Origin of the sequence: Bradyrhizobium sp. SZCCT0148, assembly GCF_018129985.1 — a bacterium.
Classification (GTDB): Bacteria; Pseudomonadota; Alphaproteobacteria; order Rhizobiales; family Xanthobacteraceae; genus Bradyrhizobium; species Bradyrhizobium japonicum_H.
Genome location: NZ_JAFCKT010000014.1, coordinates 1 through 56,357, shown reverse-complemented (window position 1 = coordinate 56,357; position 56,357 = coordinate 1). Strand labels below are relative to the sequence as shown.

Here is a 56,357-nt window from a genome sequence, read left to right as displayed (position 1 = left end):
GCGGCGGCCGCCCCCTGCTCGTGGTCTGCAACGTGTGGATCTGTCATTGCCGCGTCTCCGTGCGAAGACCCGGTGTCGCCTTCGCGGCGACGCCGGGGCCGACGCTGTGGTCTTACTTCGTGTCCTGGATACGCTTCACGAGGCCCTGCAGCTTCTCGTCACCCGCGAACTTCTGGTACACCGGCTTCATCGCGTCGACGAATTCCTGCTTGTTGGCGATCGTGACGACCTGAACGCCGGCGGCCTCGACCGTCTTGCGGGACGCCTGCTCACGCTCGTCCCAGAGCTTGCGCATGACCGGCACCGATTCCTTGGCCGCCTTGCGGACCATGGCCTGATCCTCCTTGCTCAGCGTGTCCCAAACCTTCTTGGACATCACCAGAACTTCGGGCGCCAGGGAGTGCTCTGTGATGTTGTAGAACTTGGCGGCCTCGAAATGGCGCGACGATTCGTAGGAAGGCCAATTGTTTTCGGCGGCATCCACGAGGCCGGTCTTGAGCGCCGTATAGACTTCACCATAAGGCATCGGCGTCGGGTTGGCCCCTAAGCTCTGGATCATGCCGACCCACAGATCGGACTGCTGGACGCGGATCTTCAGGCCCTTCAAGTCTGCCAGCGACTTGACCGGCGCCTTGACGGTGTAAATGGACCGGGCGCCGCTATCGTAATAGGCAAGCCCGACCAGTCCAGCCGGCTCCATGGCTGCCAGGATCTCATCGCCGATCGGCCCGTCGAGGACGGTGCGCATGTGCTGGGTGTCGCGGAAGACGAAGGGCAGGCATAATGCGATTGTTTCCGGCACGAAATTGTTGAGCGGCGACGCATTGATCCGCATCATGTCGAGCGCGCCGATCTTGAGTTGCTCGATGGTGTCCTTTTCGGAGCCCAGGGCTCCGTTCGGAAACACCTTGACGCCGAGCTTGCCGCCGCTCGCTGCCGCGAGCTGCTTGCCCATGAACTTGACGGCCTCGACGGTCGGATAATCGGCGGGATGGATGTCGGCGGAGCGGAAGTCGCGCGCGGTCGCCAGTGGCGCTGAGAGCACCAATGCAACGGCTGCGATGATACCGGTGAGTGTCTTCATCTGGGCTTCCTCCTGGTTGATTATGTCGTTGTCGGCTTGCTGCAGGCCGCCTTGGGTCGCTCCCCTTCAGGTGTGAAGTCAAGCGCCAATGTCGTCCCTAGGGCGCGCGGCATTCCATGTCCAAGCCAAATCCGGCATTGATCGATGCCGCAGTTGCATCGATCAATCTGGCGCAATTCGCGTCATTGCGGAAGCCGGCAGGACGGCTTGCGTCGCTGGGACGTGACTTGACGCGACCAAGAGAGGCCCCTCAAGATGCCCGAAACAGGGGATTATCTCGAAGGAATGCCCATGCCGCGGAAGCTGATCGATATCTCGGTCCCGCTCAAAAATGACGTGACGGCTGATCCGCCCGGCAATCACCCGACCATCCAGTACATCGATCACCAACAAGGGCTGCCGCGCATGCTGCAGTTTTTCGACGGCCTCAAGGCAAAGGATCTGCCCGACGGACAGGGCTGGGCGGTCGAACAGGTTTCGCTGTCGACCCATAACGGCACGCATCTCGATGCGCCCTGGCACTTCCATCCGACCATGAACCGCGGCGAGCGGTCATGGACGATCGACGAGGTGCCGCTGGAATGGTGCCTTCAGCCCGGCGTGAAGCTCGACTTCCGGCATCTGCCCGACGGCTACGTGGCAAGCGCCGACGACGTCGAGAAGGAGCTGAAGCGCATCGGGCACACGCTGTCGCCGCTGGAGATCGTGGTCGTCAACACCAGCGCCGGCGCCAGGTTCGGTCAGGCCGACTACGTCAATTCCGGCTGCGGCATGGGCTATGAGGCCACCATGTATCTGCTCGAATGCGGCGTTCGGCTGACCGGCACTGACGGCTGGAGCTGGGACGCGCCTTTCGTCTACACCGCGAAGAAATATGCCGAGACAAGAGACGCCGGCCTGATCTGGGAGGGCCACAAGGCGGGACGGCACATCGGCTATTGCCATCTGGAGAAGCTGCACAATCTCGACCAGCTGCCCTCGACCGGTTTCACCGTCTCATGTTTTCCGGTCAAGATCGAACGCGCCTCCGCGGGCTGGACCCGCGCCGTCGCCATCATCGACAGCTAGGCACGCCGTTACTCGCCGTTCAGGCCGCTCTCGGCGAGTTCGCGCAGCGCGTCGGTATCGAGCACGACGATGGCGCCGTGCTCGAGGCGAACCCAGTTGCGGCCGGCCCAGGCGCGTAATTGCTTGTTGATGCTCTCGCGCGTCATCCCCACCATCTCGCTGATCTCCTGCTGCGTGATGGCGAGCGTGCCGCTGCCGGAGTCGAATTTGCGCTCCTCGGTGAGCCCGAGCAGCGCGCTCGCCAGCCGGCCCGGCAGATTCTGGAGGATGACCTGCTCGACCTGCTGGCTGGTCCAGCGCAGACGGGCGCAGAGCAGCTCGATGAATTTCATCGCCAGTGCCGGCTGGCTCTTCACGAACGGCAGGAAGTCCCGGCGATCGATGATGTAGAGCTCGCAATTGGTGTTGGCGGTCGCATCGGCCGACCGGGGAGCCCCGTCGAGCACCGCGATCTCGCCGAAGATTTCGCCGGGACCGATCAGATTGAGGATCGCGTTACGACCATCGGGCGACGAGGAAGAAATCTTCACCGTCCCCGCGATCACGGCGAACAGGCTGTTGCCGGGATCGCCCTTGGCAGCGATCGTCGCGCCACGCTTCACGGTGGTGTGCTTGGCATAGCGGCAGAGCTGATCAAGCGCTTCCGGCTCCAGATCCGCGAAGATCGGGTGCTTGCGCAAGACCGATAGTTTGTTGCCCGCCGACTGTCGGGGATCGCCGGTCTTGTCCTGAGGCACGCCGCGGGGCTCCTAAGACTACGAGGCACTGGAGTTCCTGCGTAGTCAACGTTATCAGGCTTTTCAACCGGAAAGCACGCGCGCGATTTGTGGCAAATGCCGCGAAAACGCCGCGGTCACGCCAGATGCACGCATCCGAAGGATGCGTTGATTGGATTGATCGATGCAGAGTTGTGGTCCGCGCAAGTACAGTTGCGTTGAGGCGCTGGCATGGCACATCCGGCCGCACCATGCGTCGACAAGTCCAGACTGGAGGGGCGCGGAAACGTCTTAGCGCTTGGGATCCGAATCGAGCCGGCGTGAGCTGGTTTGCCGGTCGGCCCAAGCCAAGGTCAAAGCAAATACGACGAAGATCGCGACGACGATAACAGTCACCAGCAGCGCGTCAGCAGGCATCAACCCCTCCCGTTGGTTTTGGGCATTATTTTGCCGCAGCGGGCCGGCGTCTTTGATCGAGATCAAAAACGTCAGGGGGCGAACGAAAAATCAGGCTGCGGCCATCGCCTCGGCGCGGGCAGGATCCAGCAGGCTGATGCCGCCGTGAATGATCTCGATCACGCCGTGACGCTCCAGCTTGGTGAAAGTGCGGCTGACGGTTTCGATGGTCAGGCCGAGATAGTCGGCGATGTCCTGACGGCTCATCGGAAGCGGTACCGTGTCGGACAGCCCCTTGAGCGTGACCAGCCGCTCGCGCCAGCCGAGCAGGAAGGTCGCAACCTTCTCGTCGGCCGAGCGGCGGCCGAGCAGGACCATGTGGTCGCGGGCCTGGCTCAATTCACGGATGGCCAGTTCGTTGATCCTCTTGAGCAGTTGCGGCCGGTCTTCGATGAAACGGCCGAAGGGCGCCTTGGCGAACTGGCATACGGTCACGACACCGATTGCATCGGCCGAAAAATTGTGCCTGCCGGATAGATTCATCCCGAGGAAATCGCCGGGCAACGCAAAACCGACGATCTGCCGCCGGCCGTCGGGCAGCAGCTTGTACAGCCGCATGACGCCTTCGAGGACGTTGTAGAACGAGGTCGTGATCTCCTCCTCGGAAAACACGGTCTCGCCGGCGTTGAAATGAACGCGGCGTCCGAGATGCTCGAATTCCCTGAGCTCAACCGCATTCAGCGACGAACAAACCGCCGCTCCGCGTACGGCACACTCGCTGCAAAAATGCCCGTTCGGCTCAATCGTGACCACGGAAGGCTTCATCCACCGCTCCCAGCGTCGGTCAGCTCCGCCCCCCGGCCGAGTCCACCTCGCGGGTGCATTTTACTGCAATGCGCGAAGGCCAATTGACAGAGATCAAATTTGAGTGGCATCCCCGTCATATTCTGCTTCCAGAGTTCGACCGGATCAACTTTCCATGCTGCAAAGCGCCTTACGTCACGGCCTGATTGGGCTGCTTCTGATCACGCCTGCGCTGGCGGCTTCGACTGCCGAGCAGCGTGGCAAGGCCTTTGCGCGGGCCAATTGCGCACGTTGTCACGCGATCGACCGCGTCTCGCGTAGCACGCTCGAGGGCGCGCCGCCGCTGCGCAATCTGCACCGGCGTTACCCGATCGAGACCCTTGGCGAGGCGCTGGCGGAAGGGATCTACACCGGCCACCCCGACATGCCGGCCTTCGAGCTCAATCCGAACCAGATCCACGACCTTCTGTCCTACCTGAAAACGCTGGAATAGTGGGCGTCACACCGCCTGCACGGTCCACCCAATCAGCTCCCTGGCGATGCGGGCAAAAGCCGCATCGAAGGCCGCAACCGCGGCGGCCGGCTCGACCTTGTCGAGCTTTTCACTGCTCTCGACCAGGCGCGATGCCACCACCTTGCCGTTCTTGTCGACGATCCGCGCCGACAGTCCGATCTCGACCCGTGCCTCGCCCTCCGTGGCGATCCGGAAACTGCGGATGTCGATCAGGAGCTGGTAATCCGCCTGGCCCAGATCGCTCGTGCGCAGCGGAGCGTGGGCGATATCGTAGTTCTCGAAGCTGTCGATCAGGCGCGCCTGCACCAATTTCGGAATGCTGTCGGCCCAGAGGAAGTCGGCAAAGCCCGGCCGGTCCCCAACGGGCGCGAACAGCATGCGCTGGGTCTGCAGCATCGCGACCGCGCTCGGCTCGGGAATGGCCAGCGACGCCGAGAGTGTCTTGCCGGCCGCCTCGGAGCCCTGCGGCGCGTGTAGATCGTAGGTGACCTTCTGCGCGGGAGCGCCACCGCCGGTCATCTTCTCCAGGCCCGCCAGGATGCCGTCGAGCTTGCCGGTGTTGCGCGCGAGGCCGTCGGAGAACGTCTTGAAATTCGCGATGGTGTCCTTCAGCGGGCCGGAATTGTCCTGGAGCACCGTGTCGACCCGCCGCAACGCGTCGCGCGCCGCCTGGGTCATGCTCTGGCCGGCGCCGGCCTCCGCGATCAAGGTCAAGGGCTCGCCGGTCTTGGCGACGATCACGCCGCCCTCCAACGTCACCACCGGCACGCCGGTCAGGCCCTGGAATTCAAGACCGACCTTGGTGTCGGAACGCACCGGCGTGGCGGTCGCAACCGAAATCGTCGCATTGACAAAACGCGGGTTATCGGGCGCAAGCCCCAGCTGCGTCACCTCGCCGACCCGGATGCCGTTGAACAGCACGCCGGCGCCGACCAGCAGGCCCGGGACCGAACCCTGGAATTGCACATGATAGTTCGTGCGTGGCCCGATGCCGCCGGTGTTGTTCAGCCAATAGACGAAGCCGAACACCGCGAGGATCGCGGCCAGCACGAAACTGCCGATCAGCACGTAAGGAGCGCGGGTTTCCATGTCTCATCTCATCTCGTGTTGCAGCATCTGCGAGCGCTTGCCGTGGAAATAGGCGCGCACCCAGGGATGCTCGGATTGCAGCAATTCGCGCATCGGGCCGATCGCCACGATCTTGCCGTCGGCGAGCGCGGCGACGCGGTCGCAAACCGTGGTCAGGCTCGCAAGGTCGTGGGTCACCATGAATACGGTCAGACCCAGCGTCTTTTGCAGCGTCTTGATCAGCACGTCGAAATCGCCGGCGGCGATCGGATCGAGGCCGGAGGTCGGCTCGTCCAGGAACAGGATCGGCGGATCGAGCGCGAGCGCGCGCGCCAACGCCACGCGCTTGGTCATGCCGCCCGACAGCTCCGCCGGATATTTGTCCGCATCCTGGGGGCGCAAGCCGACCATCTCCAGCTTGGCGATCGCGATCTCGTCCATCAGTTCCTGCGACAGGACCAGATTTTCGCGCAAGGGAAACTGGACGTTCTGGCGAACCGTCAGCGAGGAGAACAGTGCCCCCTGCTGGAACAGGATGCCCCATATCGTGGCGGCGCCGCGGCCGTGGCCGCCGGTGGGCTGCCCCATGACTTCGATCGTCCCGCCTTGGCGCGGGATGAGGCCGATGATGGTGCGCATCAGCACCGACTTGCCGCCGCCGGACGCGCCCACCAGCCCGAGGATCTCGCCGCGGCGAACGTCGAGCGACAGATGGTCGAGCACGGTCTGGCGGCCGAAGCCGACCACGAGGTCATGGACGCGGATCGCGAACTGGTCCTGCGCTACGTCCATCGTCACATTCCGATCGAGGCGAAGAAGATCGCGAACAGGCCGTCGAGCACGATCACCAGGAAGATCGACTTCACCACCGACGTCGTGGTCTGCCGGCCGAGCGATTCCGCGCTGCCCTTGACGCGCAGTCCCTCGCTGCAGGCCACGATCCCGATCACCAGCGCCATGAACGGCGCCTTCAGGATGCCCACCTTGAAATGGGTGACGGAGATGGCCTCGTGCAGCCGCGCGATGTAGATCGCGGGGCCCATGTCGCCGTAGAACTGCGCGACGAGACCGCCGCCATAGAGCGCGGCAATGGATCCGATGAAGGTGAGGATCGGCAGCGCGATGACCAGCGCCGCAACGCGCGGCAGGATCAGCACGTCGACGGGATCGAGCCCCATGGTGGATAGCGCGTCGATTTCCTCGCGCATCTTCATCGAGCCGAGTTCGGCGGTGTAGGCACTTCCCGACCGGCCCGCGACCATGATGGCGACGATCAGCACGCCGAGCTCGCGCAGCACCAGGATGCCGACCATGTCGACGGTGTAGGACTCCGCACCGAACCTGCGGAAATGAAAGAAGCCCTGCTGCGCGATGATGGCGCCGATCAGGAACGTGATCAGCGCGATGATGGGGATCGCCTGCCAGCCAATCCGGTAGAGCTGATAGATCAGCGAGGTCAGCCGCAGCGATCGCGGCCGGCGCAGCACGCCGATCAGGGCCATGAACAATGCGCCGAGCATCTGCAGGAAGATCGTGATGTCTTCCCGCGCACCGGCAGTTGCCTTGCCGAGGTCGCCCAGCCTCGCCAGCACCGGATTGGGTGCGGCGACCGGCAGCGGCGCGTGGCGGTTGACCTGGCGCACCTCATCGAGCAGCCCGCTGAAATGATCGGCAACGCCGACGAATTCGGCCGATTTGCCCGATGCTGCGGCCCTGCGCGACAGTTTTTCCAGAACCCAGGCGCCGAGCGTATCCAGCGCGCTGACGCCCGACATGTCCAGGGTGACGACGCGCGAGCGATCGACGTCGGCACCGACCGACCGGGACAAAGTCTCGAGCGTGACCACGTTTGCGGCGGTCCAGCGACCTTCGGGGCGCAAGTTCAGCGCGTCGCCTGACGGCGTCGCGAGCAACAGCGGTTCGTGGTTCACGCTTCCACCTCGTCGGGACAATTGGTCCCCATTCAGACGGCACTTCTAGGCCAGCATATGGCGGCCGGTTTGACCTGTCTCAAAGCCACCGCTTGAGGCAAATCAAGCCCGACCGCACGGGCGGGCCTTAGGCTTGCCGCCAATCAATGGGGGTACGAGTCCATGTTCGACAGTGACAGGATGAGCGAAGAATTGCGGGCCTTGAAGGTCGATGTCACACGCTTGCTGAGCACTGCGGGCGAGGAGATGTTCAATAGCTCGAAGGACCGCGCCGAGGCGCTCGCCGATCAGATCAGGGCCGCGCTGACCGAACTCGGCGAGACCGTGGACGAAGAGCAGGCGCAGCTTCAGGGTCTCATTGCGGACCGTCCGATCACGTCGCTTGCCTCCGCCTTCGCGCTCGGCGTCGTTGTCGGCTTCATGCTGAGGAGACACTAGGTGAATACCGAAAACGTGGTCAAACATTTGCGCGCATTGTGGCGCACCGACAGGATTATCGCGGACATCAGGCTGCGCCATCTGCTTGTCGGCCTCGGTTTGCGCGCCTTTGCGGCGCTGATCGCGGCGTTCGGACTCCTGATGCTGGAGCTGTCTGCCTATTTCGGGCTGGTGCAGATCTGGAGTGCAATTGCCGCGGCCGCCATCCTCGGCGCCGTCAATTTCGCCATCGCAGCCGCCCTCTTCGCGATCGCCGGCCGCGCTCCGTCGGGCCGCGACATCGAGCTCGCCAACGAAATTCATGACACCTCCATCGAAGCTCTTCAGTTCGAGGCGCGCGCGTTCCAGGCGCAGGTGTCGGGCGCGTTGCATCATCCGCTCAGCACGATCGTGCCGGTGCTGGTGCCGTTGATCGCGATCATCATCAGGAATTTGCGGACGTCGGCAGGCAAATCCGCCGGTTCGCCGACTGAAGCCGAATCTTGAGGCAGGACGCGCTCAGAGCGTCAGCTTGACGTCGCAGATGTCGGGCTCGGTCGGATCCGGCTTGACCTCGAAGCCGAGCTGTCGGCACATTTCGAGCATCACGGTGTTCTCCTTGAGCACGTCGCCCGAGATGACTTTCAGCCCCTCCGACTTGGCGTAGTTGATGATGAGCTGCATGAGCGCCCAGCCGAGCCCCCTGCCCTTGAGATCGGACCGCAGCAGGATCGCGTATTCGCCGCTATCGTAGATCGAATCCGAGTGGAGCCGGACCACGCCGACCATTTCGCCGGTGGCCTCGTCGAAGGCGATGAAGGCCATCGCGCGGGCGTAGTCGAGCTGGGTCAGGCGCGCGATGAACTCGTGGGTAAACTCCTTCATCGGCGCGAAGAAGCGCAGGCGAAGGTCGTGCGGGGTGACGTGACGCAGGAATTCGTGGATGGTCGGCTCGTCCTCGGGGCGCATGGGCCGAACGAAGATGCGCCAGTCTTCCTTGAGCTTGAGGCGCCGCTCCCATTGTGACGGATAGGCACGAACTGCGAAATTGGCTGGGCCCGAGCCGACGAACTTCCGTTGCGGCGGACCGACCGCGACACGGGCGTCGACCGCGGTCACCCCGGTTTCGTCCGCCAGCAGCGGATTGATGTCGAATTCGCGGATCTCGGGAATGTCGGCCGCCATCTGCGCCAGCTTGACCAGCACCATGGCCACGGCGTCTTGCTTGACCGCCGGCACGTCGCGATAGGCCTTCAACAGCCGCGACACGCGGGTGCGGTCGATCAGGTCGCGAGCAAGCTGCAGATCCAGCGGCGGTAGCGCCAGCGCCTTGTCGTTGATGATCTCGACTGCCGTGCCGCCGCGGCCGAACACGACGACAGTGCCGAATGTAGGATCGTCAGCGAGGCCCAGGATCAGCTCGCGTGCTTTTGCCTTGACGACCATCGCCTGAACTATCACACCGCCAATACGTGCCTCGGGACGCAGCTTCTTCGCCCGCGCGAGAATGTTCGTGGCAGCCCCCCGCACGGCTTCAGGCGTGGTGAGGTTGAGAACGACGCCGCCGACGTCGGATTTGTGGGTGATGTCGCGCGACATGATCTTCAGCACGACAGTGCCACCCTGTGCAAAGATCTCCTTTGCATAGCCGACCGCCTGCTCGACGTCGGTTGCCGCATAGGTCGGCACCATGGCGATGTCGTAGGCTTCGAGCAGGTTTTTGATCTCGACAGGCTCTAGCCACTCACGACCGTCCGCGATCGCAGCAGTGACGATCTGCTTCGCCCCCCGGGCATCCGGCACGAACGTATCAGGCATCGCGGGAGGAACCTGGCTCAGCTCCTCCACCACTTCGCGGTGCCGTACCAAGTACATGAAGCCGCGGACGGCATCATCCTCGGTCGGATAGTTCGGCACACCGGCGCTGGAGAGTGTCTGGATGATGTGCTGATCGGCTCCCACCCAGGCGGCCAATACAGGCTTCGCCCAGCTGCGGTGCTCCTTTCGATATTTGCCGACGAGTTCCGTCACGGTCGTGGCGATCTCGGCTGCCGAGGCGATCGCCGTTTGCACGTTGAGGACCAGAACAGCGTCGTTGTCGCGATCCGCCAGCAGAACCTCGAGCGCTGCGGCGTAGCGCGCGGCGTCAGCGTCGCCGACAATGTCGACGGGATTTGCACCGGACCAGGTCGGCGGCAGAACCGCGTCGAGCGTCTTGCGCACGTCCGCAGAGAGGGTTGCCGGAATTCCGCCGAGTTCGACCAATCGATCGACGGCGAGCACGCCGATGCCGCCGCCGTTGGTCAGGATGGCGAGACGCTTTCCCGTCGGCGATTCGACGCGGCCGAGCGTCTCGGCACAATCGAACAGCTCACGCAAATCGGAGACCCGCAACACACCGGCGCGGCGGAACGCCGCGTCATAGACGGCGTCGGCGCCGGCGAGCGCGCCGGTATGCGTGGCGGCTGCCTTCGCACCCTGCGCCATTCGGCCGGATTTGACCACGACGACAGGCTTCACGCGCGCGGCGGCACGCGCCGCCGACATGAACTTGCGCGCGTCCTTGATGGATTCAATGTAGAGCAGGATCGCGCGGGTCTTGTGATCCATCGCGAAATAGTCGAGGAGATCGGCGATATCGACGTCGATCTGATCGCCGATCGAGACGATCCCGGAAAAGCCGACGCCGCGGTGTGCTGCCCAGTCGACCATGCCGGCAGCGATCGCGCCCGATTGCGAGATCAGCGCGAGGCTGCCTGCCCCCGGCATGTGCGCAGCAAAGCTGGCATTCAGGTTGACGCCGGGCATCATGATGCCGAGGCAGTTCGGCCCGATCAGCCGCATGCCGTATTTGCGGGCGGCTGTGATTGCAGCCTCTTGCAAAGATCCAGGTCCGTGGCCGAGCCCTGCCGAGACGATCAGTGCCCCCGCCGATCCACGACGCCCGGCCTGGTCGATGATGTCAGGAATCTCTTGCGCCGGCGCGGTGATGACCACGAGTTCGGGCACGAAGTCCAAGCCGTCCAGGCTTTTCACCGCAGCGACGCCGCCGATTTCGGCATGACGTGGGTTGACGAGGCCGAACTGCCCCTTGAACCCGGACTTGTGAATGTTCTCAAGAACGGCGCGTCCGACGGAGACCGGACGGGCGCTCGCGCCGACGAGTGCAACTGAACGCGGGGCCAGCAGATGGTTGAGACGATAGGTTGACATGAAGGCAAATGCGCCGGGTCAGCGGCGGTTCCGATGGTTGACGATCAGGCCGGGAAACTGGCGAGCCTAGTGCGAGATCATAACCCAGCACGGTGGCTGGCCAATGACGGTCTTTGTCACACCGCCCCACACGGTCTCGTTCAGGCGTGAATGATGGTAGGCGCCCATCACGATCGCATCCATTCCGTGGGAATTCGCCCAGCTTCCCAGGACCTTGCCGGTCGAGCTGCCGTTCCCGGCCACAATTTCGAAGGAGGCATAGACCCCGTGTTCTCTCAGATGGTCGACGAGTGCCGTGCCGGATTGCGCGGCCGCGTCGGCCTTGTCCTCCGCTACCGTTACCACGCGGATCGAGGTGGCGGCCTGAAGAATCGGCATAGCGTCGCCGACCGCACGCGCAGCGCGGGCAGAATAATCCCAGGCGATCATGACGTTCTCGAATTCCGGCCGCAACTGCTCCGCAAGCTGCTCCGGGCAGAGAAGCAGCGGCCGCCCGGAGTCGAACAGGAGGGTTTCGATGATGTGCTCCGTTCGGCTGTCGTGCGGCTTCACGGGAAACAGCGTGAGATCGCTGAAGCGGGCATGCTCGGCCAAGACCTCCGCGATCTGGTTCGCCGGCACCTTTCCCGTTCGGCTCTGGGCGCGGATGTTGGCACGGGACGCCGCATTGGTGAAGGCATTGAGGAGCTGCTGGGTATCGTTCACTTCACCAGAACTGCCGGCCTCCGCGGAATCGCGGTCATAGGGCAGCATCACCTTCGGCCGCTCGAAAACGTCTTGCTCGAGCGCGAGTCCCGTGATCCTGGCGCCGAGGTCGGCGGCGACGGCCACACATTTCTCGATTGCCATCAAGGCTGGTCCGCGCGGCCGGCCGACGAGCGGCAGAAAGACGTCCTTGATGGGCATCGAGATTCTCCTCGGCCGCCACAATAAGCCGGCTTTCGTCGAGCCCCTTGATCCTCGTCAAGCCTAGGGAACTTGCTCCGTTCGAGTTGGAAAAACAGGGCGTTGACCGACGTCAAGCACTGGCCGTCCAGCCATTCTAAGAATAACTCAGTCTGAGCATTCGCCCCGGAGAGACTGATGCGCGCGATGGTGTTGCCGGCCCCGCGAACGCGGCTCCAGATGGAGGAGCGGCCTGACCCGATCCCCGGCGAAGGTCAGCTCCGAGTGAAGGTCAGCGCCTGCGGCGTATGCCGGACCGACCTTCATCTCGTCGATGCAGAGCTGCCCGATATTCACTATCCGATCGTGCCCGGCCACGAGATCGTCGGTCGGGTCGATCTCGTGGGTCCCAATGTCACGACGCATGCGACCGGTGATCGCGTCGGTATTCCCTGGCTCGGTTTTACTTGCGGACATTGCCGCTTCTGCCGGAAGGGCATGGAAAACCTCTGTGACGCACCGCTGTTCACCGGCTACACGCGCGACGGCGGCTACGCGACCCACGCCATCGCCGACGCGCGTTACGCCTTTCCCCTCGGTGAGGTGGGCGACGACGTGGAGATCGCTCCTCTGCTGTGTGCGGGGCTGATCGGCTGGCGCTCGCTGGTGCTCGCCGGCCCTGCCGAACGTCTCGGCCTCTATGGTTTCGGCGCGGCCGGCCACATCATTGCGCAAGTCGCGGTTTGGCAGGGACGATCTGTTTACGCATTCACGCGACGCGGCGATGCTGCTGCGCAAGATCTTGCCCGTCGTCTCGGCGCCGTCTGGGCGGGAGCATCGGACGAGGTGCCCGACGAACCGCTGGATGCGGCCATCATCTACGCACCATCAGGCGAGCTTGTCCCCTCCGCGTTGCGCGCCGTTCGCAAAGGCGGCCGCGTCGTATGCGCCGGCATCCACATGACCGACATTCCAAGCTTTCCATACGATCTGCTCTGGCAGGAACGGCAGTTGCTGTCGGTCGCCAATCTGACCCGGCAGGATGGCCTCGATTTTCTCGAGATCGCTCCGCAAGCCGGCGTGCGCACTGAAACGACTGCATTTCCGCTTCATCGGGCCAACGAGGTCCTGAACATGCTGCGGGCCGGCCAAATTCTCGGCGCGGCCGTGCTGACGCCGTGATGGTGCTTTCGGATGTCCGTTCCCATGAAAGATGAAATGGCGACCCAGGAGCGGGTCTTCCGGACACTGGCCCGCCATCCCGGCGTGACGCGGATCGACACGCATGGAGCCTCGGTATTCCTCGACGGCAAACGCGCGTTGAAGATCAAGCGCGCCGTGCGGTTTCCCTTCCTGGATTATTCGACGCTCGAGAAACGCAAGGCAGCGTGCGAAGATGAGATCAGGATCAATCGGCCGCTGGCGCCTCAGATCTATCATCGCGTCGTGGTGATCACGGAAGAGCCGGATGGCTCGGTGCAGGTCGAAGGTCTCGGCCGCCCGATCGAGTATGCGGTGGACATGGCGCGCTTCGACGAAAACATGACGCTGGATCACCTTGCAAAAGCGGGCCCGCTGGGTGCGAAGATCGCGTCGGCTGCTGCCGACGCGATCGTGGCCTCCCACGGCGCGGCGACCGCCGCCGACGGGGACGCGTGGGTCGCTTCCATCCCCGCCTTGATCGACGGCAACAGTCGGGGTCTGCGGGCCGGCGGCCATTTCACTGCGGGAGATGTCGAAGAACTCGGCAAAGCCTCCCACGAGGCATTCTTGCGCCTCCGTCCGCTGCTGGCACAGCGCGGTCATCAGGGCTTCGTGCGCCGCTGCCATGGGGATCTGCATCTCGCAAATATCGTCCTGATCGACGACTGCCCCGTGCTGTTCGACGCCATCGAGTTCGATCCGCAGATGGCGACCGTCGACGTGCTCTACGATCTCGCCTTCACGCTGATGGACCTGTTGCACCACGATCAGCCAGGTGCGGCCAACATCGTCCTGAACCGCTATCTGACCGGGACGCCGGCCGACAATCTCGATGCGCTCTCCGTCCTGCCGCTTTTCATGTCCATCCGGGCAGCGATCCGCGCCCAGGTGGCCCTGGCGCGGTTGAAGCCGACGCATCCCGATGACCCCGACGTGCTTGGCGAGGCGAGAGGTTATTTTGACCTCGCGAGGAACCTGATCCATCCGGCCGCACCGCGCCTGATTGCGGTCGGCGGCCTGTCGGGCACCGGCAAGACGGTTCTGGCGCAAGCGCTCGCACCCGTCGTCGCACCGCCCCCGGGGGCCGTCGTGCTGCGCAGCGACCTCGTTCGCAAGCAGATGTTCGGGGTCGAGGACACGCACCGCCTGCCGCCGTCCGCCTACACGCCGGAGCACGCAGCCCGCGTCTACGATACACTGGCTCAGCGCGCCCGCCGGGTGCTGGCGCAGGGCCATTCGGCGATCATCGACGGCGTGTTCGCCCGCGAGGACGAGCGGGACGCGATCGCCGCATTGGCACGCGAGCGCAATGTGCCGCTGAACGGTCTATTTCTGGTTGCGGACCTCGCCACCCGGCAGATGCGGATCGGAGGCCGCCGGGGAGACGCGTCCGACGCCACGCAGGAGGTTGCTGCGCAGCAAGAGCACTATAATATCGGCCGCGTCGGCTGGGCGACCATCGATGCATCCGGGACGCAAGAGCAGACGTTCAAGAACTGCCGGGACGCGATCGCTGAAGGCATATAAGGCAACCGGATTGGCGCAAGCAAAGATGGCGCGACCCACCACGACACCGACGGCCGCTCGCGCCACGCCGGCGGCGCGGCGCAATGCCCTGCCCGGCCGCCTCAGCCCCGGAATGGCCTGCGATACCGCGTTCCGCATCATCGCGCGCCGCCACCTCGATGCCGTGCTGGCCCAGCATGACAGCACCTGCGGCGGCGATCCCGACGCGCTGCACACCATCCGGATTGCGTTGACACATCTGCGAACCGCCATCCGCTTCTTTTCGCCGATGGTCGACGATGCCCAGCGCCCGAAGGTCTGGGCCGAACTGAAATGGCTGAACGGCCAGCTCGGCATGGTCAGGGATCTCGACGTGGCGATCGAGCGGATCGTCGCCGAGAGCGGCGCCGAGCTCGCGGTGGTCGCCGAGCTTCAGCATTGGGACGACAAGCGGGCCGAGAGTCACCGCCTGCTGGCTCGTGCGCTGCAATCCTCACGGTATCGCCGCCTTGTCGAGCAGACCTCGGCCTGGATCGAGAACGGCCCCTGGTCGACCCGGCGTAGCAAGGACGCCATTCGACTGCGTCGCTGCACACTCGCCGACCACGCGGCGGCACGGCTAACCGAATGGGAGACGACGCTGCTCAAGAAGGCGCGAAACCTCCGCAAGCTCGACGTCGAGAAACGACACAAGCTGCGAATTCTCAACAAGCGGCTGACCTATTCGATCGAGTCGCTCCAGGACCTTTTTGCAGAGGATTCGCTGGCGAAACAGAAATCCATCCTCAAGACATTGCGCAAGGCGCAACGGTCGCTTGGGCAATTGAACGACGACGCACGGGGACACGCGTTGGCGGCCTCGTTGAACGGCGCCGGCCACGATGTCGGCGATCGCTTCGGCAGTCGTAAGCGAGAAAGGAAGCTGTTGCGGAGGGCGTCAACGGCCTACCGCAAGCTGAACAAGGCCAAGCCCTTCCGCTCCTCGGATCTCGCTCCGAGTTCGGAGCCGGAGATCTGAAGCTTCCACACGCTCCGGATCGCCCCTCAGGTGTGGACGTAGTCTCCAGGCGCATCAGGCAGGTCGGCAGCGCCGCCAAACCCGATCGGCGGCGGATCGCAGGGCGCGCCGGAGCGTACCGCCAGCCAATTGGTCCATTCCGGCCACCACGACCCTTCGATGTGCGGTGCCAGCTTCAACCATTCTTCCGGGCCGACATAGGGCGCGTCTTCGGCCTTGCTCAGCACCTGATAGCTGTGGCCGGGCTCGTCGGGAGGCGCAACGACGCCGGCATTGTGGCCGCCGCTGGTCAGCAGGAACGTCACGTCGGCATCGACCTGATAGTGGATCTTGTAGACGGATCGCCACGGCGCGACGTGATCGGCCAGCGTGCCGACCACGAACATCGGTGCGTGAATATCGGATAGCGAAACGCTCCGGCCGCCGACCTGATAACGTCCCCCGGCCAGATCATTGTCGAGGAACAGCTTTCGCAGGTATTCCGAATGCATGCGGTAAGGCAGCCGCGTTGCGTCCGCATTCCATGCCATCAGATCGTTCATTGGCGCGCTGTCGCCCATCAGATAGTCATGCGACAGACGCGACCAGATCAATTCGTTGGAGCGCAGCAGCTGGAAGGCGCCGGCCATCTGAGTCGTATCGAGATAGCCACGCTGCCACATCATGTCTTCGAGAAAGGCGACCTGGCTCTCGTTGATGAAGAGCGTCAGCTCTCCGGCCTCGGTGAAGTCAGTCTGGGCGGCAAGGAGGGTAATGGTGGCGAGGCGGTTATCGCCGTCGCGCTCCATCGCCGCGGCGGCGATCGACAGCAAAGTGCCTCCGAGACAATAGCCGAGCGCGTGGGTCTTTCGACCCGGCACGATCAGGCCGATCATGTCGAGCGCCGCCATGACCCCCAGCCTGCGATAGTCGTCAAAGGCGAGATCGCGATCCCTCGCATCCGGATTGCGCCAGGAAATCGCGAACAAGGTGAAACCCTGCCCGGTCAGATATTTGACCAGCGAGTTCTGCGGCGAGAGATCGAGAATGTAATATTTCATGATCCAGGCCGGCACGATCAGGATCGGCTCGGGTCGCACCTGCGCGGTGGTCGGATGGTACTGTATCAGCTCGATCAACTCGTTGCGGTAGACGACCTTGCCGGGCGATGCCGCCACCGTCCTGCCGACCACGAACTGCCCGTCGTCCGCCAGCTTCGAACCGGAGAGCAGGCGCATCAGGTCGCTGCACCAGTTTTGCCAGCCGAAGACAAAATTCTCTCCGCCACTCTGGAACGCCTTCTCCAGCACCTTCGGATTGGTCGCGGCGAAATTCGACGGCGCCAGCATGTCGAGCATCTGGCGCATCGAGAACTCGACGATGGCTTCGTTTCCGTGCGATACGCCGCGCACGCCAGTCGCGGCATCGCGCCACCAGCTCTCCGTGAGCAAGAATGCCTGCGCCAGAAGATTAAACGGCGCGGTTTCCCATTGCGGTCCGCTGAAACGGCGATCGCGCCCCTGCGGCTGGATCACGGACCACGGCTTGTGGCCCGGTGACGTCGCGTGCGCAGCGGCTTCCGCCAGCCGGCCGGTGTCGCGCAGGATGTTACGGGACATCTCCATCTGGCGCTGCGGCGCCGCAGTGAGGTGCGAACTCCAATCGAGCCAAGCCAGCGACAAGGCCAGCGGCGAAATTCCGCCCGTGAACCGCGCCAGCATCGCGTGAAACGCGCGGTCGAGGGGATACGGCTCCGGCGCAGGCGGAGAAACGGTCGCGGCAGGGATTCCTGCAGCTGCGTCAGGGCTCACTGTCGAGGCTTCGGGACCCGCAACGGGCTTGACGGGAACAACCTGCACCGCCGGCTCTTCGGCCCGTGAAAAGATCTGCACGACGCTCATGGCTCAATGTTCCCGGGGGACTGCTGGTCTACATAGGCAACAGGATATGGCGACGCCTCGCAGAGGCGTTGAGCTGCATCAAATCCGGGGCGGATCACGATTGCTCAATCAGGACGGATAGGTTTCGTCCAATTGACCTGCGTCAAACCGCACCCTGACACCCGGGCTAGTTTTGGCGCATCGAAATTTGCAAAGCCAGCGGAGCTATCCATGCGCGCCCACCAGATCATGACCCGGTCGGTCATCTCGGTTACCCCCGACACCAGCATCGTCGAGGCGGCGAATATCATGCTGAAGCGGCATGTCAGCGGTCTCACGGTCGTCGACGATACCGGCAAGCTGGTCGGCGTCGTCTCGGAAGGGGATTTCATCCGCCGCAGCGAAATCGGCACCGGGCGCAAGCGCGGACGCTGGCTACGGTTCATTCTCGGTCCGGGCAAGTCGGCCAGTGATTTCGTCCATGAGCACGGACGCAAGGTCTCGGAAGTGATGACCGCCACGGTCGTGACCATCACGGAGGATACCGCGCTCGCCGAGATCGTCGATCTCATGGAGCGGAACAACGTGAAGCGGCTGCCGGTGGTGCGCGGCGACAAGGTCGTCGGGATCGTGTCGCGGGCCAATTTGCTGCAGGCGGTCGCGGGGCTCGCCCGCGAGGTGCCGGATCCGACGGCGGATGACGATCACATTCGCAGCCGCATCATCGAGACCATGGAGAAGAACGACTGGTGCCCGTTCGGGCTCAACGTCATCGTCCGCGACGGCATCGTTCACCTCAGCGGCGTCATCACCGAAGAGCGCACGCGGCAGGCCGCGATGGTCGCCGCGGAGAACGTCGAGGGCGTGAAGAAGGTGCACGACCATCTGTGCTGGGTCGACACCATGTCGGGCATCTACCTGAACTCCCCCGAGGACGACGAGCTCGCCAAGGCAAGCTGAGCGGACTCAGCGCGGAATGACGGCGGTGGCTTCGATCTCGACGCGCGCCGCCTTCTCCACCAGACGCACGACCTGCACCAGCGCCATCGCCGGATAGTGCGCACCGAAGATGGTCCGGTAGATCTTGCCGAGTTCCTTCAGGTTGGACAGGTACTCGTCCATGTCGACGACGTACCAGGTCAAGCGTACGAGATGCTCGGGCCGCGCGCCGGCTTCAGCCAGGATCGCGGCGATGTTGCTCAGGGTTTGGCGCACCTGCGCGACAAAGCCGTCGGCGAGACGCTCCTCGGCATCCCAGCCGATCACCCCGCCGGTGACGACGATGAGCCCCTCGGCGGCTATACCATTGGCATAGCCCTTCGGCATCGGCCACCCCGACGGCTGGAGCACCTGCACCCGCGGACGGGTGTCATCCTCGGCTGCCGTCGGCAGCACTGCGAGCTGCGGGCCTTTCGGCGTCGTCACGGACAAGTCTTCATCCTTCTCTCATTCCGCCGCGACGCCCGAGGACGTCGCCGCGGCCTGCGCCAGTTGCCGCAGGGCAAAGCGCTTCAGTTTTCCGGTCTCGGTCTTCGGCAGTTGCGTCACGAACTCGATCGCGCGCGGATATTTGTAGGGCGCGATCTCGCGTTTGACATGCTCCTGCAGTTCGGCCACGAGCTGTGCGTCCGCCGTCACGCCGGGCGCCGCAATGACATAGGCCTTCACGATCATGCCTCGGGCTTCGTCGGGTGCGCCGACCACGCCGCACTCGGCGACCGCCGGATGCGTGAGCAGCGCCGCTTCGACATCGGTGCCCGCGATATTGTAGCCCGCCGATACGATCATGTCGTCGGAGCGCGACTGGTACCAGAAGTAGCCATCGCTATCCATCAGATAGGTGTCGCCGGTGATGTTCCACCCATTCTGGACATATTTGCGCTGCCGCTCGTCGGCGAGATAGCGGCATCCCGTCGGCCCGCGCACCGCAAGCTTGCCCATCGTGCCCAGCGGCAAATCATGGCCGTCGTCATCGACGATCTTGGCCTCATAGCCCGGTACGGGCTTTCCAGTGGCGCCGGGACGAATTTCGTCCTCCGTCGCGCTGATGAAGATGTGCAGCAGCTCGGTCGAGCCGATGCCGTCCATAAGCTTGATTCCGGTGGCCTTGAGCCATGCGTCGAAGGTTGGCTTGGGCAACGTCTCGCCGGCGGAGACGCACTTTCGGAGCGAGGAGATGTCGCGCCCCGAAAGCTTGCCGATCATGGCGCGGTATGCGGTCGGCGCTGTGAAACAGACCGTGGTCTTGTACTGCTCGATCGCGGTCAGAATATCGTCCGGCGTCGTCTTCTCCAATACCACGAAGGAGGCGCCGATGTGCATCGGAAACAGCACGCCGCCGAAGCCGAAGGTGAAAGCGAGCGGCGCCGAGCCGACGAAGCGATCCCTCTGCTCGGCGCGCAGGATGTTGCGCGCGTAGCCGTCGCACACAGCGAGCATGTCGCGGTGGAAGTGCATGGTGCCCTTGGGATCGCCCGTCGTGCCCGACGTAAAGGCGATCAGGCAGATGTCGTCGGCGGCCGTATCGACGGCCCTGAACTCCGGACTCGCATCGGCAATCAGCGCCTCGAGCGCGTCGGCGGCGCCATTGCCCCAATAGACCACGTGCTTGAGACCGGAGGCCGCCGCTTTTGCCTTCTCCATTTCCTCGGCGAGCTTGCCGTCGCACAGCGCCAGCGTGATCTCCGCCTTCTGGATCGGGTAGGCCAATTCCTTGGCGCGGAGCAGCGGCATCGTCGCCACCACGATGCCGCCGGCCTTGATCACTGCGAGATAGGTCGCAACCATCATCGGATTGTTGGCGGAGCGCAGCAGCACGCGCCCACCGGGGACGAGACCGAGCTTGCCGACCAGCACGTTGGCAATGCGGTTCACCAACGATTGCAGCTCGCGATAGGTGTAGCTGACGGCGGGGCTGATGACGCAGGGCGCCTCGCCATGTCCCTGCTCGACCCAGCGATCGAGGAAATAACTGACGCAATTCAATCGCGGGGGATAGTTCAGCTCCGGCCGCGTGAAGATGAATTCGGGCCACAGCTCGCGCGGCGGCAGATGCTGCTGCGCGAACGTATCGACATGAGCCGTCGCGGCGTTACCGCCATGCGAGCCCGTCACTTGAACCTTGGCGGCGTTGGCCATCGCACGCTCCTTTCAGCATGGATTGCACCCGGCAGCACGATCTGAAAACATTTTAGGCTTAAAACAATTCGGCGCAATAGCGGATTTTGGGCACAGCGTGCTTTTTCCAGCGGCAGAGGGATTGGCGCGCCGTTCTTAGGCCCGGCGACGCGCGGCTGATTTCTGCGCCGACGACTTGGTCTTGGCGAGCAGCCGCATCAATTCGCGGACGTCTTTCGGCGAGAGGTCAGCGAACAGATCGGCGATCCAGGTCTCGTGCTCCGCGGCCATCTTGCGGAACTCGGCGCGACCGAGTTTCGTGAGGCGGATCACTTGGACCCGGCGATCCGTCTCCGAGGTTCGACGGTCGAGATGGCCGGACTCCACGAGGCGCTCGACGAGACCGGTGACGTTGCCATTCGACACCATCATCCGCTTGGAGACATCGGACAGCGTCATGCCGTCGGGCGCCTTGTCAAGCTGCGCCATCAGATCGAAGCGGGGTAGCGTAACGTCGAACCGCTGCCGCAGACGGCCGCGGACCTCGCCTTCGATGAGAGTCGTGCAGGTCAGGAGGCGCAACCACAGCCGAAGCTCGTCAGCGTGGTCCTCCGGAGTTTCGACGGCCTTGGTCTCGGAATCGAGCATCTCGGTGCAGTCACTCTCGGCAGGCATTGGCGCCGGCACGGATTCCCCAACGTTTTGAGCTTCAAATAAATTGAAGCCGGCCGCAAGTCCAAAGCTGCAACAATCGATCGCACGCCAATTTCTTTAGGCTTCAAATAATTGGCGCGCCGCTTGCATGCGCCGCTACGCGCGGATGGCGACACATTGCGCCCTGCTTGCCGCGGCCGCCATCATCGGCATAAGCTTGGATCAGAGTACGAAGGCTTGCAGCGCAAGCCCTGATGTCACGGGGGACAGATCATGAGAATGCAATCGACCTTGGCCGCAGCCTTGCTGCTCGGCACCGCAATGACCCCTGCCCTGGCCCAGGAGAAAATCAAGCTCGGCGTGATCGTGACCCTGTCGGGACCGGCCGCCGCGCTTGGTCAGCAGGTTCGCGACGGCTTTGCGCTCGCGGTCAAGGACCTCGGCAGCAAGATGGGCGGTCGTGACGTCGAGGTCGTCGTGGTCGATGACGAACTGAAGCCGGACGCCGCAGTGACCAAGGTCAAGGGACTGCTCGAGCGCGACAAGGTCGACTTCGTGATCGGTCCGATCTTCTCCAACATCCTGCAGGCGATCCACCGGCCCGTGACGGAATCGAAGACCTTCCTGATCAGCCCCAACGCGGGCCCGTCGACCTTTGCCGGCAAGGACTGCAACCCGTTCTTCTATGTGACCTCGTATCAGAACGATCAGGTTCACGAGATCCTCGGCAAGGTCGCGCAGGATCGCGGCTACAAGCGCATGTACCTGATGGTGCCGAACTATCAGGCCGGCAAGGATTCGGTGGTGGGTTTCAAGCTCGACTACAAGGGCGAGATCGTCGAGGAATCCTACATGCCGCTGAACACGCTGGACTTCCAGCCGGAGCTGTCCAAGATCTCCTCGCAGAAGCCCGATGCGCTGTTCACGTTCATGCCAGGCGGCCTCGGCGTCAATCTCGTCAAGCAGTACCGGCAGGCCGGCCTCGCCGACAGCATTCCGGTGCTCTCGGCGTTCACGGTGGATGAATCGACCTTGCCCGCGCAGCAGGACGCGGCCGTCGGCATGTTCGGCGGGGCCAACTGGGCGCCCAATCTCGACAATCCCCAGAACAAGAAGTTCGTCGCCTCCTATGAGGCCGCCTACAATGTCGTGCCCGGCACCTACGCCTTCCAGGCCTACGACGCAGCGATGCTGATCGACAGTGCAATCAAGGCCGTGAAGGGCGACCTGTCGAACAAGGATGCTGTAGGGGCCGCGCTGAAGAAGGCTGATTTCACGTCGCTGCGCGGCGCCTTCAAGTTCAACACCAACGGCTATCCGATCCAGGACTTTTATCTGACCAAGGTCGCCAAGCGTCCGGACGGCAAGTTCCAGACCGAGATTGTCCAGAAGGTCTTCGAGAATTACGGCGACCGCTACGCGAAGGACTGCAAGGCGGCGAACTAAAGCCGCGACGGGTTACGGGAGGACTTCAATGAGCAGCGAAATTACCGGCATCACACGGGCCAATGAGGGCATTCAGGGCATTTCCTGGAATATCCTCGGCCAGACCTATGTGCCGAAGAGCAAGACCGAGCATAGCTTCTCCTGGCACGCGACCTTGCCTCCGGGCACGTTCGTGCCGCCGCACATTCATCCCGACCAGGACGAATATCTCTATATGCTCGAGGGCAAGCTCGACTTCATGCTCGGCAATTCGGAGTCGCAGGCGACCGCGGGCGATCTGATCCGGCTCGGCATGGGCGTCCCGCACGGCATCTTCAACAAGTCGGAGCAGACCGCAAAGGTGCTGTTCTGGGTCTCGCCTACCAAAAAGCTGTTCGACCTGTTCTGGGGCCTTCACAACATGAAGGAACAGAAGCCGGAAGACGTGGTGGCGATGGCGGCCGAGTTCAACATCCATTTCCTGCCGCCGCCTCCCGGCGCCGGCTAGCGGCGGGCCTCAGGCGCGCACCGCTGCAAGCCCCGGCACGGCCGCGAAACCGGCCTTGGTGGCGTAGCCACGGACGATGGCCTCGCGCTGGGAATAGCTGAGCACATTGTCGATATTGTCGAAGCCGTCGGGCGCGAGCTGCTCGACGGCGTCTATGACGCCCTCGGGGCCACCGCGCCGGTTGGAGCGGACGATATCGGCGGTCATCGGCAGGCGTTTCTTCTCGTATTCGAGCAACGCCTGGCGCGGATGCTCAGCGCGCACCAGCGCATCAGCAAGGCAGCGCGCATCGAGGATCGCCTGTGACGCGCCGTTGGAGCCGACGGGATACATGGGATGCGCGGCATCGCCGAGCAGCGTCACGCGTCCGGACGACCAGTACGGCAAGGGATCGCGGTCGCAGGTCGGATATTCGTAGAATTCGGGCGTCGCCGAGATCAAGCTTTTCACGTCGAGATAGGGCACCGAGAAGCGGGCGACGTGCGGCATCAGCTCCTCGCGGCGGCCCGGTCGCGACCAGTCCTCCTTGCGCGGCGGTGGCGCATTGCCCTCGCCGACCTTGACCAGCACGGCCCAATTGGTCAGGCGGCTTGCCGGGCTCGATCCCTCCGCGATCGGATAAATCACCACCTTGGCATTGAGGCCACCGGCCACGATCATGGATTTACCGGTGAGGAACAGCGGCCAGTCGCGCGCACCGCGCCACAACATCAACCCGTTCCAGCACGGCGGCCCCTCGTTCGGGAACAGCGTGTCGCGAACGCGGGAATGGATGCCATCGGCGCCGATCAGGATGTCGCCGCGCGCGGTGTGAATATGCGCGCCGGCGCGGTCGAAGAAATAGGCTGTGACGCCGCTCTCGTCCTGCGTGAACGCACCAAGCCGGCAGCCGGTGTGGATTGCCTGATGCCCGAGCCGCTCCTCGACGGCGCGATGGATGACGCCCTGTAGCCGGCCCCGATGAATCGAGAATTGCGGCACGTCGTGGCCGGCATCGATGCCGCGGGCTTCGCGCCAGACCTCCTGGCCGTGGCGGTTGAGATAATAGAGTTGGTCGGTGCGAACAGCGACGTCGTCGAGCTTCTGGAGCAGGCCGAGGCCGGCGAGTTCGCGCATGGCATGCGGCAGCGTATTGATGCCGACGCCGAGCTCACGAATGGTGTCGGCCTGCTCGAAGATCTCGCAGTCGATGCCGCGCGAACGCAGCATCAATGCCGTGGTGAGACCACCGATACCGCCACCGACGATAATCGCCTTCATCGCCCTTACTCCACTCGAAACATCTGAGGCAATGAGGTTAACGTCGCACGGGCGGTTACTCCGCCGCAAGCGGCTTTGTCGCCTCCGCCTTGAGCTCGGCCCGGGTCTTTGGCTTAGCCTTAATGCGCAGCTCCTCGAGATCCTGCCGGTCGCGGACGCTGTTGCGGAAAATCTGATCCATTCCAGGCAGATATTGCGGCGGGCAGAACGCGTCCTTTGCCCCGTACCAAGCCGCCGCCTTCATGGTGAAGAACGGATCGACCAGGTGCGGCCGGCCAAGGGCGACAAGGTCTGCCCGGCCGGCAGCCAGGATTGTGTTAGCCTGGTCGGCCGTGGTGATGTTGCCGACGCACATCGTGGCCACGCGTGCCTCGTTGCGAACTTGATCCGAGAACGGCGTCTGGAACATGCGCCCGTAGATAGGCTGCGCATCGCGGACGGTCTGCCCCGTCGAGACATCGACGAGATCGACACCGGCCTCCGCGAAAGCGCGCGCAATCGCCACCGCATCGTCGCCGGTGATACCGCCGTCGGCCCAGTCAGTCGCGGAAATGCGTACCGACATCGGCTTGTGCGACGGCCATGCCGCCCGCAGCGCCTGGAAGATCTCCAGCGGGAAGCGCAGACGATTTTCGAGCGAACCGCCATACGCATCCGTGCGCGTATTCGTCAGCGGCGAAATAAAGCTCGCAAGCAGATAGCCGTGGGCGCAGTGCAGCTCCAGCATGTCGAAACCGCAGCGCTCGCCGCGCTCGGCCGCCGCGACGAAAGAGGCTCTTACCTCACTCATGCCGGCGCGATCGAGCTCGCGCGGTACCCGGCTATCGGGAAAATAGGGCAGCGGCGATGCCGAGACTACGTCCCAGCCGCCCTCGTCGAGAGGGCGATCGATGCCGTCCCACATCAGCTTGGTCGCGCCCTTACGGCCCGCATGCCCGAGCTGCAGGCAGATCTTCGCCGCCGAGTTGCCGTGGACGAAATCCACGATGCGCCGCCATGCAGCTTCCTGTTCGTCGTTCCACAAGCCGGCGCAGCCAGGCGTGATGCGGGCATCACGGCTGACGCAGGTCATCTCCGTGAAGATGAGGCCGGCACCACCGATCGCGCGCGATCCGTAATGCACCAGATGGAAATCGGTCGGCACACCCTCCTTCGCCGAGTACATGCACATCGGCGACATCACCGCGCGATTGGCAACCTCCATATCGCGCAACCGGAACGGCTGGAACAGCGGCACCACCGGCTTCGAGGTATCGACGTCAAAGCCGCTGTCGCGAACCTGCTTGGCAAACGACTTCTCGACCTCCGCCACGAAATCCGGCGCACGGAGCTTCAGATTGTCATAGGTGATCGCCTTGGAGCGCGTCATTACACCGAAGGCAAACTGCACGGGATCGAAATCCCAGAAGCGGTCGACATGCTCGAACCAGACCAGCGAGACGTCGGCAGCGTGCTGCGTCTTCTCGACCTCCTCGCGGCGGCCGTGCTCGTAAACGTCCAGGGCGGCCTTGATGCTGGGAGATTTGTCCATCGCTTCAGCCAGCGCAATCGCGTCTTCCATTGCGAGCTTGGTGCCGGAGCCGATCGAAAAATGCGCGCTCGCCTTGGCATCGCCGAGCAACACCATGTTGTCCTTGACCCAGCGCTTGCTGCGGATCATCGGGAAATTGCGCCACATCGAACGGTTGATGAGCAGCTTGTGTCCATCGAGGAACCAGCCGAAAATCTCGGCCATTCGGGCGGCGGATTGCGTCTCGTCCAGCCCCGTCAGGCCGGCGCGCTCGAATGTCTGCGGATCAGTCTCGAAGATCCAGGTCGAGTGTCCCGCTTCATACTGATAGGCGTGGGCGATGAACGGCCCCCACTCGGTCTCCTGGAAAATGAAGGTGAAAGCGTCGAGCGGCTTGGTCGAGCCCATCCAGGCGAACTTGTTGGAGCGAAGGTCGACCTCGGGCTGGAAGTGATCGACGTATTTCTCGCGGAAGCGGCTGTTGATACCGTCGGCGATCAGGATGAGATCGGCATCGGCGAACCGGGTTTCGTCGTCGATGTCCACCTCGAAGTGCAGAACGACGCCGAGCTCGCGCGCCCGTTCCTGGAGGATCAGGAGCAACTTGCTTCGGGAGCATCCGCAAAAGCCGTTACCGCCGACCCGGTGCACGGTGCCGCGAAAGTGCACGGCGATATCGTCCCAGTAGGCGAACTCCTGGGTGATGCGGCGATAGCTCGGCAGATCGTGCTTTTCGAAATTGTCCAGCGTAGCATCCGAGAACACCACGCCGAAGCCGAAGGTGTCATCGGCGCGATTGCGTTCGTACACCGTGATGTCGGCGCGCGGGCGCTGCTTCTTGAGCAGGATCGCAGCGTAGAGACCCGCAGGTCCGCCACCGATGATCGCGACTTTCATGGGAGCCTCGCCAATTCACCCGGCCACGAAACTATTTTAAGCCTAAAATAATTTCGCGCAAGTCCCCGCTGCCGGCCACGGCTCGAGGCAAGGGGGCCGGACTAGTCGCCCCTGAATACCGGCTTGACCTTGTTGGCGAAAGCCTCGAACGCGCGCTCGAAATCGGCCGTGGTCATGCACAGTGCTTGGGCAACGGCTTCTGCCTCGATCGCTTCCTCCACCGACATGGCCCATTCCATCGCCAGCATCCGCTTGGTCATGGTGTTGGCGAAGGTCGGCCCTTCCGCGATCTGCGTTGCCAGCACTTGTGCCTGGGGTAGCACTTGCTCCGGCGTGACGATGCGGCTGAAGAAGCCCCAGCGCTCGCCCTCTTCCGCTGTCATGAACCGGCCGGTGTAGAGCAGCTCGGAGGCACGGGACTGCCCGATGATCCGCGGCAGGATCGCGCAGGCGCCCATATCGCAGCCGGCCAGCCCCACCTTGTTGAACAGGAACGCCACCTTGGTCCCACTCGCCGCAAGGCGCATGTCCGAGGCCATGGCAATGATCGCGCCAGCACCGGCACAAATACCTTCGACGGCGGCAACGACCGGCTGCGGGCAGGCCCGCATTGCCTTGACGAGGTCGCCCGTCATCCGCGTGAAGGCGGTCAGTCCCTTGGTGTCCATCTTCACGAGCGGGCCAATGATCTCGAACACATCGCCGCCGGACGAGAAGTTGCCGCCGGCTCCGGTCACGACGATGCACTTGACCTCATCATCGAACGCGCAAGCCCGGAAGAAATCGGTTAGCTCCCGATAGCTCTCGAATGTCAGCGGATTTTTTCGCTCGGGACGATTGAGCGTCACGGTGGCAACACCGTCGACCACGGCCAGCAGGAAATGCTGCGGCGAATAATCCGCGAGCGGCACGGTGACGGGATTGACTGGTCTGCTCATGCGATCTCCTTGGTCTGTTTAGTGCGCGCCGCTAGATTTCGCCGCCCGCAACTGCGATGGCCTGTCCGGTGATTGCACTGGAGCCCTGCCCGCATAGCCAAAGGACGGCGTCGGCCACCTCTTGAGGCGCGATCAACCGCCCCTGCGGATTGTGCTTGGCAAGCTCGGCGACCGCCTGCTCGCGGCTGCGCCCCGTCTTCTTCATGATGTTGTCGATGCTGCCGGCGACGAGGTCGGTGTCGGTGAACCCCGGACAGACCGCATTCACGGTCATGTTGCTACCGGCTAACTCGAGGGCCAGCGAACGAACGAGCCCGACCGCGGCGTGCTTGGCCGCGGCGTAGGCACTGACATAGGCGTAGCCCTTCAGGCCGGCCGTCGACGCAATCACCACGATACGGCCGTAAGGACGATCCTTCATGCCCGGCAACACGCCGTGGATGGCATGGACAACGCCCATGAAATTGATGTCCATCATGCGCGCAAACAGGGCACTGTCTGATTTCGCGAATGGCGCGGATTCGGCGCTGCCTGCATTCGCGATCAGGATATCGATCGGCTTGCGCGCATGGGCCTCGGCGATCGCGGCCTTCAGAGCGGTCTCGTTCGCGACGTCGGCGACGGCCGCGAAATGCGCGGCGCCTGCGTTGACGGCCTCTTCAAGGGCGGCAGCATTTCGGCCGATGATCGTCACAGTGGCGCCGGCACTGGCGAGAGACTCAGCGATCGCGCGGCCAATGCCGCGGCCGCCCCCGGTAACCAGCGCGTGCGGCGAGTGCGGCAATCCCGACATGCGCTGGCTCCCTCAGATCTGCGGCTCGTGCCTTGATATATTTTAACCTTCAAACTTTTGCAATGAAGCACCCCGAATGGCGCGCCACGAAACGCGGCCCGGAAATTGCTTTAAGTATAAAATTATCGCTTCCCATCGTCGCAAGGCCTGTTAGCATCCAGCAGCCAAGCAGAAGGATGTCGCGTGTCGCAGCCTGTGCCCATGATAACAAAGGACGGACGCTTCGCCTATGAAGCCGCCGGCGATCCGGGCGCGATCCCTCTGATTTTCCTGCATGGCATCGGCGGCGCGGCTCGGAGCTGGCGGCAGCAGCTTGCAACGTTCGGCGATCGCTTCCGCGCGATCGCGTGGGACATGCCAGGCTACGGCGGCTCGGCACCGCTCGCGAGCGTCAGCATCGCTGCCCTGGCTGATGCGCTCCAGCAGTTCATCGAACAGCTTGGCGCAACAAGACCCATTCTGGTCGGCCATTCCATCGGCGGCATGATTGTCCAGAAATGGCTGGCGCAGTACCCGAAACTGGCCCGCGCCGTGGTGCTGGCGCAAACCAGTCCGGCCTTCGGCAAGGCCGACGGCGACTGGCAGAAATCGTTCATTGCGGCGCGGCTCGGGCCGCTCGATCGCGGCGAGACGATGAAATCGCTGGCGCCGTCACTCGTAAAGGAGCTCGTCGGCGATGATCCTGATCCAGAAGGGATGGAACTTGCGCGCGAGTGCATGGGAGGCGTGCCGGAGGCAAGCTATCGCGCCATGATGCTGGCTCTCATCGGCTTTGATCAGCGCGGCACGCTCGGCGATATATCCGTACCTGCGCTGCTGCTGTCGGGATCCAAGGACAACAATGCGCCCGCGCCGATGATGGCGAAGACGGCGACCTACATTCCCGGGGCTGACTATGTCGAGCTCCCCGGCGTCGGCCATCTCGCCAACCTCGAACGTCCCGACGCCTTCGACGAGGCGCTCGGGCACTTCCTGAATTCCGTTACGACCAAAGCGTAAGGTGACTGCGCAATGACCATGCAAGTCAGCAAGACCATTGGCGCGACCGGCAAGGTCCCGCTGGATGCGCCAATCTTCGATCCCGTCGCCTTCCGCCTCAGCGACGAACAATCCGGCATCATTACGCGGGCAAGGGAGATCGGCCAAAGCGTGTTCGCCGGTCGCGCTGCCACCTACGATCGCGAGGCGATCTTCCCGACCGAGAATTATCGCGACCTGCACCGCGTCGGCCTGCTCGGCATCGCCGTTCCCAAGAAACACGGCGGGCTCGGCGCCAACTACCAGACCTATGCGTTGGCGGCCGCCGAGATCGGCCGCTATTGCGGCGCGACCGCGCTGACCTGGAACATGCACGTGTGCTCGACCCTATGGTCAGGCCCGCTCGCCGACGACCTCGACATGGACCCGGACACACGCGCCGAACACGAGCGGCGACGGGCTGTCCACTACAAGCGGATCGTCGAGGACGGCGCGATCTATTCGCAACCCTTCTCCGAGGGCGGCGCGGCCGCCGCAGGCGGCGTCGCGTTCGGCACGGAAGCAAAACCCGTGGAAGGCGGCTGGATCGTGAACGGCAAGAAGATCTTTGCATCGCTCTCCGGTCATGCCGACTATTACGGCGTGCTCTGCACCGAGATCGAGCAAGGCGAGAAGGCGTCCCGCCGCAACACGCTGTATCTGGCCATCTCGGCCAAATCGGAAGGCGTCTCGGTCGTCGGTGACTGGGACCCGCTGGGCATGCGCGGCACGGTCTCACGCACGTTGCTGTTCAAGGATGTATTCGTGCCGGACGACTCCGCGCTGATGCCGCGCGGCGTCTACTTCCAGGCGGCGATGCGCTGGCCGCACATGTTCCTGACATTGTCGCCCACCTATATGGGCCTGGCGCAAGCCGCCTATGATTTCACTGTGCGATATTTGCGCGGAGAGGTGCCGGGCATGCCGCCCGTCAAGCGCCGGATGTATCCGACTAAGCAGATCGCCGTGGCGCAGATGCAGATCAAGCTCGAGCAGATCAAGGCGATCTGGTTCCAGGCGGTCACCGAAGCCTGCGCCAATCCGAGCAAGGAGCAGGTGCTGCGCGCCTATGCCGCGCAATATTCGGTGATGGAGGGCGCCAACGAGCTCGCCACGCTCGCAATCCGTACCTGCGGCGGTCAGGCCATGCTTCGCTCGCTGCCGCTGGAGCGCATCTACCGCGACAGCCGCTGCGGCTCGCTTATGCTGCCCTGGACTGCCGAATTGTGCCTCGACCGGATCGGGCGCGAGGCGCTTTACGAAGCCGGCGAGACGGACGACTGACGGTGGACCTTTGCAGTCTGATCGATCGCAACGCGGCGTTTTCGCCAGACAAGACGGCCATTGCCTTCGAGGACGAGCGACTCAGCTATGCCGCGTTCGCCGCACGCATCGCGCGCACTGCGACGGCATTGAAGCAGGAGCTCGGCGTCGGCCGCGGCGACCGCGTCGCCATCCTCAGCCTGAACCGTCCGGACTATCTGGTCCTGCTCTACGCATGTGCACGGCTGGGTGCGATGCTCGTGCCACTGAACTGGCGGCTCGCGGTCGCCGAGCAACTCTTCATCCTCAGCGATGCGGGCGCCAAGGTGCTGGTGCTCGAGCGGGCATTCCAGGGCGTTCTCCCCGAGCTTGCGACGGGGACATCCGTTGTCGGCCTCGACTTCACGCCGCCTCACGGCACGACATTCGAAGACCTGCTGGCGCACAGCGATGGCAGCAGCCGAAATCCGCACACCGATCTCACCTGCCCGCTTCTGATCGTCTACACGTCCGGGACAACCGGGCGGCCGAAAGGCGCGGTGCTGCGCCAGGAAGCGTTGTTCTGGAACGGCGTCATGAGCCAGCACATGCATAACATGACGTCCGACGACCACGTGCTGACCGTACTGCCATTTTTCCACGTCGGCGGCCTCAACATCCAGACGACGCCGGCGCTTCAGTTGGGCGCAACTGTCACCATTCACGCCCGCTTCGCGCCGGACACAGCGCTCGCGGCCATTGAGCACCAGCGGCCGACGCTTACGGTCATGGTACCTGCGATCATCCAGGCCGTAAGCGAGCATCCAACCTGGGCGAAGGCCGATCTCTCGTCACTCAAGGCCGTCGCGACAGGCTCGACCATCGTGCCGCCGCATCTGATCGAGCGCTTCGTCGCGCGCGATGTCCCGGTACTTCAAGTTTATGGCTCGACGGAAACCTGCCCGATCGCCGTCTACACGCGGCTCGGCGGCGACCTGTCGCGGGCGGGATCGACCGGGCTTGCCGGCCTGTGCTGCGAAGCGAAGGTGGTCGATCAGTCCGGCAATGAGGTGCCTCCCAGCACGCCGGGCGAGATCGCGGTGCGCGGACCCAATGTTTTCTTCGAATATTGGGGCAACGAGGCCGCAACGCGTGATGCGTTGCACGACGGCTGGTATCGCACCGGCGATATCGGCCTGTGCGACGCCGACGGCTATTTCTGGGTCCGCGACCGCAAGAAGAACATGATCATTTCTGGCGGGGAAAACGTCTATCCGGCCGAGGTCGAGCGCGTCCTGCTCGAACACCCCGATGTCAGCGAATGCGCCGTGATCGGACGGCCGGACCCGCGCTGGGACGAGGTGCCGATCGCCTATGTCATCCCCCGATCCGGCTGCCGGCTCGAGACGGGCGAACTGCGAGGCCATCTCCAGGCGCAGCTCGCCCGCTACAAGGTGCCGCGCGACATCGTCTTCGTCGCCGACCTGCCGCGCACGGCGCTGGGCAAAGTCCAGCATTTCCTGCTGAAGCAGCTCGATGCGCAGTCCCGCGCGCAAGGAGAAGACTCTTGAAGATTGCAGTTCTGGGTGGGGGAAACGGCTCTTTCGCGGCCGCGAGCGATTTTGCGCTGTCGGGGCATGAGGTGCGGCTCTGGCGCCGGGATGCCGACCAGGTGGCGGCGCATCGCGCTGCCGGCTCGCGCATTGTTATGAAGGATCACAACGGCCGCCACGACGTGAAGCTCGCCCTGGTTACGACCGATATCGCCGAGGCGGTCAGCGGCACCGAGCTGATCCTGTGCCCCGCTCCCGCCTTCGCGCAGACCGATATCGCGCGCCTGCTCGCCCCGCATCTGCGGGACGGCCAGGTCGTTTTCCTGCCACCGGCGACATTCGGCTCGATCATCTTCGCCCAAGCGGCGCGGGACGCCGGCAACCAGGCCAAGGCAAGCTTTGCCGAAACCGGCACGCTGCCGTGGTTGACCCGCAAGCACGGACCGTTCGAGGTCGCGATCACAATCCGCGCCAAACGGCTTCCGGTTGGGGTGTTCCCGCTCGACCACGCACCTCACGCGCTTGACGTGATCGGACGCGCTTTCCCCGACGCGATCGAGCCGTGCGGAGATGCGCTGTCCGGAGCGCTGATGAATGCCGGCCCGATCATCCATCCGCCGCTGATCGTGATGAATGCAGGTCCCATCGAGCATTTCGAGCGCTGGGACATCCACAAGGAAGGCACGCAGGCCGCGACCCGCCGGGTGACGGACGCACTTGACGCCGAGCGGATCGCCGTGCGCGAAGCCTTCGGCTACGGCGCGCCGCATTTCCCGCTCGCTCATCACTATGCGAAGGAAGGAGAGATCTGGATGTATGGGCGCGGCTCGCATGACCGGCTGACGGACTCAGGCGACTGGCGCGAGCGGATCGTGCTGACGGAGCACCGTTACATGCGTGAGGACCTCCGGCTTGGGCTGTCGCTGTTGGTGTCGGTCGCCGGACTGGCCGGCGTGGCCACGCCGCTGGCCAAAGCGTTCCTGTCGATCGGCGGCGCGATTTGCAGCGAGGATTTTGCGCAAGGCGGCCGGACGCTCGAGACGCTGGGGCTCGACACTCTCAGCAAGGACGAATTGCAGACGGTGCTCCGCAATGGATTCTGATCGATGACCAATCGCGCTAGCATCGTCTGTCTGGGGGCCGGCCGCATGGGGCGCGGCATCGCCGTCGCATTCGCCTACGCCGGGCACAAGGTTACGATGATCGACATCAAGGCGCGCTCCGCGGAGGAGTTCGCGAAGCTGGAGGCGGACGCGCTGGGCGAGGTCGGGAAGACCTTCGCCAGTCTGTCGAAGCTGGGGCTATTGACCGAGGCGGATGTTGATCCGCTGATCGCGCGAGTCTCGGTCGTGCCGGAGCGCCAGAGCGGCGCGGCGTTGGCGGACGCCGGAATGGTGTTCGAGGGCGTTCCCGAGGTCGTCGAACTCAAGCGCGAGGTGCTGGGGGCGGCCTCCAAGCAGATCGGCCCGGACACGATCATCGCGTCGACAACGTCGACCATCCTCGTCGACGATTTATCCGGGGCAATCTTGAATCCCCGCCGCTTTCTCAACGTGCATTGGCTCAACCCTGCCTACCTCATTCCACTTGTCGAGGTTTCGCCCGGGAAAGCCACCGATCCTGCCATCATCGACGAGGTCAAGGCTCTGCTCGAAGGCATCGGCAAGGTGCCGGTCGTGTGTGCGGCGACGCCCGGCTTCATCGTTCCGCGCATCCAGGCATTGGCGATGAACGAGGCCGCGCGCATGGTCGAGGAAGGCGTCGCCAGTGCAGAGGAGATCGACAAGGCGATCCGCTATGGCTTCGGTTTCCGCTATGCCGTGCTCGGACTGCTCGAGTTCATCGACTGGGGTGGCGGCGACATCTTGTACTATGCCAGTCGCTATCTCGAAGGCGCGCTCGGCAGCGACCGCTATCGCGCGCCGGACGTCATCTCACGCAACATGCATGAAGGCCGGATCGGCTTACGCACGGGTAGCGGCTTTCTCGACTATACGGGCATGGACGTCGATGCCTATCGCGTCAAGCGGCTTCAGGCCATGGTCGACCTGCTTCGCCACTTTGACCTGGCTCGCCCGCCCGTGCTCGACCGCAATTAGCCGAAGACGTCCTGCAACACGCCTTCGCGAACGACCGCGACGCCGTCGAGCTCGATGGTCGTTCCCATCATCGGCAGGTCGAAATGGCCCGCCGTATAGCGGCCGGCGAATTCGTTGGCACCGGTCGAGAACAGGAAATTGCCGGAGACGGCCCGGATCTCCGTGCCGTTGGTGTCGCGCTGGTCGTACATCGACAGCGCTTCATAGCGCGCACCGGGGTTCATGCCGAAACCGACATGCGAGACCGCATAGGCTTCGCGATCACCCCACGCCGCGAGATAGGCGCGCATCATCGCGGCGTCCGTGCCATCGCCTTCGAGTTCGACGACATAGTCATCCTTCAAGGTCATCATCACCGGCGACGCCAGATAGCGCTTGAAGGTCAGGTTGATGTCGCCGGGCGCCATCACCAGCTTGCCGTTGATCGTCCCGCTCTTGGGAAAGCTGACGACGATCCCACCGGGCCAATGCGCCAGCGTGCCGGGCTTGTCGGTCCAGCCCCACACACCGACGGTGGACGCACCGACCATATCGACATCGAGCGCGGTGCCGGCTTTCGACGTCACCCGCATCCGCTTGGTCCCGCGCAGCATCTTCGCCGCCGCACGGACGCGCTTCTCGAGCGCGGTATCCGGCACCATCCGCTCCAGCGCCTCGGGATGTTCGTTGGAGATCACCAGGATTCGCGCGCCGGCCTTGAGGATTTCCGGCGTCTCCACCGCGTGCATCAAGCCCTCGATGGTACAATCCACCACGAAACCCGTCTGCTGGAGCGCGGTGATGACCGGACCAAGCTTCTGGATCGCCTCGCTTGCCCCCGTCGAGCGAACCGGAACGATATGCCGGTTGCGCGGCGTCGGCATCACCACGTGAAACGGCCGCGCACCCATGCGCAGCAGCGCGAGTTCCGCCAGATGCACGTTCAACGCACGTGACTGGGTTTCGGAGAGGATCGCCGCGGTATCGCCGGCCTTGACGGCGCAGCGTTCGAAGATCTCGCAAAATGCGTCGATCCATTTTGCCTCAATGCGATCAGCCAGCATGGTTCACTCCCGGTCTTCTGGTTTCTTCTTGGTCGGTTCAGGCCTCGGGAAAGCCCCGCAGCAGATACGAGCGCAGCGCCCCGAGCAGGCCATTCAGGGTCAGGCCCAGCAGCGAGATCGTGATCAGAGGCACGAACATGTCGACGGCCTGAAATGTTCGCGCCGCGGTCACGAGCGCGTGCCCCAATCCGTCCGTTGACGTGATCATCTCGGCCAGAAACACCACGATGCAGGAAATGACAAGCCCGATCCGGCATCCAGTCAGGATCGACGGCATCGCTGCCGGCAACACCACCTTGAACAGGATTTCGTAGCGTCGCGTTCCCGCTGCCATCGCCGACCAGATTAGCTTTTGTTCGACGGTCGAGGCACCATAATACGTCGAGAGCAGAATGGGAAAAAGTGCGTCCGCGGCTACCAATGTGATCTTCGATCCGTGGCCGAATCCGAGCAACAACAGCAGCGCCGGATAGAGCGCCACCTTGGGCAGCGGGGCCAGTACGCGGACGATCGGCCGGACCACGGCATTGATCACCGGATTGGCGGCGGCGGCAATGCCGATACTGACACCCAGCACGACCGCAATCGCGAACCCTGCAAACAGCCGGATCAGGGTTGCCGCGATTTCCTGCTGAAACGTCCACGTCACGAGCTGCTGGAGCAGCCGGCTGAAGACAAAGGCCGGCGGCGGCAGCAAGACGGCGGGCGCGAAGCCGAATGACACCAGGCCTTGCCATAAGGCAATGACCAGCGCGATCGGGGCAATCCCAAGAAGGGCGTTTGTGGAGACAAGGCGCGGCATCACGAGAAGCTCAGCGGCATGTCGAACTGAGGTTCGGACCAACGGACGAGTCTGGCACGAACCCTTTCGAAGATCGCGTCGAGACAGATTCCCATCGCCCCCACGATGATGATCATCGCAAAGACGGTGTCGTACTGGCCCATGTCGAGCGCATTGAAAAGAATGTTGCCGGCGCCGGACTGGCGGGCGATCATCTCGCTGGTGATCATCGTGATCAGCGCCAGCACCAGCCCAGTGCGGCAGCCGGTCAGGATCTCCGGCAGCGCTGCGGGCAACACGATCCGCACCAGGCGTTGTGCGGGCGAAAGCCCCATCGCGGCACCCGACCACAGCATCTTCTCTTCAACCGCCTTGGCGCCCTCGAAGCTGTGATAGATCACGGGAAGGCTGACGCCCAGGAAGATCACCAATGTCTTGGTGACGTCGCCGACGCCCAGCCAGAGCATGATGATCGGCATCAAGGCGGCCTTCGGCACCGGATAGATCACCATCAGAAGCGGATTGAAAAACGCCGCGACGCTCCGGCTGCGTCCCATCAATAGGCCCAGCGGAATCGAAACCAGCACCGCCACACCGAACCCGAGCGCCATCCGGCGCAGCGACGCCAGAATGTTGATCAGGGACTCCTTGTCGCCGAGAATATCCGGAATTGCCCGGATCGCCTCAGTTGCCGTCGGGAAGCTGTCGTTCTTGAGCGCGAGGGATGCAACCTGCCACACTGCCAGCAATCCGATGCAGGCCAGCACCGGGGCGACCCGTCTGAGCAAGGCGGCCGGCGACATCACGAGGCGGGCCCGGCTTCGTCGCTTTCATCGAACATGCGCTCGATATCGACGACGTATTTCTGATAGCGCGGGTCGAGCAGCAGCTCGTTGCGGCGACGCGGTCGCGGTAGATCGATGTCGATAACCTCGCGGATGCGGCCGGGAGATTTCGACATCATCACGACCTTATCCGAGAGAAAGACGGCTTCGTCCACCGAGTGTGTGACGAACAGCACCGTCTTGCGGTCGCGCTCCCAGATGCTGAGGAGGTCGTTCTGCAGACGCGTCCTTGTGTGCGCGTCGAGCGCACCGAACGGCTCGTCCATCAAGAGCACCTCGGGATGGTAGGCCAGCGTCCGCGCCAGCGCCACGCGTTGCTTCATACCGCCCGACAATTCCTTGGGGTAGAAGTTCTCGTAGCCCTTGAGGCCAACCATTTCGATCAGGGCCCGGCTCTGCGCTTCCGCCTCTGCGGCGCGCACGCCCTGCTGACGCGGGCCGTACATCACGTTGCCCAGCACGGTCTTCCAGGGGAACAGCGCGAACTCCTGGAACACCGGGCCACGATCCGGACCCGGCCCAGTGATCGCATGCCCCTTGATCTTCGCCGAGCCGCTGGTCGGGCTGACGAAACCGCCGACGATATAAAGCAGTGTGGACTTGCCACAGCCTGACGGCCCAAGGATGGACACGAAGGCGCCCTCTTCAATCGTCAACGAGATGTCCGAAAGCGCCACATGGTCCTTGCGCGCCGAAGTCTGAAAGATCTGCGAGACGTGGTCGATCTCGATGATCGCAGAAGCCGGCTCTTGTGATGTCACCGGTCTCACCCATTGGCTCGATCTCGCAGGCACTACCGTCATTCCGTCGCTCGCCTTACCGTGAGACACGAGCTTAGCAAGAAGCCTGCCAGACAGGCGGTCGTTCTCGCACCCGTACGATGCCTCATTCGAACCACGGCCATTCCGCCGGGCCTTCATGCGTCACGGCACCGCCCGGCGCCTGCCCGACCAGCCGCGCATATTTGGCAAGCGCGCCTGCCCGGTGACGCGGCGGGCGTTGCTTCCAATCTCGTTGACGCGCGGCGAGTTCCTGCTCATCGAGCAGGACATCCATCCGCCGGTTCGCGGCGTCGATCCGGATCTTGTCTCCGTCGCGAACGAGCGCGAGCGGACCGCCAACAAATGCCTCGGGGGCCACGTAGCCGACGCACATGCCACGGGTGGCGCCGGAGAACCGGCCGTCGGTGATCAGCGCCACCTTTTCGCCCATGCCCTGCCCGTAGATCAGTGCGGTCACGCCGAGCATTTCGCGCATGCCGGGACCGCCGACCGGGCCTTCATTGCGGATCACGAGAACCTCGCCCGCCTTGTAGCTCCGATCACGAACCGCTTTGACGCAAGCCTCTTCATCCTCAAACACGCGCGCCACGCCTTCGAACAACTGGCTCTTCAAACCCGCAACCTTGATCACCGCCCCGTCGGGACAGAGATTTCCCTTCAGAACCGCGACACCGCCATCAGGCATGATCGGTGCGCGAGACGCGTAAACCACCTCGCCATCGGGTGCGTTGGCCGCACCATACTCGTCGTCAAGCGTGCGGCCGGTGATGGTGATGCAGCTGCCATCGATGTGACCGCTCGCGATCAGCTCGCGGATCACCACCGCCGCACCGCCGATGTCGTAAACGTCCTTTGCGGTGTACTTGCCCCCGGGCCGCAGATTCCCGATCAGCGGCGTCCTGGCAAAGACCTCGCCCACATCATCGATCGTGAACGCGATGCCGGCCTCGTTGGCGATGGCGGGCAGATGTAGCGCGGCATTGGTCGAGCCACCCGTCGCCGCGACGATCGCCGCGCCGTTTTCGAGGGACTTCCGTGTCACGATGTCGCGCGGCAGCGGCCCGCCGCGCGCCAGCATTTCCATGATCAGCCGTCCGGCCCGTCGCGAGATTTGCGCACGTTCTGCATAGACACCGGGCACCATCGAGACGTTGGGAATGGTCAGTCCCATCGCTTCCGAGACCATCCCCATGGTGTTCGCGGTGAACTGGCCGGCGCACGCGCCGATCGTCGGCAGGCAGGCACGCTCGATGCGCTCGAGCGTGGCGCCGTCGATCTCGCCAGTCATGAAGCTGCCGACGGCCTCATAGGAATCGAGCACCGTCAGCGTACGCCCGTCCACGCGGCCCGGCAACGAGCTGCCGCCGTAGATGAAGATGGAGGGCACATTGCAGCGAACCATGCCCATCATCACGCCGGGAAGCGTCTTGTCGCATCCGCCGTATCCGATCAGCGCGTCGTAGGCCAGACCATGAACGACGGCCTCGATCGAGTCGGCGATCAGCTCGCGCGAAAATAGCGAGAACTTCATGCCCTCGTGGTTCATACTAATGCCGTCGGACACCGAAATGGTCGAGAATTCACGCGGCGTGCCGCCGGCTTCCTCGATGCCGGTCTTGGCCGCGGCCACCTGGAAGTCGTGGGTCATGTTGCAGGGAGTCTGCTCGCCCTTCATGCTGACGACGCCCACCATCGGCCTGGCGATCGCAGCGTCGTCGAGCCCCATCGCGCGCATGAACGCGCGGTGCGGGGCCCGGTCGAGGCCGTCTGTCGTGACTCGTGATCGCAACTTCTTCATACGTGCATCTTGTTCTTGCCCCGTCCGGGATGACCCGGGACGCTGCGCGGACGGGTTCGGATCATCCGCCTGGCCGCCTATTGCAGTGGGGCGACGATCGTCGGATGCTTGAATTGCGCAACATCCAGTTTCGGAAGCATTCCGGTCTCGGCGTAGATGTCCAGCATCTTCTGGATCGCCGGGAAGTTCGGCGCCGCACCTGGATCACGGCCGAAATCGTTGTCCTTGAGCAGGTAGGTCTCAAGCACCGGGATGGGCGCCTTCAGGACTTCGTTGACGACCTTGAGAGTCTCCTCGCGGTTCGCCAGAGCCTTCTTCATGCCCGAGGTGATATCGCGGACGTAAGCCTTGACGAGTTCCGGGTTCTTGTCGACGAAATCGGCGCGGCAGGCTTCCAGGATATGCACGATGTTCGGCATGGCCTCCGACAATGAGAACAGCTTCCGTGTGCCGCCCTTTGCCTCCGCGCGCGCGGCAAAAGGCTGATTCATGTTGACGGCGTCGACACGGCCCTGGCGCAGCGCATCCTCGGAGACGGCAAACCCGACCTCGACCAGCTTGATATCCTTGGCCGGATCGACACCATTCTGCTTCAGGAGCAGGTTGAACGGGCCTTGCGTGCCGCCGCCGATCACGGAGATGCCGACCGTCTTGCCCTTGAGATCAGCGATCGTCTTGATCGCGGAGTCGTCTTTGACGGCCCAATAGACCGAGAAACCGCCGGGCTTCTCGAACACGTGCTGCGCCACGATGTAGGCCTTGAGATTGCCGCCGACCACACCGTTGGCGAGCGACAGCGGCGCCTGCGTCGCGCAGTCCAGCGCGCCGGCTGCCAAGGCTTGCGTCATCGGCGCAGTGCCCTGGAATTGGGTCCATTCGATATTGTAGGCCTTGCCGATATTGGGAAATTCGGTCGGCCTGCGCATCATCCAATACTTGGATTCCTCGGCCGGGATCGTCCAGCCGACGCGGATCGTCTGCTGCGCCCGTGACGGGCTTGCCCCGCCGCTCACCGCCGCCACTGCCCCCAAAGCCAGGATCCATTTCGAAACGGTTCGCATCGTGCCCACTCCGCTGCTCCGGCGCCGACAGGCGCCACCCAACCCCGACCGGGTCAAATCTTTCATGGTTCAAACAATCAGGCAAGCCATGCGAGCCCGACGGTTTTGCCGCCCGATGCGCAATGTATGATAAAGCGGCGTCGCGCTGCGACAGACGGAGGCAACCTATGGCTGAGGCGAGCAACACAAACCCGCGGGACGTCGACAGACTCGGTTATCTCGGCCTTGGCCTGATGGGAACGCCGATGACCCGACGCCTGCTCCAGGCCGGCCATCAGGTCACTGTCTGGAATCGTTCGGAGAGCAAGGTAACTCCACTCGCCGAGGCCGGAGCCAGGCGCGCGGTCACGCCTCGTGATCTCCTGACGAACGTCGATATCGCCTTCATGTGCGTGACGGATGCCGCGGCCGTCGAGGAGGTGATCTTCGGGCCTGAGGGGCTGGCAGCGGCGCCGGGCGCAGGCAAGCTTGTCGTCGACTTCTCCTCGATACATCCTGACGCCGCGCGCGATCTGGCAAAGCGACTGAAAGCCGCCAATGGCGCCGGCTGGATCGATGCGCCGGTTTCCGGCGGAACGAAGGGCGCCGAGGAAGGCACCCTTGCGATCATGGCCGGCGGAGAAGCAGACGAGATCGAGAGGGTACGCCCCTACGTGCTGGCCATGGCGCGCAGGTTCACCCACATGGGTCCGACCGGCGCCGGCCAGACCACGAAACTCTGCAATCAGGTGATCGTGGGATGCGCGATGGCCGTGCTGGCAGAAGCCACGCGTCTGGCCGTCAACGCCGGTATCGACGCCAATCGCCTGCCCGAAGCGCTCGCCGGCGGCTTCGCGGACTCGATCCCGCTTCAGCTTTTCGTGCCGAGAATGGTGCAAGGCATTCACTCGCCCCCGCTTGGTCACATCGCCACGATGCTCAAGGATCTCGATACGGTCGCCGATGTCGCTCAGGCAACTTCAACGCCGGTGCCGATGGCCTCGCTCGCGGGGCAGCTTTTCAGGCTGGCCAAGGTCGTACGCGGCGCGGAAGCGGACGCGCTGGAACTTTACAAGCTTTCAGCGGTGGAGCGCTAAGCTGTCGACCCATCTGGGGCGCGTCAAGGTGACGTCTTGCGCTCGTCATCTGCTTGAAATCGGCCGAACGTGCCTCGCGCGAAGAGCAGCGGCTCCTTCGCACCGTAGGTATAGGCCTCGACCGCGCCGAGGAAGATCACATGGTCGCCGCCATAGTAGCGATTCACGGAGCGGCATTGAAAATTGGCGACGCTCTCCGCAAGCACCGGCGCTCCGCCGAGGCCCGGCGTCCAGTCCACACCCGTGAACTTGTCGTCGGACGACTTGGCGAATTTTGTCGCAAGCGCCTGTTGCGAAGCTCCAAGCACGTTGACCGTGAAGTGGCTGGCGTTCTGGAAGATGGTCAGACTCGAGGAATAGACGACCAGACTCCACAAGACGAGCGGAGGGTTCAGCGAGACCGAGGCGAACGAATTGCACGTCAGTCCGTAGGGCTTGCCGTCGGGCGCTGCGGCCGTGATGATCGTTACGCCCGTTGCATAGGTTCCGAGTGCGTTGCGAAAGTCGCGAGGATCGATCGACGAGCTGTCACTCGCGAACTCGTTGGCGGGATCGGGAGCGCCGGGCTGCTGCGGCAGATCATTCATCGGCCGGCCTCACAGCGTGAGATTTTCAGACGGCAGGCCCAGCGCCACCCGTCCATAGTTCGTGCCGGCCGCATCGAAATTGAATGCGAGATGTGAGTTGATCGCGTGCGCATCGCGGAATTGCCGCTGCAACACGCCGGTCGTGAACAGACCGCGCGCGCCGCTCGCGGCAAACAGCATCGAAACCGCATCCGTGCACAAATTCACCGAGAAAGATCCGTCGCGCCGATAGCGGGTCTTGGTCGCCATGTCAGGGATGTGACCGCGCCGCGCCTCCTCCATGGCATCGAGGCAGGCCGACCGCATGATCAGGCGCGCGGCGTCAATCTTCGCCGAGGCCTCCGCGATCTTGATCTGGGTGCTCTGGAAATCGCTCAGCTTGGCGCGATTGTAGGTCGAAATACGGTGACGTGCGACCTCTGTGTAATCGTCGAGGCACGCTTGCGCATTCCCCAGCGCGACGCCGGAGAGGACGTATGGGAATAGCGAGAATACGGGCAGCGCATAGAGCGGATTTGGATTGACCGTGCTTCCCGGCGTCGGGCCGCCTGAGAGATCACCGACGCCGACCGTCATGTGGTCAGCCACAAAGGCATCCCTGACCTCCACGTCGCAGGACCCCGTCCCGCGCAGTCCCGCGACATTCCAGGTGTCCAGCACCTTGTAATCGGCCTTTGGCAGCAGAAAAATCCGATACTCGATACCGTCCGCCTCGTCGTCGGAGTAGACCACGCTTGCAAGCATGTTCCATTCGCAGGAGGCCACGCCGGACGAGAACGGCCAGCTGCCGTGCAGTTGGTATCCGCCCGCGACTCGCGTGGCGCGTCCGGCAGGAAAAATGAACGAGGACGCGATCAGCGCGTCGGGATCACGACCCCAGACCAGATCCTGCGCCCTCGGCTCGAACATGCCGAGCATCCAATGATGGCTTGCCAGATTGGCGAGATTCCAGGCGACCGACGCATCCGCCTGTCCGAGCAGTTCAGCGCAGTCGACAAGAGCGACATAGTCGAGCTCGGCGCCGCCAATCCGTGCCGGTTGGAGCATCCGGAACAGGCCGGCCTCATGGAGATCCGTCTCGGTTTCCGACGGGAGATGCCGCAACTCCTCCGTTCGCACCGCCCGCTCTCGTAGTCGCGGCACGAGGGCCCGGGCTTTTGCGATCATTGCCGCATAGGCGCTTTCGCCGGCTTCCGGCCCGGTGGGCCGCCCCATGCTCGGCTTTCGACCAGGCGCCATTCGTGTCCCTCACTTTCGTATATTTATGCGGCCGGCCCTTCACCAAATCAAGTCAATGCAGCCCGCGCCACAATTCCATCGCTTCCGATGCCGCGCGATGCCGGTTGCCTGGGGACCGACCGCGCCGGCTTAGACCGGCGTCGAGGGCTTACCCGAGCCAAAGACGCCCTTCCGGGTCAACTCGGAGATCCGACGCTCGTCATAACCAAGCATGCTGCGCAGGACGTTCTCGGTATGCTCACCTAGCAGAGGGGCTGCAACGGGATCGATCGTGCCGGTCAGGCCCATGGTAATCGGCGGCTCGATGTTCGGCACCCATTCCGCTGTAGGGTGCGGAATGCGGCTCAAGCGATGGCGCTCGCGAGCCTCCGGCGCATTGAATCCCTCCTCCACCGTCCGGAGATAGCCGACCGGAATATTGGCCTGCTTCATCTTGGACATCCAGTTCTCGAGCGTATCGCCGGCAAAGACCTCTGCGATGGCTGCGCGCAAAAGCTCCTTGTTATCGGAGCGGGCCTTGCGCGTGGCAAACTCCGGATCGTTGATGAGATCCGGGCGGTTGAACACTTCAACCACGAGCCGGCGATAGAGCCGATCGTTGGCGCAGGCCATGTAAAGCGGCCCGTCCGAAGCTTCATAGACGCCGACGGTGGGAGACCCGCTCGGTGAGTTGCCGAACCGGCCGGGATTTTCGCCATTGATGAGATACGCCATGCCGTAGAAGCCGGTCATCCCCATCGCAACGTCGAACAAGGCGACTTCGACGCGCTGCCCGCGGCCGAGCCGGTCCCGCGCCAACAGCGCCAGCAGGATGGCGTTACAGGCAGACATCCCCGTCGCCATGTCCACGATCGGCGGGCCAGTACGAACCGCCGGCCCGTCGGCAAATCCATTGAGCGACATGAAGCCGCTCTCCGCCTGCGTGATGGGATCGAAGCCGGGGCGCGAGGCGAACGGCCCGGAGCGCCCGTAGGCGGAGATCGAGCAATAGACCAGGCGGGGATTGAGCGGGGCGACCGCCTCATAGTCGAGCCCAAACTTCTTCATGACGCCGCTCGAGAAATTCTCCACGACCACATCCGCCTTGCGGATCAGATCTAGCGCGATCTCGCGGGCTTCCGGTACGGCAAGATCGAGCGCGATGCCGCGCTTGTTGCGGTTCAGGCTGAGATAGGCGGCGCTTTCGCCGCCAATTTCTGCGTGCTCGTAGGCGCGGGTATCGTCACCACCATCGGGATTTTCGATCTTGATGACGTGCGCGCCAAAATCTGCAAGCGTCTGCGTGCAGGCCGGGCCGGCGACGACGCGCGTGAAATCGATGACCAGCAGGCCGTCGAGCGCACTCGGCGCGTCCGTCGCTCGCGGCGAACGTTCCGGCAATTGAGGCTTGGTCGGCATCTCTGGCGCTCCCTTTACATCGGCTTATGGCCGCCGAATTTCCCGCAAGAGCGAACTTAAAGCCCGGCGCCGCCAACTTCGCAAGGGTCTCGCTCGCGCGCCTGAAACGCAAAAACGCCCGGCAGCTGCTGAGCTGCCGGGCCGTTGATATTTGAGCGTATGGAGGCTGCGCGCATCTTGCGCAGCGACTCTAACTGGAGAAGGTCACGTTAGCCTGAGAAGATCACGTTCCACATCACGGGAAACTACGCCTCTTGCTCAACGCAGCCACTTGCCCGATCCGCGTCCGCCGTAGACGCCCTTGTAGCGCGCAGGTTTCAGCAGCGGCTCGAAGATCTTCGCCGTCGGAATTTTCAGGATGGACAATGGCTACGCTCGCTCGCCTCAGGACAGGCGCGATGCGCCTGCGCCTCATCGCGGACCGATTCTCTCGCTCGCCCCTTGCCCGCTTTCTCCACGAACAACAAACGGAATATCCGCACCTCAGGCCGTCGGGCCGGCATCGCCCGCGACGGCATCGTCCGGACGCACGATGACACGCTCGACCCGGTGGACCCATTCCGGCGTGCCGTCTTCGCCGCCCTCGATCGGCTGCGCGGCCTTGGCCCATCCGCGATCGAGGATGGCGTTGGCCGCGGAAAGGCGCACGGCCGGCGTGGCCTCGTCGCTGCGCATGATGCCGACCAGCACCCTGAGAGCCGTCCTGGTATGGCTGCGCGCCAGCGAGCGGATCTCGGTCAGCGTTCGTGCCCGCGACGTCTTCCGGACCGCGGGCTTGGGGGACGGCTCGCTTGCGAGCTCGCCTTCGACTTGCTCGTTCACGACAGCGTCTCCCACAGCACGATTGCGATCAGGCCCGCGAGCGCGAGCGACATCAGATAGGCGGTCATCATCCCTCCATGCGAACAAAATGCGCGGCAGATCGCGCCAGGCGAGGCGCGATCGTTTCGGGCGCGAACCCTATCTCCGTGTCGTCCGGAGACCGCAGCGGCGGGGGCCAATGGGCCCTGCGCCGCGGGCCGGCACGTTCGCGCGTGCACGGCCGGCAATGGTTCGGACGGCGGCGCGCCGATCGGCGCTCCAGGTTTGACGAGTGCGTGGCCGCAATGCGCCGCCGCCGTCCGATTGCGAAACCGAGACGAAAAAACCCGCGGCGGATGTGCTCCGCGCGGGTGAACCGAACTCGTCTCGATGATGTCATCATGCCGGTGTTTTGCCCGACGTGTCAAAGCCCCGTTGAAATGAAACAGCCCGCCGCGGATATTCCCCGCACGGGCTGAGCCAGACGTCTTTCGATGATGTCATTCTGCCGGTGTTTTGCCCGACGAGTCAAACGAACGAACGTGCCCGGCCGGCGTTGGTCGATCAGGAGGACCGCGATGATGAGCCCGACACATCGAGAGATAGCGCACGGCGATGACAAGCCGCGCAGCGACGGGAAGCGTGGCGTGCAGGAGGCGACCATCGAGGACGCCGCCGAAACCGGGGACAGCGGCCGCGACCTCGTGCACGGCGAGGGCGGCACCATCGAGCTGCCCACCAGGCCCGGCGATTTGTCGAGGGACGACTAGGCTATCCGGAACTTGCCCGTCGAGCGGAGCGTTGAGTTCTTGCTGATAGGAAGTCTGCTGCGATGACCCACACAGTCCTGGTTGTTGACGACGACCCCGGCGTGCTCGACGTGATGGTGGACATGCTGGAGGACCTCGGCTGCAACGTGGTGAAAGCCCGAAGCGGCCCCGATGCACTCGAGCAGCTCGCGCAGAACCGGAACATCTCCATCCTCATCACCGACATCAACATGCCGGGCATGGATGGCCATGAGCTGGCCGAGCTGGCGCGGCGCGCGCGCCCGGAGCTGAAGGTGCTGCAGGTGTCGGGGCGCGAACCCCGGCGCGACGGCCTGCCGATGATCCGCAAGCCGTTCTCGTTCGAGGAACTCGTCGCCGTCATGGAGCGAACCACCGGCATTGGCTGACCGCGCACCGCAAAACAAAACCCGCAGCGGGCGGCTCCCGCGCGGGTGAAATCGAACTGTTCCGATGCTGCCACTATGCCGGTGTTTTGCCCGACGCGTCAACGTGGCGAACGCGGGAAAAGCAACCCCTCCTCCCAACTCGATATGTGGTGCGCAACGGGCTTGCTTCAAGTCCCGGCCTCTGCCGTAGAACCCCCGGCCCAACACCAAGCCGAGGGGTCAACATGCCTGTCCTGCTTCCGACGTCCCGTTCCCGCCGTCAGTCACAGCAGGCCGACGCGGGGAACCAGGTGCCGCGCGACCATGCCGTGGTGATCGCCGGCGGCGGCCCGACCGGACTGATGCTGGCCGCGGAACTCGCGCTCGCAAAGATCGACGTCGCCATCCTCGAGCGGCGCGCGAGCCAGGATCTCGTCGGCACGCGCGCCGGCGGGTTGCATGCCCGCAGCATCGAGATCCTCGATCAGCGCGGCGTCGCCGATCGCTTCCTGCGCGACGGACAGATCGTCCAGCTCGCAGGCTTTGCCTGGACGCGGCTCGACATCAGCGACCTCCCCACAAGGCACGCTTACGGGCTGGCCCTGCGGCAGAGCCGCATCGAGCGCATCCTGGCGGACTGGGCCGAAGAGCTCGGGGTGCCGATCTATCGCAACGTCGAGGTCACGAGCTTCGAACGAGACGAAACCGGCATCGACGTGATGCTCTCCAGCGGTGTGACCTTGCGCGCAGACTATCTCGTCGGCTGCGACGGCGGCCGCAGCCGGGTGCGCAAGGCGGCCGGCATCGATTTCCCCGGCAGCTCGCCGACGCTCAGCAACCTCATGGCCGAGGTCGAGATGCGCGAGGCGCCGCAGCTCGGCCTGCGCCACGATGCGCTCGGCTTTCACGGCCTGAGCATGACCGAGAGCGGCCGCGTGCTGGTCGTGCTGACGGAAGCAACGCTGGCGCGCGCCGGCGAGCCCTCCTTGCGCGATCTCGGCGAGGCCCTCGTCGCGGTCTACGGCACCGACTTCGGCGTGAACAATCCCGCCTGGATCTCCCGCTTCACCGATGCGGCGCGGCAGGCGGTGTCCTATCGCAAGGGCCGCGTGCTGCTCGCCGGCGATGCCGCGCATATCCATCACTCCGTCGGCGGGCAAGGCCTCAACCTCGGTGTGCAGGACGCCGTCAATCTCGGCTGGAAGCTGGCGCAGGTGGTCAAGCGCCTCTCGCCGGACAGCCTGCTCGACAGCTACCACGCCGAGCGCCATCCGGTGGCCGCGCGCGTGCTGAAAACCACCATGGCGCAGATCGCCCTGCTCCGCCGCGGCGATGACGGCCGCAAGGCCGCGCGCGAGGTGATCGCCGACCTGCTCGCCATCGACGAGGCACGCCGGCGCGTCGGCGCGATGATGAGCGGCCTCGACATCGCCTACGATCTCGGCGACGGCCACACGCTGCTGGGACGGCGCATGCCCGATCTCGATCTGACGATCGACGGCCAGGCGCGAAGACTGTTCACGCTGCTGCATGGCGCGCGGGGCGTGCTGATCGATTTCGGCAAGCGGGGCGGCACTGACGTAACGCCGTGGGCCAATCGGATCGATGTCGTCAATGTCCGCACCGATGGCCCCTGGGAGCTTCCGGTGATCGGACAGGTCACCGCGCCAAGGGCCGTGCTGGTGCGGCCTGACGGGTACGTGGCCTGGGTGGGCGACGAGAGCCAATGCGCGCTCGATGCTGCGTTGACGCGGTGGTTCGGACCGGGACGGCCGTAGGGCGCGCGCGCATATTCCAAATGTGCCGGGCGCCAAAAACAGTCTTCAGAAGGACAGTGCGTTTGGTGGCGGATCGAACCTGTCAATCTTACGGTTGCCCTGCCAAAGCTCTACCGAAAGACCTTGCCAAAGTCATTGAGGGAAGCTCCCCAAAGGCTTCGCGATAGTCTCTTGCAAAATGCCCAAGGTTCGAAAACCCGCATTGCAATGCGACGTTCGTCACTGACATCGTCTCGGTGGGAGATCGCAGCTGCTCCCTGGCATTTTTCAGTCGCACCATTTTTAGATAAGCGAAGGGCGTATATCCACGATGACGCTTGAAGGTTGCAAAGATGGTTCGCGCCCCCACGCCCGTGGCATTGGCTAGATGTTCGACGGAGATTGGAAGTTGCCAATGCGCGTCGATATACTCCTCGACGAGCCGGACATGGCGTACAGCGCCCTCGCGCGGGCTCCTCTGCAAAGCGTCGCTGAATGAATTCGGCACGGCCTTGAGGAATGCGACCAGCAGAAGCTCGTCGAATTGCTCCAGCAAAAAGTGCGGTAAATGAACGGAAGAGTTTGCCATCTCGCTGGCCACGAAACGGATCAGGTTTTTGAGCCCGTTGAGGTGGTCGTTCTCGATCGCTTGCACGAATTCAATCGAGCCTCGCGGCCTGGCACCAATTAACGCTGCGAGCCTTCGCTCCAATGCATCCTGCTCTGCGCGAATCAGGATCTGCTGGTAGCCGCTGCCAAATTCGAGGCGGCATAGACGCCCGGCTGGAATGACGCAGGGCCGCGCTGCATTTACCTCAAAAGACCGGCCGGCAATTGTCGTCCGCGCATTGCCCGAAAACGCAAATTGCAATCTGACAAAGCCGGCCTCCGGAAACTCTGCCATCGCGGGCGCGCCATAGCCGCACATCACCAGCGAGACCGATCCCAGATGTGCGACAGCCGAGCGGCCAAGAAAGTCCGGGGATTTGGCGGCCTCGAAACGCTGAGCTCCGTATCGGGTTATCATGGTCTCGCGCATGACCGCTTCGTCGTGCGTGTCGACGATTGGAAACTGGTTGAGCGCCACTGCTGTTGTCTGCATTCGGAAACCTCACAGAATGGTGCTTCAAGGGCCATCCCGGTATGGGGATGCATCTAATCTAAGTGACGCTGCACTCCTTGAGTAGTCGATTCGCTCGTTTAACCCCCTCAGTAGGGCCCGGTAGCGACGCACCGTCCCGAACCAGCTCCGGCTAGTCGACTGAGGCGAAAATGATCTTGATGCCAGCGGCAGGGACCTCCCTTACAAGTTGTGATACAGAGCAAATACACCTTCTTGGGGGAATTCAGCCTATCGGGTTTCTCATTTCCGTCAGCACGGATTGGCAGGTTCTCCGTGCGTCCGCCAATGTGAGCCATTATCTGGAAGTCGACCCGAACGAAATCATTGGGAGTCCTGTCGATCGGGCCCTCAATGCCGACCTTTTGCACGATATCCGCGGCCGTCTGCAGACCGTGGCCGGTACGGGAATTGTCGAACGCTTGTTTGGACAGACCTTGAAAGCTGATGGGCCGCTGTTCGACGTCGCGGTTCATATCAGCGGAAGAGAAACGGTCCTTGAGTTCGAACCCGCAACCGGATTGCGACATGCGCCGCTCAGTGTGCTGCGGTCCATGCTGGCGCGGGTCGAGCACCAAACAAACCCGCAGTCGATCTACCGCGAAGCGGCGCGACAAATCCGCGCACTGACGGGCTTCGACCGCGTCATGGTCTATCGTTTTAGTGAGGACGGCACCGGCGAGGTGGTGGCGGAATCGGCCGCGAGCGGCCTGCCTTCATTTCTTGGCTTGCGGTATCCGGCATCGGATATCCCGGTTCAGGCGCGCGCCCTGTATCGCAGAAACTATCTGCGCATCATTGCCGACGTCGATGCCGAGCCAGTGCTTTTGTTGCCTGCAGCGGTGCCCGGGACAGATCAACTCGATCTCTCAATGAGCAGCCTGCGAAGCGTCTCGCCAATTCACCTGGAATATCTCCGCAATATGGGCGTCCGTGCCTCAATGTCGATCTCGATCCTGCTACGCGGAGAACTTTGGGGGCTAATCGCTTGCCACCATCGCGAACCGATCAGCGTTGACCTCGAGGTTCGCTCGACGGCCGAACTATTCGGACAGATGTTTTCCTATATGCTGGAATCGAGAGAGCGCGAGGACGAGGCCGCCTTCGAACGGAGAACCCGTGTAGTCCACGACCAGATTGCCGCCGCCTTCGCTGCGCCTGACGGTTCGCTTCGAAATATTCCCGAATTCCTTACCGGAATGTCGGACTACATTCCATCAGACGGCGTCGGGATTTATATCGACGGGCATATCAGCCTGAGCGGGGTTACGCCGACTCGTGAGGAATTTCTGCAACTTGTTCGCTTCTTGAACCGGACCGCTTCCGGGAGGGTATTCGCGACGAATTGCATCAGCGACGCATTTCCGCCCGCAGCTGACTATCCGATGAGGGCCGCCGGCGTTCTATCAATTCCAATATCCCGCATTCCCCGCGATTATGTGGTATTTTTTCGCCGGGAGGTCGCCAAGACCGTCACTTGGGCGGGCGAGCCGACCAAGCCGGAGATCGTGGGACCTCATGGCGTTCGCCTGACCCCTCGCAAAAGTTTCGAAGCCTGGCGTCAATTGGTTCAGAACCAATCCGAAAATTGGCGCGCGAGAGAAATAAGCGCAGCGGAGGCCCTGCGCGCGACCTTGATAGAGCTCGTGTTGCGTATAACGGATTCCGCGCAATCTCGCAGGGCCGCGGCCGAACAAAGCCAGGATATCCTCATCGCCGAGCTGAATCATCGTGTTCGCAATATCCTGGGCTTGGTGCGCGGCCTGGTCTCCCAGAGCGCGGCCGCGGCGACCGATATTAGGCACTTCGTTGAAAGTGTCGACCATCGTGTTCGGTCGCTGGCGCGCGCACATGACATCCTGACCTCCAGCGACTGGAAGTCGAATTCCCTTCATGCGCTGTTGCGAGCGGAAATCGAAACTTACGGGAAGTTCGAAGGGCAGGTCGTCCTGCACGGTCCGGACGTGCTGCTGCAGCCGCGTGCTTTCACCCCCATCACTCTCGTTGTTCATGAACTCGTTACCAACGCTCGCAAGTACGGCGCATTATCTACGCTTGCCGGCCGGATCACCGTGACCACCTCGCAGGACGATTTGAGCAACGTCATTGTAGCTTGGTGCGAAACGGGAGGGCCGATGGTCTCTTCGCCCACGCGCCGAGGGTTTGGCTCGACGATCCTTGAGCAAATCATTCCCTTCGAACTGAACGGTTCGAGCAGTCCCCGTTTTTTGCCCGCGGGATACTGCCTCGATTTGGTCCTTCCCGCCTCCATTGCTCACTGTGTGCTTGAGACCGAGCAAGCGTCTTCGGGCGGCCGCGTCGATCAGGATGTCGCTGTCGACCGGATGGCGTTCGCGCCGCTCCTCAAGAGCTGTCTTCTGGTGGAAGATAACCTTTTCATCGCCATCGATGCCGAGGATATGCTTCGAAGCCTCGGCGCCGAAATCATCGTTATCGCCAAATCTGTGGCTGAAGCGTTGGCGCAGTTGGATCGGCTGCAGTTTACCTTCGCTTTGCTGGATATCAATTTAGGCGCAGAAAACAGTCTTCCTATCGCCCGACAGCTTCAGAGTCTCGGCCTGTCGTTTGCATTCGGCACCGGTTATAGCAAGGGCATGGCGCTGGGCGAGGCGTATGCCACGGTACCTGTGGTCGCAAAGCCATACCACCGGTCGAGAATGGTCGCGGCGCTGACGCAGCTGATGGGTCCAAGTCAATCGGCTGACGATGTAGGCGAAGCGCGGCAATGAACCCGGCATCGCCTTCGTCGACAGAAACCCTGAAGTCCAAGCCGGCTTCTGCCCATGAGCAGCTGAGATCGAGCACGGATGCGATGCATCGGCTGATCGAAAGCCAACTCAATCTGGCTTCCTTGCGGCATCCTAGGGCTTATCGAGCATTTCTGCTGTCGAACTGGCCTGTGGTCTCGATCGAAACTGCGCTCGAGCGTGCTGGAATTAGGCAAGTTCTGCCAGACTGGGAAGCACGATCGCGGCGCGAGTGCTTGGTGGCCGACCTCAGACACTACGGCATCTCGTCGCCGGATATCTTCCGGCTGGACATTCCGCCCGACCGCGGCACTCTCCTTGGCTGGAGTTACGTCCTGGAGGGGAGCCGTCTCGGTGCCGGCGTGATCTTGCAAGAACTCAGCAAATCCACTGAGAACGCTCGACAAGGAACGGCATTTCTTCGTCACGGCTCCCGCGAACCTCTCTGGCGGAGTTTCAAATCGTCGCTGTCGGCAATCGACGAAGACGCGTCCGCGATCTCAAGGGCCTGCGTTGCTGCAAACCTCGCGTTTCGCTGCTTTTTGCATGGCGCACGTACGACCAGCGCAACAAACTACCTTTCCGGAGCTGGCGGCTTGAATTTTGGTCAAAGCTCTCTTCACCGGGAGGGCTCTGCATGGGAAAACGACGCCGAATAAAGCATAGCGTTACTTTCGAAGAACGTATCGCAAGCGAGGCGCGTCGCTTGAAGGCTGCTGCTGAACTACTGCCCCCCGGACAATCGCGCGACGAATTATTGAAGAAGGCGTCGCAGGCCGAAGCGGCCCTGGAGATGATTCACTTGCTGAAACCGGTCTCATCAGAGTAGCCAGGACGAGTCGGCAATTCGCGTCTTGCGGCGCGAGGGCCACATACCGAGGCAACATCGGAGCGATCGCAACAGGGTGGTAGCCCAGCAGCCAATTCTGGGATTTGTCCGCTACGGGTCAGAAGCAACCCTTGACCGAAGGCTCAGCGCTTCTATCTTCACGTTGTCGCCAGGATGTACCGGCGCGGTAGCTGTGCGGCCTGACGGGCACGTGGCTTGGGTCGGGTGACAGCCAGCATCGACTCGAGGATGCGTCGACGCGGTGGTTCGGGCCGGGCGGGCCGTACTGCGTGCACATATTTGAAATATGCCGGGAGCCATTGATGCGCAGATCAAAGCTCGTTGAGTTACTTCCCCGCTGCACGTTCTAGTTTGCAAACCCGGTGAAACAAGTAGTTCAGAGCATCGCTATGCCATTTACCGATAGGGTTCTTAGATGTTTCTTTGGATATTTCATTCATCAATTATACGCCTGATCGCTGAATTTTTTATTGCGTTTCAATCGGCGCGTTTGATGCAAGCAACGACAACTGAGTTCGCACAGACCAAAGCATTGTCACTAGCGAGCTATCGGCAAGTATGAACCGCGCGGCCGCAGAAGCCGCGCTAATAACAAACCGCACCTAACCGCAGCAGTTTCTGGTAGCCGCAATCATGCCGAATGTTATCAGGCTTTTTGCCACGAGGGAGACGCCGCCGGAACGTCTCGCGCATCCCGCCGTGCGCAAGCTCCAATCGATTGCTCAATCAGTATCGACTATGGACATGTCAACCCTTCAGACTCCTGACGGATTGATGCGAGCGGCGTGGACGTTGGATTTGGCAAATCAATGTATTCGGATAATCCTAGCTGATTTTCGCGGTGATCCAGAGGTGGATCATCTTATTGAGATCGCCGGCAGGTTGACCGCATCAATCAAGCAGGTCTGCGTGAACATAAAAAAATTGGACTCCGATGGCATTTGAAATAACCTCGGTCGCTGATCTTTTCACCTATACCTTCGCCCTCGCCAACGAGTCCGCCGGCGGTTGCTGGACTTTCCGCTTCGGGTCAATCGCGACGGTCGTGCCGGGTTTAAGTTAGGTCCGGTCTACCCCTGACCACCGACAGATCCTCGGCCGTGGACTGAGGCAAGAAGTAAAGCAGCTCACCCCCGATCACGAAAGGGACCTTCGGGACGGCACTTAAGCTCCCAATGGGTGTTCTCGCCGACGTTTTCATACGTCCACTCGATTTCGACGCTCTTGGTCAGCCGATCGATCCGGCCAGAGATGGTCGGCTTCCCACTCGCATATTGGCTGCTGAACCCGACAAGCAAGGGAGTAATCTTCGTGATCGGCAGGATCTTATCCTGGAACGACACTGTTTGATCGACGTCGCTCACAATGATGCTGAGATTGGAGAGGGGAGTAAATTCCAGTTCCGCTCCGGGCTCACCCACCAACCTACTCGTTCCAGTGCAGCGTAAAGTTAATTTTGAGCTTTGCTGCTGCGCATCGACGGACTGCATCGATGCAAGCAACAAGAACACGCATGCCAGTCTCATCGACGATAGGCCTCGTTGCTATGTCAAATGCTGTCTTCATGGGCTGGCATCATAGCTGCCGAGAACTACCGCCGCAAAGGTCCGCTACGGGTCAGAAGCAGCCCTCGACCGATGGCTCACTTGGGTCGGCTAAGGGCTCACAAGCAGTAAAGCTCGTCCAAAAAACAAGCCCGCGGGGTCCCGTGCGCTTGTTTCGGTATCACCCAGAGACGCGGCCCAGTACCCGAATGTTGCGCCGGTCCTCCTCGGGAGCCACGTTACTCGGGGATGGCACTCCCGGAACGAACGTCTCGGGCTTGTACGCGAGCGCGTCTGCAATCCATTGGGGCCATGTCGCTTCGGGATTCGGCTCCGCACGCACTTGAAGCAGCCTTTGAAGTATGTCGCTCATGCCTGCTCCTGCGACTGCAACCAAAGTTCTTCGTGGGAGGCATCGTCACCGTGTACCGCCCCCAGGCTTCCGAGAACGCTGACCGGCATTCGTTGCACGCTCTCCTCGATATGCGCTTCCATCTTCACGTTGTCGCGGGGATGCACGATCACCCGCTCGATGCGGTGAACGAATTCCAGCGGCTTGCCGTCCTCGCCTGCAACTGGCTGTAGCGGCATGCCCCAGCCCCGATCGAAAACGACGGCAACCGCCGCGACACGTGCATGGGCGGGCGCTTTCTCGTCGCGCATGATCTGCACCAGAGTCCTCATGCCGAGCGCGGTATGCGTCCGCGCCAAGGATTTGATTTCGGTCAACGTCCGCTGCTTCAGGGCACGGCGAGCAGCTGCTCTTGCGAGAGCGTTCTGGGAAAGTAAGTTGGTCTTTGCCGGTTCGGTCATTTGGAATCCCTGTTGCGTACAATCCAATTCGTCACTTGCATCGGGACGCAAAAAACCCGCGGCGGATTAAAACCGGCGCGGGCGCAAAACAAGTTCGTCTCGATGATGCTATTCTGCCGGTGTTTTGCCCGACGTGTCAAACAAGCTTCGGTGGGGAGGACTAGGACGTGGACTCAAACCGCACCCATAGGCGGGTTGCGGCTAACAATACGGCGGCCAGGAAATTGCGAGCGGTCTTGTCGT

Annotated in this window: 54 protein-coding genes and 1 pseudogene (1 of these 55 running past the window's edge); 23 read left to right on the top strand and 32 right to left on the bottom strand. The window is 63.1% G+C overall.

Annotated elements, in window-relative coordinates; translation table 11 throughout:
- Window positions 1-47, bottom strand: the beginning of a protein-coding gene (locus JQ580_RS28625) for a TRAP transporter small permease (protein WP_212283910.1). 505 nt of this gene lie to the left of the window's left edge; the window shows 47 of its 552 coding nt (coding positions 1-47); the start codon lies at window positions 45-47; its stop codon lies off the left edge, out of view.
- Between the two features lie 65 nt (window positions 48-112).
- Window positions 113-1,084: a TRAP transporter substrate-binding protein gene (locus JQ580_RS28620; protein ID WP_212283908.1), complete on the bottom strand. Its 972-nt coding sequence runs from the start codon at window positions 1,082-1,084 to the stop codon at window positions 113-115.
- Between the two features lie 291 nt (window positions 1,085-1,375).
- On the opposite strand from JQ580_RS28620, the gene JQ580_RS28615 reads away from it, so the two are divergent.
- Window positions 1,376-2,152 carry a cyclase family protein gene (locus JQ580_RS28615; protein WP_212283906.1) on the top strand — a complete coding sequence of 259 codons (777 nt, stop codon included), beginning with the start codon at window positions 1,376-1,378 and terminating at the stop codon, window positions 2,150-2,152.
- Between the two features lie 8 nt (window positions 2,153-2,160).
- On the opposite strand, the gene JQ580_RS28610 is transcribed toward JQ580_RS28615, so the two are convergent.
- The 3 genes from JQ580_RS28610 to JQ580_RS28605 all read right to left on the bottom strand — a co-directional run bounded on the left by JQ580_RS28610 (window position 2,161) and on the right by JQ580_RS28605 (window position 4,089).
- Window positions 2,161-2,889 (bottom strand): Crp/Fnr family transcriptional regulator, encoded by a 729-nt coding sequence (locus tag JQ580_RS28610; RefSeq protein WP_212283904.1) that lies wholly within the window; start codon window positions 2,887-2,889, stop codon window positions 2,161-2,163.
- Window positions 2,890-3,159: 270 nt separating this feature from the next.
- Complete coding sequence (locus tag JQ580_RS34165) at window positions 3,160-3,285, bottom strand: hypothetical protein (RefSeq protein WP_283814004.1); 126 nt, start codon at window positions 3,283-3,285, stop codon at window positions 3,160-3,162.
- Between the two features lie 90 nt (window positions 3,286-3,375).
- The gene (locus JQ580_RS28605; RefSeq protein WP_212283902.1) at window positions 3,376-4,089 is read right to left on the bottom strand and encodes a helix-turn-helix domain-containing protein; all 714 of its coding nucleotides are present in this window, start codon (window positions 4,087-4,089) and stop codon (window positions 3,376-3,378) included.
- A gap of 154 nt (window positions 4,090-4,243) precedes the next feature.
- Between JQ580_RS28605 and JQ580_RS28600 the strand changes: the two genes are divergently transcribed.
- A complete protein-coding gene (locus tag JQ580_RS28600; RefSeq protein WP_212283900.1) occupies window positions 4,244-4,561 on the top strand; it encodes a c-type cytochrome in 318 nt (105 codons plus the stop codon).
- A gap of 6 nt (window positions 4,562-4,567) precedes the next feature.
- On the opposite strand, the gene JQ580_RS28595 is transcribed toward JQ580_RS28600, so the two are convergent.
- Genes JQ580_RS28595 through JQ580_RS28585 form a run of 3 tightly spaced genes read right to left on the bottom strand, consistent with a single transcriptional unit; the run spans window position 4,568 to window position 7,581 of the window.
- Window positions 4,568-5,671 carry an ABC-type transport auxiliary lipoprotein family protein gene (locus JQ580_RS28595; RefSeq protein WP_212283898.1) on the bottom strand — a complete coding sequence of 368 codons (1,104 nt, stop codon included), beginning with the start codon at window positions 5,669-5,671 and terminating at the stop codon, window positions 4,568-4,570.
- Window positions 5,672-5,674: 3 nt separating this feature from the next.
- Window positions 5,675-6,442 (bottom strand): ABC transporter ATP-binding protein, encoded by a 768-nt coding sequence (locus tag JQ580_RS28590; protein ID WP_212283896.1) that lies wholly within the window; start codon window positions 6,440-6,442, stop codon window positions 5,675-5,677.
- Window positions 6,443-6,444: 2 nt separating this feature from the next.
- Entirely contained in the window at window positions 6,445-7,581 is a 1,137-nt protein-coding gene (locus JQ580_RS28585) for an ABC transporter permease (RefSeq protein ID WP_212283894.1), read from the bottom strand.
- Between the two features lie 162 nt (window positions 7,582-7,743).
- Between JQ580_RS28585 and JQ580_RS28580 the strand changes: the two genes are divergently transcribed.
- Together JQ580_RS28580 and JQ580_RS28575 are read left to right on the top strand one after the other, a co-directional pair.
- Window positions 7,744-8,019, top strand: coding sequence for a hypothetical protein (locus tag JQ580_RS28580; RefSeq protein ID WP_212283892.1), 276 nt, complete (start codon window positions 7,744-7,746; stop codon window positions 8,017-8,019).
- On the top strand, window positions 8,020-8,505 hold the full coding sequence (locus JQ580_RS28575; protein ID WP_212283890.1) for a phage holin family protein: 486 nt from the start codon (window positions 8,020-8,022) through the stop codon (window positions 8,503-8,505).
- Between the two features lie 12 nt (window positions 8,506-8,517).
- On the opposite strand, the gene JQ580_RS28570 is transcribed toward JQ580_RS28575, so the two are convergent.
- Together JQ580_RS28570 and JQ580_RS28565 are read right to left on the bottom strand one after the other, a co-directional pair.
- The gene (locus tag JQ580_RS28570) at window positions 8,518-11,211 is read right to left on the bottom strand and encodes a bifunctional acetate--CoA ligase family protein/GNAT family N-acetyltransferase (protein WP_212283888.1); all 2,694 of its coding nucleotides are present in this window, start codon (window positions 11,209-11,211) and stop codon (window positions 8,518-8,520) included.
- Between the two features lie 66 nt (window positions 11,212-11,277).
- Window positions 11,278-12,117 (bottom strand): universal stress protein, encoded by an 840-nt coding sequence (locus JQ580_RS28565; protein WP_212283886.1) that lies wholly within the window; start codon window positions 12,115-12,117, stop codon window positions 11,278-11,280.
- Window positions 12,118-12,294: 177 nt separating this feature from the next.
- Here JQ580_RS28565 and JQ580_RS28560 point away from each other — a divergent pair, with 177 nt between their 5' ends.
- The 3 genes from JQ580_RS28560 to JQ580_RS28550 are packed head-to-tail and all read left to right on the top strand — an operon-like array spanning window position 12,295 to window position 15,823.
- Window positions 12,295-13,278: a zinc-dependent alcohol dehydrogenase family protein gene (locus tag JQ580_RS28560; protein ID WP_212283884.1), complete on the top strand. Its 984-nt coding sequence runs from the start codon at window positions 12,295-12,297 to the stop codon at window positions 13,276-13,278.
- Between the two features lie 24 nt (window positions 13,279-13,302).
- Complete coding sequence (locus JQ580_RS28555; RefSeq protein WP_212283882.1) at window positions 13,303-14,826, top strand: bifunctional aminoglycoside phosphotransferase/ATP-binding protein; 1,524 nt, start codon at window positions 13,303-13,305, stop codon at window positions 14,824-14,826.
- 25 nt (window positions 14,827-14,851) lie between these two features.
- Window positions 14,852-15,823: a CHAD domain-containing protein gene (locus tag JQ580_RS28550; RefSeq protein ID WP_212283881.1), complete on the top strand. Its 972-nt coding sequence runs from the start codon at window positions 14,852-14,854 to the stop codon at window positions 15,821-15,823.
- 26 nt (window positions 15,824-15,849) lie between these two features.
- Here the strand turns inward: JQ580_RS28550 and JQ580_RS28545 are convergent, their stop codons facing one another.
- Entirely contained in the window at window positions 15,850-17,703 is a 1,854-nt protein-coding gene (locus tag JQ580_RS28545; protein ID WP_212283879.1) for a PHA/PHB synthase family protein, read from the bottom strand.
- 210 nt (window positions 17,704-17,913) lie between these two features.
- Between JQ580_RS28545 and JQ580_RS28540 the strand changes: the two genes are divergently transcribed.
- Window positions 17,914-18,642, top strand: coding sequence for a CBS domain-containing protein (locus JQ580_RS28540; RefSeq protein ID WP_212283877.1), 729 nt, complete (start codon window positions 17,914-17,916; stop codon window positions 18,640-18,642).
- Window positions 18,643-18,648: 6 nt separating this feature from the next.
- Here the strand turns inward: JQ580_RS28540 and JQ580_RS28535 are convergent, their stop codons facing one another.
- The 3 genes from JQ580_RS28535 to JQ580_RS28525 form a co-directional block, all read right to left on the bottom strand.
- A complete protein-coding gene (locus tag JQ580_RS28535) occupies window positions 18,649-19,107 on the bottom strand; it encodes a RidA family protein (protein WP_212284016.1) in 459 nt (152 codons plus the stop codon).
- A 21-nt stretch (window positions 19,108-19,128) separates the two neighbouring features.
- Window positions 19,129-20,820, bottom strand: a complete 1,692-nt coding sequence (locus tag JQ580_RS28530; protein ID WP_212283875.1) for a benzoate-CoA ligase family protein — start codon at window positions 20,818-20,820, stop codon at window positions 19,129-19,131.
- A 135-nt stretch (window positions 20,821-20,955) separates the two neighbouring features.
- Window positions 20,956-21,474 carry a MarR family winged helix-turn-helix transcriptional regulator gene (locus JQ580_RS28525; protein ID WP_212283873.1) on the bottom strand — a complete coding sequence of 173 codons (519 nt, stop codon included), beginning with the start codon at window positions 21,472-21,474 and terminating at the stop codon, window positions 20,956-20,958.
- Window positions 21,475-21,726: 252 nt separating this feature from the next.
- Between JQ580_RS28525 and JQ580_RS28520 the strand changes: the two genes are divergently transcribed.
- Together JQ580_RS28520 and JQ580_RS28515 are read left to right on the top strand one after the other, a co-directional pair.
- Window positions 21,727-22,899, top strand: coding sequence for an ABC transporter substrate-binding protein (locus JQ580_RS28520; RefSeq protein ID WP_212283871.1), 1,173 nt, complete (start codon window positions 21,727-21,729; stop codon window positions 22,897-22,899).
- A 28-nt stretch (window positions 22,900-22,927) separates the two neighbouring features.
- Window positions 22,928-23,386 carry a cupin domain-containing protein gene (locus tag JQ580_RS28515; RefSeq protein WP_018319243.1) on the top strand — a complete coding sequence of 153 codons (459 nt, stop codon included), beginning with the start codon at window positions 22,928-22,930 and terminating at the stop codon, window positions 23,384-23,386.
- Between the two features lie 9 nt (window positions 23,387-23,395).
- Here JQ580_RS28515 and JQ580_RS28510 read toward each other — a convergent pair whose 3' ends face one another.
- From JQ580_RS28510 to JQ580_RS28495, 4 genes are all read right to left on the bottom strand, one after another.
- On the bottom strand, window positions 23,396-24,646 hold the full coding sequence (locus JQ580_RS28510) for a flavin-dependent oxidoreductase (protein ID WP_212283869.1): 1,251 nt from the start codon (window positions 24,644-24,646) through the stop codon (window positions 23,396-23,398).
- Between the two features lie 55 nt (window positions 24,647-24,701).
- Window positions 24,702-27,053 carry a bifunctional salicylyl-CoA 5-hydroxylase/oxidoreductase gene (locus JQ580_RS28505; protein ID WP_212283868.1) on the bottom strand — a complete coding sequence of 784 codons (2,352 nt, stop codon included), beginning with the start codon at window positions 27,051-27,053 and terminating at the stop codon, window positions 24,702-24,704.
- Window positions 27,054-27,154: 101 nt separating this feature from the next.
- Window positions 27,155-27,991: an enoyl-CoA hydratase family protein gene (locus tag JQ580_RS28500; RefSeq protein WP_212283867.1), complete on the bottom strand. Its 837-nt coding sequence runs from the start codon at window positions 27,989-27,991 to the stop codon at window positions 27,155-27,157.
- 31 nt (window positions 27,992-28,022) lie between these two features.
- Entirely contained in the window at window positions 28,023-28,784 is a 762-nt protein-coding gene (locus JQ580_RS28495) for an SDR family NAD(P)-dependent oxidoreductase (RefSeq protein WP_212283865.1), read from the bottom strand.
- 201 nt (window positions 28,785-28,985) lie between these two features.
- Here JQ580_RS28495 and JQ580_RS28490 point away from each other — a divergent pair, with 201 nt between their 5' ends.
- Genes JQ580_RS28490 through JQ580_RS28470 form a run of 5 tightly spaced genes read left to right on the top strand, consistent with a single transcriptional unit; the run spans window position 28,986 to window position 34,695 of the window.
- Entirely contained in the window at window positions 28,986-29,783 is a 798-nt protein-coding gene (locus JQ580_RS28490) for an alpha/beta fold hydrolase (RefSeq protein ID WP_249134500.1), read from the top strand.
- A 12-nt stretch (window positions 29,784-29,795) separates the two neighbouring features.
- A complete protein-coding gene (locus tag JQ580_RS28485; protein WP_212283861.1) occupies window positions 29,796-31,085 on the top strand; it encodes an acyl-CoA dehydrogenase family protein in 1,290 nt (429 codons plus the stop codon).
- A 2-nt stretch (window positions 31,086-31,087) separates the two neighbouring features.
- Complete coding sequence (locus JQ580_RS28480) at window positions 31,088-32,614, top strand: class I adenylate-forming enzyme family protein (RefSeq protein WP_212283859.1); 1,527 nt, start codon at window positions 31,088-31,090, stop codon at window positions 32,612-32,614.
- Window positions 32,611-33,699 (top strand): NAD/NADP-dependent octopine/nopaline dehydrogenase family protein, encoded by a 1,089-nt coding sequence (locus tag JQ580_RS28475; RefSeq protein WP_212283857.1) that lies wholly within the window; start codon window positions 32,611-32,613, stop codon window positions 33,697-33,699. Before JQ580_RS28480 ends, JQ580_RS28475 begins: the two co-directional genes overlap by 4 nt.
- 3 nt (window positions 33,700-33,702) lie before the next feature.
- Window positions 33,703-34,695: a 3-hydroxybutyryl-CoA dehydrogenase gene (locus tag JQ580_RS28470; protein ID WP_212283855.1), complete on the top strand. Its 993-nt coding sequence runs from the start codon at window positions 33,703-33,705 to the stop codon at window positions 34,693-34,695.
- Here JQ580_RS28470 and JQ580_RS28465 read toward each other — a convergent pair.
- The 6 genes from JQ580_RS28465 to JQ580_RS28440 form a co-directional block, all read right to left on the bottom strand.
- Window positions 34,692-35,738 carry a 2,5-dihydroxypyridine 5,6-dioxygenase NicX family protein gene (locus JQ580_RS28465; RefSeq protein WP_212283853.1) on the bottom strand — a complete coding sequence of 349 codons (1,047 nt, stop codon included), beginning with the start codon at window positions 35,736-35,738 and terminating at the stop codon, window positions 34,692-34,694. The genes JQ580_RS28470 and JQ580_RS28465 overlap by 4 nt on opposite strands.
- Before the next feature lie 37 nt (window positions 35,739-35,775).
- Window positions 35,776-36,540: an ABC transporter permease gene (locus JQ580_RS28460; RefSeq protein ID WP_212283851.1), complete on the bottom strand. Its 765-nt coding sequence runs from the start codon at window positions 36,538-36,540 to the stop codon at window positions 35,776-35,778.
- Window positions 36,540-37,325, bottom strand: coding sequence for an ABC transporter permease (locus JQ580_RS28455; protein ID WP_212283849.1), 786 nt, complete (start codon window positions 37,323-37,325; stop codon window positions 36,540-36,542). Before JQ580_RS28455 ends, JQ580_RS28460 begins: the two co-directional genes overlap by 1 nt.
- Window positions 37,322-38,167 (bottom strand): ABC transporter ATP-binding protein, encoded by an 846-nt coding sequence (locus tag JQ580_RS28450; protein ID WP_212283847.1) that lies wholly within the window; start codon window positions 38,165-38,167, stop codon window positions 37,322-37,324. The genes JQ580_RS28455 and JQ580_RS28450 overlap by 4 nt, the downstream gene beginning before the upstream one ends.
- Before the next feature lie 82 nt (window positions 38,168-38,249).
- Entirely contained in the window at window positions 38,250-39,944 is a 1,695-nt protein-coding gene (ilvD, locus tag JQ580_RS28445; RefSeq protein ID WP_212283845.1) for a dihydroxy-acid dehydratase, read from the bottom strand.
- A gap of 77 nt (window positions 39,945-40,021) precedes the next feature.
- The gene (locus tag JQ580_RS28440) at window positions 40,022-41,005 is read right to left on the bottom strand and encodes an ABC transporter substrate-binding protein (RefSeq protein WP_212283843.1); all 984 of its coding nucleotides are present in this window, start codon (window positions 41,003-41,005) and stop codon (window positions 40,022-40,024) included.
- A 167-nt stretch (window positions 41,006-41,172) separates the two neighbouring features.
- Here JQ580_RS28440 and JQ580_RS28435 point away from each other — a divergent pair, with 167 nt between their 5' ends.
- Entirely contained in the window at window positions 41,173-42,081 is a 909-nt protein-coding gene (locus JQ580_RS28435; protein ID WP_212283841.1) for an NAD(P)-dependent oxidoreductase, read from the top strand.
- A 23-nt stretch (window positions 42,082-42,104) separates the two neighbouring features.
- On the opposite strand, the gene JQ580_RS28430 is transcribed toward JQ580_RS28435, so the two are convergent.
- The 5 genes and pseudogenes from JQ580_RS28430 to JQ580_RS28410 all read right to left on the bottom strand — a co-directional run bounded on the left by JQ580_RS28430 (window position 42,105) and on the right by JQ580_RS28410 (window position 46,127).
- Window positions 42,105-42,668: a flavin reductase family protein gene (locus tag JQ580_RS28430; protein ID WP_212283840.1), complete on the bottom strand. Its 564-nt coding sequence runs from the start codon at window positions 42,666-42,668 to the stop codon at window positions 42,105-42,107.
- A gap of 9 nt (window positions 42,669-42,677) precedes the next feature.
- Window positions 42,678-43,907: an acyl-CoA dehydrogenase family protein gene (locus JQ580_RS28425; RefSeq protein WP_212283838.1), complete on the bottom strand. Its 1,230-nt coding sequence runs from the start codon at window positions 43,905-43,907 to the stop codon at window positions 42,678-42,680.
- A 129-nt stretch (window positions 43,908-44,036) separates the two neighbouring features.
- Window positions 44,037-45,305 (bottom strand): CaiB/BaiF CoA transferase family protein, encoded by a 1,269-nt coding sequence (locus JQ580_RS28420; RefSeq protein ID WP_212283836.1) that lies wholly within the window; start codon window positions 45,303-45,305, stop codon window positions 44,037-44,039.
- A gap of 270 nt (window positions 45,306-45,575) precedes the next feature.
- A pseudogene (locus tag JQ580_RS34380) lies at window positions 45,576-45,671 on the bottom strand (PBSX family phage terminase large subunit); the annotation flags it as partial.
- Window positions 45,672-45,788: 117 nt separating this feature from the next.
- The gene (locus tag JQ580_RS28410) at window positions 45,789-46,127 is read right to left on the bottom strand and encodes a hypothetical protein (RefSeq protein ID WP_212283834.1); all 339 of its coding nucleotides are present in this window, start codon (window positions 46,125-46,127) and stop codon (window positions 45,789-45,791) included.
- A gap of 557 nt (window positions 46,128-46,684) precedes the next feature.
- Here JQ580_RS28410 and JQ580_RS28405 point away from each other — a divergent pair.
- The 3 genes from JQ580_RS28405 (at window position 46,685) to JQ580_RS28395 (ending at window position 49,040) form a co-directional block, all read left to right on the top strand.
- The gene (locus JQ580_RS28405) at window positions 46,685-46,876 is read left to right on the top strand and encodes a hypothetical protein (protein WP_249134499.1); all 192 of its coding nucleotides are present in this window, start codon (window positions 46,685-46,687) and stop codon (window positions 46,874-46,876) included.
- A gap of 62 nt (window positions 46,877-46,938) precedes the next feature.
- Complete coding sequence (locus tag JQ580_RS28400; protein ID WP_212283832.1) at window positions 46,939-47,283, top strand: response regulator; 345 nt, start codon at window positions 46,939-46,941, stop codon at window positions 47,281-47,283.
- A gap of 224 nt (window positions 47,284-47,507) precedes the next feature.
- On the top strand, window positions 47,508-49,040 hold the full coding sequence (locus JQ580_RS28395) for an FAD-dependent monooxygenase (protein WP_212283830.1): 1,533 nt from the start codon (window positions 47,508-47,510) through the stop codon (window positions 49,038-49,040).
- 88 nt (window positions 49,041-49,128) lie between these two features.
- Here the strand turns inward: JQ580_RS28395 and JQ580_RS28390 are convergent, their stop codons facing one another.
- A complete protein-coding gene (locus JQ580_RS28390) occupies window positions 49,129-50,121 on the bottom strand; it encodes an AraC family transcriptional regulator (RefSeq protein WP_212283828.1) in 993 nt (330 codons plus the stop codon).
- A gap of 170 nt (window positions 50,122-50,291) precedes the next feature.
- On the opposite strand from JQ580_RS28390, the gene JQ580_RS28385 reads away from it, so the two are divergent.
- From JQ580_RS28385 to JQ580_RS28370, 4 genes are all read left to right on the top strand, one after another.
- Complete coding sequence (locus JQ580_RS28385) at window positions 50,292-52,889, top strand: HWE histidine kinase domain-containing protein (RefSeq protein WP_212283826.1); 2,598 nt, start codon at window positions 50,292-50,294, stop codon at window positions 52,887-52,889.
- On the top strand, window positions 52,886-53,566 hold the full coding sequence (locus tag JQ580_RS28380) for a biliverdin-producing heme oxygenase (RefSeq protein WP_212283824.1): 681 nt from the start codon (window positions 52,886-52,888) through the stop codon (window positions 53,564-53,566). The genes JQ580_RS28385 and JQ580_RS28380 overlap by 4 nt, the downstream gene beginning before the upstream one ends.
- Window positions 53,545-53,736, top strand: a complete 192-nt coding sequence (locus JQ580_RS28375; RefSeq protein ID WP_212283822.1) for a hypothetical protein — start codon at window positions 53,545-53,547, stop codon at window positions 53,734-53,736. Before JQ580_RS28380 ends, JQ580_RS28375 begins: the two co-directional genes overlap by 22 nt.
- Before the next feature lie 654 nt (window positions 53,737-54,390).
- A complete protein-coding gene (locus JQ580_RS28370; protein WP_212283820.1) occupies window positions 54,391-54,702 on the top strand; it encodes a hypothetical protein in 312 nt (103 codons plus the stop codon).
- Window positions 54,703-54,884: 182 nt separating this feature from the next.
- Here the strand turns inward: JQ580_RS28370 and JQ580_RS28365 are convergent, their stop codons facing one another.
- Both JQ580_RS28365 and JQ580_RS28360 read right to left on the bottom strand, forming a co-directional pair.
- On the bottom strand, window positions 54,885-55,268 hold the full coding sequence (locus tag JQ580_RS28365; protein WP_212283818.1) for a hypothetical protein: 384 nt from the start codon (window positions 55,266-55,268) through the stop codon (window positions 54,885-54,887).
- Between the two features lie 402 nt (window positions 55,269-55,670).
- Complete coding sequence (locus JQ580_RS28360; RefSeq protein WP_212283816.1) at window positions 55,671-56,114, bottom strand: hypothetical protein; 444 nt, start codon at window positions 56,112-56,114, stop codon at window positions 55,671-55,673.
- Window positions 56,115-56,357 lie beyond the last annotated feature (243 nt).

Coding starts and splice junctions, on each gene's coding strand:
- JQ580_RS28620 (WP_212283908.1), bottom strand. CDS start 1,084: ATGAAGACACTCACCGGTATCATCGCAGCCGTTGCATTGGTGCTCTCA.
- JQ580_RS28615 (WP_212283906.1), top strand. CDS start 1,376: ATGCCGCGGAAGCTGATCGATATCTCGGTCCCGCTCAAAAATGACGTG.
- JQ580_RS34165 (WP_283814004.1), bottom strand. CDS start 3,285: ATGCCTGCTGACGCGCTGCTGGTGACTGTTATCGTCGTCGCGATCTTC.
- JQ580_RS28605 (WP_212283902.1), bottom strand. CDS start 4,089: ATGAAGCCTTCCGTGGTCACGATTGAGCCGAACGGGCATTTTTGCAGC.
- JQ580_RS28600 (WP_212283900.1), top strand. CDS start 4,244: ATGCTGCAAAGCGCCTTACGTCACGGCCTGATTGGGCTGCTTCTGATC.
- JQ580_RS28595 (WP_212283898.1), bottom strand. CDS start 5,671: ATGGAAACCCGCGCTCCTTACGTGCTGATCGGCAGTTTCGTGCTGGCC.
- JQ580_RS28590 (WP_212283896.1), bottom strand. CDS start 6,442: ATGGACGTAGCGCAGGACCAGTTCGCGATCCGCGTCCATGACCTCGTG.
- JQ580_RS28580 (WP_212283892.1), top strand. CDS start 7,744: ATGTTCGACAGTGACAGGATGAGCGAAGAATTGCGGGCCTTGAAGGTC.
- JQ580_RS28570 (WP_212283888.1), bottom strand. CDS start 11,211: ATGTCAACCTATCGTCTCAACCATCTGCTGGCCCCGCGTTCAGTTGCA.
- JQ580_RS28565 (WP_212283886.1), bottom strand. CDS start 12,117: ATGCCCATCAAGGACGTCTTTCTGCCGCTCGTCGGCCGGCCGCGCGGA.
- JQ580_RS28560 (WP_212283884.1), top strand. CDS start 12,295: ATGCGCGCGATGGTGTTGCCGGCCCCGCGAACGCGGCTCCAGATGGAG.
- JQ580_RS28555 (WP_212283882.1), top strand. CDS start 13,303: ATGAAAGATGAAATGGCGACCCAGGAGCGGGTCTTCCGGACACTGGCC.
- JQ580_RS28550 (WP_212283881.1), top strand. CDS start 14,852: ATGGCGCGACCCACCACGACACCGACGGCCGCTCGCGCCACGCCGGCG.
- JQ580_RS28545 (WP_212283879.1), bottom strand. CDS start 17,703: ATGAGCGTCGTGCAGATCTTTTCACGGGCCGAAGAGCCGGCGGTGCAG.
- JQ580_RS28540 (WP_212283877.1), top strand. CDS start 17,914: ATGCGCGCCCACCAGATCATGACCCGGTCGGTCATCTCGGTTACCCCC.
- JQ580_RS28530 (WP_212283875.1), bottom strand. CDS start 20,820: ATGGCCAACGCCGCCAAGGTTCAAGTGACGGGCTCGCATGGCGGTAAC.
- JQ580_RS28525 (WP_212283873.1), bottom strand. CDS start 21,474: ATGCCTGCCGAGAGTGACTGCACCGAGATGCTCGATTCCGAGACCAAG.
- JQ580_RS28520 (WP_212283871.1), top strand. CDS start 21,727: ATGAGAATGCAATCGACCTTGGCCGCAGCCTTGCTGCTCGGCACCGCA.
- JQ580_RS28515 (WP_018319243.1), top strand. CDS start 22,928: ATGAGCAGCGAAATTACCGGCATCACACGGGCCAATGAGGGCATTCAG.
- JQ580_RS28510 (WP_212283869.1), bottom strand. CDS start 24,646: ATGAAGGCGATTATCGTCGGTGGCGGTATCGGTGGTCTCACCACGGCA.
- JQ580_RS28505 (WP_212283868.1), bottom strand. CDS start 27,053: ATGAAAGTCGCGATCATCGGTGGCGGACCTGCGGGTCTCTACGCTGCG.
- JQ580_RS28500 (WP_212283867.1), bottom strand. CDS start 27,991: ATGAGCAGACCAGTCAATCCCGTCACCGTGCCGCTCGCGGATTATTCG.
- JQ580_RS28495 (WP_212283865.1), bottom strand. CDS start 28,784: ATGTCGGGATTGCCGCACTCGCCGCACGCGCTGGTTACCGGGGGCGGC.
- JQ580_RS28490 (WP_249134500.1), top strand. CDS start 28,986: ATGATAACAAAGGACGGACGCTTCGCCTATGAAGCCGCCGGCGATCCG.
- JQ580_RS28485 (WP_212283861.1), top strand. CDS start 29,796: ATGACCATGCAAGTCAGCAAGACCATTGGCGCGACCGGCAAGGTCCCG.
- JQ580_RS28470 (WP_212283855.1), top strand. CDS start 33,703: ATGACCAATCGCGCTAGCATCGTCTGTCTGGGGGCCGGCCGCATGGGG.
- JQ580_RS28465 (WP_212283853.1), bottom strand. CDS start 35,738: ATGCTGGCTGATCGCATTGAGGCAAAATGGATCGACGCATTTTGCGAG.
- JQ580_RS28460 (WP_212283851.1), bottom strand. CDS start 36,540: ATGCCGCGCCTTGTCTCCACAAACGCCCTTCTTGGGATTGCCCCGATC.
- JQ580_RS28450 (WP_212283847.1), bottom strand. CDS start 38,167: ATGACGGTAGTGCCTGCGAGATCGAGCCAATGGGTGAGACCGGTGACA.
- ilvD (WP_212283845.1), bottom strand. CDS start 39,944: ATGAAGAAGTTGCGATCACGAGTCACGACAGACGGCCTCGACCGGGCC.
- JQ580_RS28440 (WP_212283843.1), bottom strand. CDS start 41,005: ATGCGAACCGTTTCGAAATGGATCCTGGCTTTGGGGGCAGTGGCGGCG.
- JQ580_RS28435 (WP_212283841.1), top strand. CDS start 41,173: ATGGCTGAGGCGAGCAACACAAACCCGCGGGACGTCGACAGACTCGGT.
- JQ580_RS28430 (WP_212283840.1), bottom strand. CDS start 42,668: ATGAATGATCTGCCGCAGCAGCCCGGCGCTCCCGATCCCGCCAACGAG.
- JQ580_RS28425 (WP_212283838.1), bottom strand. CDS start 43,907: ATGGCGCCTGGTCGAAAGCCGAGCATGGGGCGGCCCACCGGGCCGGAA.
- JQ580_RS28420 (WP_212283836.1), bottom strand. CDS start 45,305: ATGCCGACCAAGCCTCAATTGCCGGAACGTTCGCCGCGAGCGACGGAC.
- JQ580_RS28405 (WP_249134499.1), top strand. CDS start 46,685: ATGATGAGCCCGACACATCGAGAGATAGCGCACGGCGATGACAAGCCG.
- JQ580_RS28400 (WP_212283832.1), top strand. CDS start 46,939: ATGACCCACACAGTCCTGGTTGTTGACGACGACCCCGGCGTGCTCGAC.
- JQ580_RS28395 (WP_212283830.1), top strand. CDS start 47,508: ATGCCTGTCCTGCTTCCGACGTCCCGTTCCCGCCGTCAGTCACAGCAG.
- JQ580_RS28390 (WP_212283828.1), bottom strand. CDS start 50,121: ATGCAGACAACAGCAGTGGCGCTCAACCAGTTTCCAATCGTCGACACG.
- JQ580_RS28385 (WP_212283826.1), top strand. CDS start 50,292: ATGATCTTGATGCCAGCGGCAGGGACCTCCCTTACAAGTTGTGATACA.
- JQ580_RS28380 (WP_212283824.1), top strand. CDS start 52,886: ATGAACCCGGCATCGCCTTCGTCGACAGAAACCCTGAAGTCCAAGCCG.
- JQ580_RS28375 (WP_212283822.1), top strand. CDS start 53,545: ATGGGAAAACGACGCCGAATAAAGCATAGCGTTACTTTCGAAGAACGT.
- JQ580_RS28370 (WP_212283820.1), top strand. CDS start 54,391: ATGCCGAATGTTATCAGGCTTTTTGCCACGAGGGAGACGCCGCCGGAA.
- JQ580_RS28360 (WP_212283816.1), bottom strand. CDS start 56,114: ATGACCGAACCGGCAAAGACCAACTTACTTTCCCAGAACGCTCTCGCA.